Below are 55,387 nucleotides of genomic sequence, written 5' to 3'. Positions count from 1 at the left end.
ACCCTGCGCAGCAGGGCGTGCACGTCGGGTCGCCTTTCTTTGCTTACTTTCTTTGGCGAGACAAAGAAAGTGAGGCGCCCGCCGGGGCGCAATCCCGGCCTCCGCCCTGCAAAAGACAGCAGACCCATCAGAGCGCAGCGGCACCCCAGACCGCTCGATCCCTCAACCCGGTAACACCGGAGATCCCACCATGCTGACCGTCAAGAACATCAACCAGTACTACGGCGGCTCCCACATCCTGCGTGACGTGAGCCTGCAAACCACCCTCGGCAAAGTCACCGTGCTGCTGGGCCGCAACGGCGTCGGCAAGACCACCCTGCTGAAAAGCCTGATGGGCCTGGTGCCCATCAAGACCGGCAGCATCGAGTTCGACGGCCGGGCCATCGAAAAGGCCACGCCCTATGAGCGGGCCCGTGCCGGCATCGGCTTTGTGCCCCAGGGCCGCGAGATCTTTGCCCGCCTCACGGTCGAAGAGAACCTGCGCATGGGCCTGGCCTACAAGCCTGGCAGCACCCCGGTGCCGGCCGAGCTGTACGAGCTGTTTCCGGTGCTCAAGCAGATGCTGCACCGCCGTGGAGGTGACCTGTCGGGTGGGCAGCAGCAGCAGCTCGCCATCGCCCGTGCGCTGGCCGCCGGGCCGCGCCTGCTGATCCTGGACGAGCCCACCGAAGGCATCCAGCCCAGCATCATCAAGGACATCGGCCGCGTGATCCGCATGCTGGCCGACCGCGGCGACATGGCCATCCTGTTGTGCGAGCAGTACTACGACTTTGCCGAAGAACTGGCCGACGACTACCTGGTGATGGAGCGCGGCGAGGTGATCGCCCGGGGCCCGGGCAGCGAGATGGCCGAGAAGGGCGTGCGCCAACTGGTGGCGATCTGATCTGACTTGATCTGAGCCGCCCCCTGCGGCGGCGGGTTCATTCAACAACCCAACTGGTCTGCCAGGGCCAGCAGGCTGGCGCAGTGCAGCTCGTTGCCGGGCTGGGGCGTGCTGTCCTTGGGGTGGGCCGCACCATGCTCCAGCGGGCGCTCGATGTAGGCCGTGCGCAGGCCGCATTGGCGTGCGGCGGCCAGGTCGTCGTGGTGGGTGGCGACCAGCATCACCTGATGGGGGGCCACGTCGAACACGCGGGCCACGCCCAGGTAGGTGGCCGGGTCGGGCTTGTAGGCCCGGAACACCTCGGCACTCAGAATGCAGTCCCAGGGCAGGCCGGCGCGCTTGGCCATGTTCGTCAGCAGGCCCAGATTGCCGTTGGACAGCGTGCACAGCGTGTAGCGCTGCTTCAGCCGGTGCAGGCCGGGCACGCTGTCGGGCCAGGGGTTCAGCCGGTGCCAGGCACGGTTCAGGTGCTGGCGTGCCGGCTCGTCGAGCTGGGTCAGGCCGAAGCGGGGCAGCAGCTCGTCCAGGATCAGGCGGTGCAGCTCGTCGATGCGGGTCCAGCCCAGCTCGCCGCTCATGACCCGCGCCATGGCGGGCTTGTAGCCGGCACGCCAGGCGTTGGCGAAGGCGTCGCCGTCCACACCCGGGGCCAGGGCTTCGACCTCGGCGCGGATGCTGCCGTGCCAGTCGACCACGGTGCCGAAGATGTCAAAGGCCAGCACCTGCAGTTCGGTGCTGAGGCGGAGCACGGGGTGTGCTGCGGCGGCAGAAGGGTTCATGCGGGGCCTCCGGTGGGTCGGGGCAGTCTAAGCCCAGCGCGGCCCGGCCACCCCTACATGGCCCAGATGCGCGGCGGGGTGCTGCCCAGTTGCCACAGCTGGCTGCGCCAGCTCGCCCAGACGGCGCGCAGCAGCTGCATCACGGGCTCGACCTGCGGGCCCAGCACGCGCACCACCACCACCCGCTCGTTGGGGCAGGTGGCGCCGCTCCAGTCGGCCAGCGTGTGGCCGGCACTGGCTTCGCGGGCCAGGGCCAGGGCCTGCTCGCTGCGTGCGCGGCCCAGGGCGCTGCCGGCCACCAGGAACAGCGAGCCCACGCAGCGCTGGCCGGCCAGGCCCAGCGGGCTTTGCAGCAGCCGGGTGTCGCTGGCCGCGATGCGGCCGCGCTCCAGCCACACGCCGGGCAGCTCGATGTGCTGGGCAAAGCTGCCCTGCTCGAAAGGCTGGTTGGCGTGGGGCAGGCCCAGGGCGGTGATGTCCCAGCCCATCAGCTCGGCGCCGGGGGCCAGGTGCATGCGCAGCTCGTTGTGGGCGTCGCAGGCGTTGTAGGCCAGGGCTTCGAGCGGCAGCCACTCCAGGCGCGCGCCTTCGGCCAGGTGCAGGCTGCTGCGTTGCAGGGCCGGCTCGCCGAGCGAGCGGTAGAAGCGTGTCGCGCCCGGGGTGGTCACCAGGCCGTGGGCGCCCGGCTCGACCTGCACCCGGATGTCCAGCGTGTCGCCCCCCACCAGGCCGCCAGGCGGGTGCACCAGCACGTTGTGGCAGATCGGGCCCTCGGGGTAGAGGCTTTTGAGGATGCGCAGCGGCCCATCATGCTGATGGTGGGCCACGGTGCGCAAGGCCGGTGAATCGGCGCTGGCCCCGGAGGCGACGGGGCTGGCTTGCAGGCGGTATTGGAGATCGAGTCGGGCGTGCCAGGACATGCGTTCGAGTGTAGGTGAGCCGGAGAGGCCTCGGAGCGCTTGGGCCCTCCGCGCCAAGGATTCTGGCTGCCGTGTCAGGGCCCGCTGGGGGTGGGGCGCCAGGCCCCCTCAATCCGGCAGCGGAAACGCCGGCGTGGGCACCCCCGCTGGCAGGCCCAGGGCGCTGAGCCGGAACACGTTGTGCTGCGGGTCGGCCAGCACCGCCTGCCATTGCCCGTAGTAGGTGGGGTAGGGCGGCTTGATCAGGCGCCCGCCCAGGGCCGCCACGCGCTCGGCGCAGCGGCTCACGGCGTCGGCCGTGTCGAGCATGAAGGTGCAGTAGGCCGTCACCGGTGGCACGCTGCCCAGTGCCGGGGCGCGCTCAGGCAGGCCCAGCAGATCGTAGGCCGGGCGGGCGTTGAAGCCCAGCTGGAAGTCGGCGGTCTCCAGCGCCCGGTAGATGGGCGAGCGGCTGGCCACGGCCTCGGGCAGGCCGAGCAGGGCCTGGTAGAAGTCGAGCAGGGCCTGCGGGTCGGGGGTGAACAGGTTGAACCAGAGTTTCATGCGGTGGCCTGCGCAGCGGGGGCAGAGGTGTTGGCGGCGGTGGCGGTGGCAGGTGACAGGGCCGCTGGCGCGTAGGTCTTGAGGTACATCTGGCGCAGGTGCTCGCCCGCCGTGCAGGGGCTGTAGCGCGGCGTCTCGCCCGGGGCCACGGTGCCGGGCACGGGCTCGATCGGGGCCAGGTAGTCGGGCTCGTAGAAGAAGGGGATGGAGTGCCGGGCTGCCCCGCCCGAGTGCCGGTTGCGCACCCGGTGCGGGTTGGAGTGATACAGCCCGTTGGTCCAGCGCGGGATCATGTCGCCCAGGTTGACCACCAGGGTGCCGGGCAGGGGAGTGGCTTCGATCCACTCGCCCGAGGGTGTGCACACCTCCAGGCCCCCGTGGCTGTCTTGCGCCAGCAGGGTCAGCGCGCCCCAGTCGGTGTGGGCGCCGGCCCCGAAGGTGCGCTCGTCGGCCCCGTCGGGGTGGGGCGGGTAGCGCACCATGCGCAGCGTCACCATGGGGCTGCCGTTGCTGGGGTCGAAGTAGGTTTCGGCCAGGCCCAGCGACAGGGCCATCAGCTGCATCAGGCGGCGGGCCAGGGCCAGCATGGCCTGCATGTAGGCCTCGCAGCGGGCCGGGGCCTCGGGCAGCTGCGGCGGCCATTGGTTGTGGCCATAGGTCTGGTAGCCGGCGCGCACATAGGGGTGGTCGTCGGGGTAGGCCAGGCCGCAGTAGAAGCTTTCCTTGAGGTCGGGGTGGGCCTGGGCGTCCAGGGTCTGGGCGCCCAGGGCCTCAAAGCCCCGTGAGGAGGGCGAGTGGCGGATCGAGAAGGCCTCGCGCACGCTGGCCGGCAGGGTCAGCAGTTGCTCGGCCAGGGCGAACTGCTGCGCGATCAGCGCCTCGGGCACGCCGTGGTGGCGCACGTAGAAGAAGCCCGAGTCGCGGGCCGCGGCGCCAAACTGGCGCGCCACGTCAGCGCTGCGCGGGGCACCCGGCAGCAGGGCATCGGTCAGGTCCAGGATGGGCAGTTGCGGCATGGTGGCGGCTCGGCTGTCTGGGGGGGCAAGGCGGGGCGGATCAGGCCTTGAGCTTGCGCTCGGCTGCCGTGGGCAGGAAGCGGTCGGTCCAGAACTCGGCCAGCGTGGGCGAGCCCTTGAGGCCGAAGGCGGTGACGGTCTCGTCGATGGTGGCCTGCAGCCGCGCCGGTGTGGCCGCGCCCCAGCCATTGGCTCGGGTTTCGGCGGTCTTCATGGTGCCGTCCACGATCAGCTTGAGGCGTTCGTACTCCAGCTCTTCATTGGCCAGTGGCTCGCGGGTCTTGATGGCGGCGGCGCCGGCACGCGGGTCGGCCATCACCTCGATCCAGCCACGGGTGGTGGCCTTCACAAAGGCTTTCATGGCGTCGGGGCGTTCCTGCAGGCTCTTGGGGTTGGCCACCAGGCCGTTGCCGTACGACTTCATGCCCAGGTCGGAGAAGCGGAACACCGTGAGCTGTTCGGGCCCCATGCCGCGCGCCTTGAGGTTGAGCAGGCCGGTGAAGAAGAAGTAGGCCGCGCCGTCGAAGTCGCCCTTCACGAAGCGGGTGTCGCCGATGTCGGGCGACACGTTCTCCCACTTCACGCCCGAGGGGTCGAAGCCCTGGGCCTTGGCAAAGGCCGGAAACAGCTTGCGCGAGGCGTTGAAGGGCTGGCCCAGCAAGGTCTTGCCGGCCAGGTCGGCCGGCTTCTTGATGGGGCCGTCCTTGCGCACGATGATCGAGTTGGGGTTCAGGTCGTACTGGATGGCCACGGCCAGCAGTTGCGCCGTCGGGTTGGCCAGGTTGAATTCGATCATGGTCGACAGGTCGGCCGAGGCCACGTCGTAGGCGCCGCTGCCCACCAGGCTGATGGCAGCGGCCGAGCCGTTGCCGGTGTCGATGCTCACGTCCAGCCCCACGTCCTTGTAGTAACCGCGTTGCTGGGCCAGCAGAAAGCCGGCGCCCGAGGCTTCGATCTTCCAGCCCAGGTTGAACTTGAATTTCTGCAGCGAGCCCTGGGCGCGCACCCAGGGGGTGACCAGGGGGGCGGTGACGGCGAGTGTGGCGGCGGCGCTGGCGCGCAGAAGGGAACGGCGTTGCATGGAAAGAGCACTCCTCAAGTGGCGTGTGGGGCACGTGGGTCGGGAGGCACGGGCGGGCGCGCCCCCGGGATGCGGCCCGGGCGACCGGCCCGCATCCTGAAGGCAGCGCTACACCGGGTGGGGCAACCCGGTGGCCTGCGCCTGACTTCAAGAGCAATTTCCGGGCGGCTGGGCCGCTGAACGCTTCTACTCTTGAGGGGGATCGGGTGCAGTTTTCATGCCACCCCGGCTGGGGCGCCACAGGGGGGCACAAAGTGCGATCAAGGGCCTCTCAAACGCAGGCGCCGGCACCGGCCTGAGGCGTTCTGCGCCACGCTGGTGCGCGTCAGGCCGCCTGGGCCTGGCCTGAAACCTGCTTGATCACTGGCAAGAGTAGAAGCGTTCAGCTGCCCTGTCCGGCCGGTGTGCCGGGCCTGGGGCAGACCGGGAATTGCTCTTGAGGCCCGGCGGGGCCAGCTTCCCAGGAAGCCGGTGCCCGCATGCGCTTCAGGGGCCTGCCCGGCCGGCTGGATTGATTCGGATCGTCTTCGATCGGATTTTTCCGCTGGAACGGGCGGGTGTCTCCGGAGCGCGGGCTGTGTTGTCACACCCACCGATTCCGATTCAAGGAGCCCTGAATGAGCACTGCCACCCTCTTGTCCCCCTCCACCCCTTTGCCCCCCACCGCCTCGGCCCAGTCTGAACTGGCCAAGGAGTCGCGCATGGGCGCCATGGGCTCTGAAACCGGCCAGCGTGAGATCCGCCGCATCTCGCTGGCCGACTACGACCAGCGCAAGGCCCAGATCGCCGATGAGCTGTGGTCGGCCGCCGTGGATGTCGGCTTCTTCCAGATCGTGGACCACGGCATCGACCTGGCGGCGGTGCGCGAGGCCTTTGCCACCTCGGAGCGCTTCTTTGCCCTGCCCGATGCCGTGAAGGCCCAGTGGCCGCACCAGAAGGCCAACAACGTGAGCTGGGAGACCAAGGCCCAGGTGCGGCCCAGCACGGGCACCCCCGACCAGAAGGAGTCGTATCAGATCACGCGCCCCCACATGGCGGGCCTGTGGCCCAGCGAGGCCGAGCTGCCGGGCTTCCAGGCCACCATGCTGGCCTTCGAGGCCGACTGCTGGGCCTTGGGCATGAAGGTGCTGTCGTGCTTTGCCGACAAGCTGGGCTTTGCCAGCGACTTTTTCACCGGTGCGCACGACCCGGCCAGCCCCGAGTACCAAAGCACGCTGCGCCTGCTGCATTACTACGCCATCCCGCCCGAGGCCCAGGCCCACCTGGACCTGTGGCGGGCCGGCGCCCACACCGATTTCGACTGCCTGACCCTGCTGTACCAACGCCCGGGCCAGGGTGGCCTGCAGGTGTGCCCGGGCAAGGAGATGGATTCGCAGGCCTGGACCTCGGTGGAACCCGATGAGGCGGCCATCACCTGCAACATTGGCGACATGCTGATGCGCTGGAGCGATGACCTGCTGCCCTCCAACTTCCACCGCGTGAAGAACCCTCAACCCGGTGAGTACATGGGCCCCCGCTACAGCGTGGCCTTCTTCTGCCAGGCCAACCGCGATGCGGTGATCGAAGGCCCGCAGAAGAAGTACCCGGCCATCACGGCGGGCGACTACCTGCGCCAGCGCGTGGCGGCGAACTTCAAGCCGTATTGAACCGGGGCGGGCTAACCGGGGCGGGCTGGGGCCGGGCGCGATCAGCGCGTGGCCCAGAAGCCCTGGTGCGGGGCCAGCAGCTCTTCACGCAGGGTGGCAAAGGGCCCCAGCACCTGCACCGCCCGCTGGCCGCACGAGAACACCTCGCGGCAGGGCAGGTCCAGCGTGGGGTTCTCGGGGTGGTCGCCGGTCAGGCTCAGCAGATCGGCCTCTGAGGCGCCGTAGACCACACGCCCGATGCCGGCCCAGTAAATCGTGCCGGCGCACATGGCGCAGGGTTCGAAGGTGGTGACCAGGGTGCACTGCGCCAGTTCGGCGGGGCTCCAGCGGGCCGCTGCCTCGCGGGCCAGGGTCGACTCCGCATGGTTGACGGTGTCGATGTTGCCCTGTTCAGCCAGCACGGTGACACCATCGGCACCCAGCAGCAGGGCGCCGAAGGGGTGACGCCCCTCGGACATGGCCCGCCGGGCCACCTCGTTGGCCCGGCGCAGGGCCTGCAGGGCTTGTTCGGGGCTCAGAGGGGGCATGGCGTCTTCCTTACTCGCCGTGCGAGCCCCGGTGGGCCCAGCCGGTGGTGCGTTTCTCGATCAGGCTGAACAGCTCATACATCACCATGGCCATGGCGCCCACCACCAGCAGGCCGGCAAAGGCCAGGCCCATCTGCATGGCCGAGCCGGCACTGATCAGCAGGTAGCCGATGCCTTCGTTGGCGGCCGTCATCTCGGACACCGTGGTGCCCACGAAGGCCAGCGTGATGGCGACCTTGAGCGAGCCGTAGAAGTAGGGCATGGAGCGCGGCAGGCCGACTTTCATCAGCACGTCCCAGCGGCGCGCGCCGAGCACGCGCAGCACGTCTTCCAGCTCGGGCTCCAGCGTGGCCAGGCCGGTGGCGATGTTGACCATGATGGGGAAGAAGCTGATCAGAAAGGCGGTCAGGATGGCCGGGCCCACGCCGATGCCGAACCACACCACCAGGATGGGCACGAACGCGGCCTTGGGCAAGGCGTTGAAGGCCGTCATCAGCGGGTAGACCGCGGCATAGGCCAGGCGCGAGCTGCCGATCACAAAGCCCAGCAGCACGCCCACCACGATGGCCAGGCCAAAGCCCGCCATCGTCACCCAGAAGGTGCGCCAGGCGTGGCCCGCGATGATCCACTTGAACTCCATGAACTGGCTGCCGATGCGTGCCGGGCTGGGAAAGATGAACTCGGACACATTGAAGGCCGAGCACAGCACCTGCCAGGTCACCAGCACCGCCACCAGCAGCAGCCAGGGCGACCAGCGTTCGATCATTTTTTTGTTGTTGGCCATGAATGCCCGCCTTACTGGTTGATGACCGCGCCGGCCTTGCGCAGGGCGCCGATGTGGCCGCGCAGCTCGTGCACGATGTCAGTGAATTCTTTGGTGTAGGTGAGTTCAAGTTCGCGCGGGCGCGGCAACTCGATCTCGCGCTTGACCACGAAGCGGCCCGGGCTCTTGCTCATCACGTACACGGTGTCGGCCAGGAAGACCGATTCGCGCAGGTCGTGCGTGACCAGGATGACGTTGAATTTCTGCTCGGTCCAGAGGTCGCGCAGGATGCACCACAGCTCTTCACGGGTGAAGGCGTCCAGGGCGCCGAAGGGCTCGTCGAGCAGCAGCATCTTGGGCTCGTGGATCAGCGCGCGGCAGATGCTGGCGCGTTGTTGCATGCCGCCCGAGAGCTGCCACGGAAACTTGTCCTCGTAGCCGGCCAGGCCCACCTTCTGCAGCAGGGCGCGGGCACGGGCTTCGTACTCCTTGCGCTTTTGCTTGAAGCTGGATCGGTAGGGCTCGACGATCTCCAGCGGCAGCAGCACGTTGTCCACCGTGGTGCGCCAGGGCAGCAGCGAGGGCGCCTGGAAGGCCATACCCGAGATCTTCAGCGGCCCGGTGACGGGCTGCCCATCGATCAGGATGCGGCCCATCGAGGGCATCTTGAGCCCGGTGGTGAGCTTCATGAAGGTCGACTTGCCGCAGCCCGAGGGCCCGACGATGGCGATGAACTCGCCCTGGCGCACCTGCAGGTCGATGCCTTCGACGGCGAAGTGGTTCTGCGCCAGCAGCTCGTCGTTGTAGGCGAGCCAGACATCACGGAAGTCGACGAAGTAGGGGGCCTCTGGGGTGGCTAGGGGGGCGGACATGCAGACTCTCCGGACGCGGGTGGGCGGGGGTGAACAAGGGCGAAAGGCGCTGCAGCCGGCCTGCCGCAGCAGACCGGTTGTGCAGGGGTGCTTACTTGCGCGGCAGGATGTTGAGTTCGGCGGCCGAGGGCAGGTAGGCGCCGGTCCAGGCGGTGTCGGGGTTGGCGCGGGTCTTGGTGGCATAGGCATCGGACACCTGCGAGGCCATCAGCGACAGGCGCGCTGCGTTCACCTGACCAAAGCCTTCGGCTCGCGCGTCGGGGCTGTTGATCACAGTGTCGATGGCCAGTTTCAGGCGGCGGGCTTCCAGCTCGCTGTTGATGATGCCGTCGCGCTGCTTCACGTACTCAATGGCGGCCTCGGGCTTGGCGATGACTTCCTTGGCGCCCTTGGTGAAGGCCAGCAGGAAGGCCTTCACGGCGGCGGGGTTCTCCTTGAGCAGCTTGGGCGAGGCGATGATGGCATTGCCGTACAGCTTCACCCCGAGTTCCGAGTAGGGCATCACCACCACGTCGCTGGCCTTGGCGCCGCGCGCCTCCAGGTTGAGCAGCGAGGTGAAGGTGAAGCCGGTGATGGCGTCGATGTCGCCACGCACCAACATGGTCTCGCGCAGCGGCGGGTCCATGGCGGTCCACTGCACGCTACCCACCTGGTTGGCCTTGGCAAAGATCGGGAAGGCCCGGCGACCTGCGTCGAACACCGGGGCGCCGAGCTTCTTGCCGTTCAGGTCGGCTGGCTTGGTGATGCCGCTCTTCTTGAGCGCCATGACCGAGGCCGGCGTGTTGTTGTAGACCATCATGATGGCCACCGGCTTGTTGGGGGCGTCGGGGTTGTTGGCCTGGAATTCCATCAGGGCGGCCAGATCGGCAAAGCCCATGTCGTAGCTGCCCGAGGCCACGCGCTGCACCGCCCCGCCCGAGCCGTTGCCCGCATCCACCGTGACATCGAGCTTGGCGTCCTTGAAGTAGCCCTTGGCGGCGGGCAGCAGGAATAGCGCGGCAGGACCTTCAAAGCGCCAGTCGAGCTGGAACTTGATGGGGGTATTTTGGGCTTGGGCGCTGCCCAGGGCCAGGGCCAGGCTCAGGGCCAGACCCGCTTGGATAAAGCTACGTTTTTGCATCGACACAGGCTCCGTTGGTTGCATACAAGTTAGCAAAAACAGTGCCTGAATGGTCTGTGCGTGCAAAAAAACAGCCCCTGGGGCGCCCTGTTGAACAGGGGCTGCCAGGGGCCGTCGGCGAGGGGCGAGCCCTGAGGCCCGCACCGCGATACCTCAGGTGCTCAGCGGGTCACGCCGGCATTGGCGGCCGCCAGTGCGGTCATGTTGACCACGCGGCGCATGGTGGACGAGGGCGTCATGATGTGGGCCGAAGCGGCTGCACCCAGCAGGATGGGGCCGATGGTCACGCCGTGGCCGCCCGTGGTCTTGAGCACGTTGAACAGGATGTTGGCTGCGTCCAGGTTGGGGCAGATCAGCACATTGGCCTCGCCGCTCAGGCTGCTGTCCATCAGCGAGTGGCTGCGCACGTCTTCGGACAGGGCCGCATCGCCGTGCATCTCGCCGTCGCATTCCACATCGGGGGCCAGGCGGGCGAAGATCTCGCGGGCTTCGCGCATCTTCACGGCCGAGGCGCGCTTGGACGAGCCGAAGTTCGAGTGCGACAGGAACGCCACCTTGGGCGGCAGACCGAAGCGCTTCACCTCTTCGACCGCGGCCAGCGCGATCTCGGCCAGTTGCTGGGCGTCGGGGTTCTCATTGATGTAGGTGTCGGCGATGAACAGGGTGTGCTTGTCCAGCATCAGGGCGTTGAGCGCGGCAAAGCCCGAGGCGCCTTCGCGCAGGCCCAGGATGTCACGCAGGTGCTCCAGGTGGCTGTCGTAGCGGCCCACCAGCCCGCACAGCATGGCGTCGGCGTCGCCGAGCTTGACCATCAGCGCGGCAATCACCGTGTTGGAGCGGCGCACCGCGGCCTTGGCGGCCTCGGGCGTCACGCCCTGGCGGCCCATCAGGCGGTGGTAGGTTTCCCAGTACTGGCGGAAGCGTGGGTCGTCCTCGGGGTTGCAGATCTCGATGTCCTTGCCCGGCTGCAGGCGCAGGCCGGCCTTGGCGATGCGCGCCGCGATCACGGCCGGGCGGCCGATCAGGATGGGGCGGGCCAGGCCGTCGTCAACCGCCACCTGGGCGGCGCGCAGCACGCGCTCGTCTTCACCCTCGGCATAGGCCACGCGCTTGTGGGCGGCCTTGGCAGCGGCAAACACGGGGCGCATGAACATGCCGGTGGCGTACACAAAGCGCGACAGGCTTTCGCGGTAGGCCTCGATGTCCTCGATGGGGCGGGTGGCCACGCCAGACTCTTGCGCGGCCTTGGCCACGGCCGGGGCGATGCGCAGGATCAGGCGGGCATCAAACGGGGTGGGGATCAGGTACTCGGGGCCGAAGCTCAGTTCTTTGCCAGCGTAGGCGGCGGCCACTTCATCGCTCATCTCGGCCTTGGCCAGGTCGGCGATCTCGCGCACGCAGGCGCGCTTCATCTCGGCCGTGATCTTGGTGGCACCGCAGTCCAGTGCACCCCGGAAGATGTACGGGAAGCACAGCACGTTGTTGACCTGGTTGGGGTAGTCCGAGCGGCCGGTGGCAATGATGCAATCGGGGCGCACGGCCTTGGCCAGTTCGGGGCGGATCTCGGGCTCGGGGTTGGCCAGGGCCAGGATGATGGGCTGGCGCGCCATGGTCTTGACCATCTCGGCGGTCAGCACGCCGGGGGCCGAGCAGCCCAGGAACACGTCGGCCTCGTTGACCACGTCGGCCAGGGTGCGGGCCGTGGTGGTCTGGCAGTAGCGGCGCTTGGACTCGTCGAGGCGGCCGCTCTTGGCGTCGTCCCGCTCGCTCTGGATCAGGCCCTTGGAGTCGCAGACATAGACGTTCTCACGCTTCACGCCCAGGCCCACCATCACGTCCAGGCAGGCGATGGCGGCAGCACCTGCGCCCGACACCGCCACCTTGACGGCGCCGATGTCCTTGCCCACCAGCTCCAGGCCGTTGAGCAGGGCGGCCGAGGAGATGATGGCCGTGCCGTGCTGGTCGTCGTGGAAGACGGGGATGTTGAGGCGGTCGGACAGTTGCTTCTCGATGTAGAAGCACTCGGGGGCCTTGATGTCTTCGAGGTTGATGCCGCCCAGGGTGGGCTCCAGGGCTGCAATGATCTCGACCAGCTTGTCGGGATCGCGCTCGGCCAGTTCGATGTCGAACACGTCGACACCGGCGAACTTCTTGAACAGGCAGCCCTTGCCTTCCATCACGGGTTTGCCGGCCAGCGGGCCGATGTCGCCCAGGCCCAGCACGGCCGTGCCGTTGGTGATCACGCCCACCAGGTTGCCACGCGAGGTGTAGTCAAAGGCCAGCGAGGGATCGGCCTGGATGTCCAGGCAGGGGTAGGCGACGCCGGGCGAGTAGGCCAGCGACAGGTCGCGCTGGTTGGACAGGGGCTTGGTCGGCGTGACCGAGATCTTGCCCCGCACCGGTTTGCGGTGGTATTCGAGGGCGGCTTCGCGCAAGGCTTGCTCGGCGGCAGACAGGGAAGATGACATGAATTGGGTTCCTACGGATGCGTACGCGGGCAGAGAGCTTACCCCATCCTGACGGCATGCTGACGGTGGGGTGGGGTGGTTGGGGGCCAGGGCTCAATGGCTGTCGGATTGACGAGCAGCGGCTCGAATGGCTTCCTCGTCGTGGCGTGCACCGTTGAAGAAAAGGTTCAGCAGCACTGCGCTGATGGTGGCCAGCAGGATGCCCGATTCGATCAGCGGGTGGATGGCATGCGGCATCCACTGGCGGAAGTTGGGAGCCAGCAGCGGGATCATGCCCACACCGATGGAAATCGCGACGATCAGCGCGTTGTGGCGGTTGTCCTTGAAGTCCACACCCCCCAGGATGCGGATGCCGGTGGTGGCCACCATGCCGAACATCACCAGGCCGGCGCCACCCAGCACCACGGTGGGCAGGGACTCGACCAGGGCCGCCATCTTGGGCAGCAGGCCCAGCACGATCAGGATGATGCCGCCGGCCACGCACACAAAGCGGCTGCGCACGCCGGTCACCGCCACCAGGCCCACGTTCTGCGAGAAGCTGGTGTAGGGGAAGGTGTTGAACAGGCCCCCGATCAGGGTGCCCAGGCCATCGGTGCGCAGGCCGGCGGTCAGGGCCTTGTTGTCGACCTTGCGCTCGGTCATCTCGCCCAGGGCCAGGAACATGCCGGTCGATTCGATCATCACCACCAGCATGACCACGGTCATGGTCAGGATCAGCAGCGGGTCGAACACCGGGGTGGCGATCTCGAAGGGCAGCACGAGGTCGAACCAGTGGGCCTTGCCGACCTTCTCGAAGGTCATCAGCCCCAGGGCCACCGACACCACACCGCCGATGACGATGCCCAGCAGCACCGAGATGTTGGCCGCAAAGCCACGCGCAAAGCGGTTGATCGCCAGGATGGAGGCCAGCACCAGGGCGGCCACGCCCACGCCCATCAGGTCGGCGTATTTGGGGTTGGGCACGGTGGGCAGGATGGCCAGGCCCTTGGGCACGGCCGGCAAGGCCGAGCCCGGGGCCGAAGCCAGCTTGCCGGCCTCGGCCAGCCAGCGCAGGTGTTCGGGGTCGGGCACGCTGGGGGCGGTGGGGCCCACGGGGTTGCCGAAAATCCAGTTGATGCCGACGCGCATCAGGCTGATGCCGATCACCATGATCAGGGTACCGGTGACTACCGGCGGAAAAAAGCGCAACAAGCGGCTGACCACCGGGGCGATGAGGATCGAGATGATGCCGGCGCCAATGATCGAGCCAAAGATCAGTTGGGCCCCGGCCAGGCCGGGGTGGCTGTTGGCGATCGCCACCATCGGGCCGACCGAGGCAAAGGTGACCCCCATCATCACCGGCAGTTTGATGCCGAACCACGGGGTGGCGCCCAGTGCCTGGATCAGCGTGACCAGGCCGCAGCAGAACAGGTCGGCCGAGATCAGCATGGCCACCTGCTCGGGGTCGAGCTTGAGGGCGCGGCCGATGATCAGCGGCACGGCAATCGCGCCGGCATACATGACCAGCACGTGCTGCAGGCCCAGGGCGGCCAATCGGTTGATGGGAAGGCGTTCGTCGACGGGGTGGACCGCTGGATTCATGCTGATTTCCTTGAGGGCTGGAAGGGGCGGAACGTGGTGAACCTGAGACCGCCGCGCGGGGGATCTGCGCACTTCGTGCACATAGTTGTATGTGAAAAGTGTATACAGCTCGATCCGTGCGGAGCTCAGTGAAAACCCGAGCGCCAGCAGCCTGCAAGAAGCAGGCCAGAACTCATGGACAAGCCCCGGACAACCCTGTTGAGGGGCTGGGCGGGCCTGTTGGGGCGATCAGCCCGGCGTGCGCTGCACCGGGCTCAGCGAATCGCGCAGCCTGTCGTGGATGCGCGGCGTGTCGGGGCGCAAGGCTTCCTCCACATGGCCGATGTGGGCCAACAGACGGTCGCGCGCCAGGGCCAGATCACCGGCTTCGATCGCCTCGACGATGGCCTCGTGCTCCTGGCACGACTGGCTGGCTTCGTGGCGTGACTGGTACAACGAGGCGGCCAGCGTGGTGCGGGCGGTCAGGTCGCGCAGCACGTCGGTGAGGCTGCGGTGCCCCATGCTTTCAGCCAGGCAAACATGGAAGTCGGCCAGCAGAAAGGCCCGGGCGGCGGCATCGGCGCCATCGATCGCACTTTGCTCGTCGGCGATGTGCTGGCGCAGGCGCCGCGTCACGGCCTGCAAGGGGCGGCCCTCGTCGCCCGCGCTGGCCAGGATGCCGGCCTCCACGATGCGGCGCGCCGAGAACGCATCGCGCGCGTCTTCCACCGAGGGCTCCACCACGTACCAGCCGCGCCGCGATCGCACCTCGACAAAGCCGCGCGCCTGCAGCTGCATCAGCGCCTCGCGCACCAGGGTGCGGCTGACGCCGAAGAGGTCGGCCAGGGCTTGTTCACCCAGGCGCTCGCCGGGGGCCAGCTTCTGGGCCAGGATGGATTCGACCACCTGTTGTGCGATTTCGGTCTGGGAGCTGCTCATGGGTTCCTGGAGTTTCGGGGTCAGTGCAGGCGAGGTGCGGTGAAGGTCGATGCCGACGGCCCTGCAAGCGCTGTGCCCGTCAGGGGGCCATCACCCAGCTTGAAGGCACCGACAGTCTGGGCCAGGTGGTGGGCCTGATCGTTGAGCACCGACGCCGCAGCGGCGGATTCTTCGACCAGGGCCGCATTTTGCTGCGTGGAGCGGTCCATTTCCGCCACTGCCTGGCTGATCTGGCCGATGCCGTTGCTTTGCTCGTGCATGGCGCCGTTGATCTCTCCGATCAACTGGCCGACCCGACGGATGCTGTCCATGATGGTGTCCATGGTCTGGCCCACGGCCTGCACACGCTGGGTGCCGGTGCTGACGCGCTCTTCCGAGGTGCTGATCAGGCCCTTGATTTCCTTGGCGGCGGTGGCGCTGCGTTGCGCCAGACTGCGCACCTCGGCCGCCACCACGGCAAAGCCGCGGCCGTTTTCACCGGCGCGGGCAGCCTCGACGGCCGCGTTCAAGGCCAGGATGTTGGTCTGGAAGGCAATGCCGTCGATCACACCAATGATGTCGCTGATGCGGGCGGACGACTGGTTGATCTCGTCCATGGTGCTGACGGCGCCGGCCACCACCTCACCCCCCTTGGCGGCGGCCTGGCTGGCCTCGCTGGCCAGTTGGGTGGCGCGCACCGTGGCTTCGGCCGACTGCTGGACGCTGGCCGTCAGTTGCACCAGGGCGGCCGAGGTCTGCTCCAGGCTGCTGGCCGCGCCCTCGGTGCGGCTGGACAGGTCATGGTTGCCGTTGCGGATCTCGTCGCTGGCCAGACGCACCGATTCGGCGCCCTGGCGGATGTCGCGCAGCACCACGGCCATCTTGTCGACGAAGGTGTTGAAGGAGCGGGCCACCTGGGCCACCTCGTCCTGCCCCGAGATGGGCAGGCGCTGCGTCAGATCGCCGCCGCCGGAGCTGATGTCGGCCATGGCGTCGCGCACCTGGGCCAGCCGGCGGAAGGCGCGGGCCGTGAAGACCGAGCTCAGCGCCGCGGCCAGCAGGGCCAGCACCACGGTGGCCAGCAGCACGCCGCGCGACACCTCACCCAGGGCCTGGGTGGCGTCGGCCTTGTCGAGCGCCACGATCAGGTACCAGTCGGTGCCCTGGATGGCGCGCGCCTGCAGCAGCTTGCTGATGCCACCGAGTTCCACCTCCTGCGGGGTGGTGGCGCTGAGCAGCTTGGCCAGCGATTCACCGGCCAAGGCCGGAGACAGCTCGGAGGCCGGTTTGAGGGTCAGCTTGGCATCGGCGTGGGCCAGCAACTGGCCGCTGCGGGTGACCAGGAAGGCCAGGCTGTTGGGGGTCGGGTGCACCGCGTTCACCACCTGGCGCACGCCGTCCAGAGGCACGGCCCCGCTGACCACCCCGGCCAGGGTGCCGTCGCGCAGCATGGGCGCGGCAAAGGACACAAAAGCCACCCCGGTCGAGGCGTCGGCATAGGGTGGTGTGACCACCAACTTGCCGGCCTGGGCGGCGGCCTTGTACCAGGGGCGGCCGGTCGGGTCGTAATTGGCCGGGGTGGTGGAGCTGCTGGAGACGTAGCTCTTGTCGGTCCAGCCCACCGTGGTCACCGGAAAGCCGCCGGCCTTGTTCATGTGCAGCACGATGCCCTGCGGGTCGCCATGCTGCACCGCGTTGGCGGCGGCCTGCACCGAGGTGGTCTTGGCGGCCACCCACAGGTCGATGGCCATGCCGTTGCCTTCGCTGGCCGCGCTCAGTTGCTGCGCTGCGGTCTGGGTGATGCTGGCGCGCAGCAGGGTGTAGGTGATGGCGCCCGTGAGGCTCAAGGCCACCACGACCGAGAGGGTCGTGATCAGCAGCAGTTTGGTACGCAGGGAACTCAGCATGGGGAGAACTTCGGAGTGGGGAGGGGGCCGACTTTACTGGCGCTGTATGACGGTCTGAAGCCACCCGCATTCGACGGGTGGCGCCAGGCCCTGGTGGGCCCGCGGCAGGCTGACCTGGGTCATCATTCGACCGAGGTGCCGCTGGCGCGGCCGTCCAGCACCGCGTGGGCCCGCTCGCGATCGATGTCGCCTTCCCAGGCGGCAATCGCCACGGTGGCCACACAGTTGCCGATCAGGTTGCCCAGGGCGCGGGCAATGCCCATGAACCAGTCCACCGACAGCACCAGCACCAGCCCGATCGCCGGGATGGCCGGAATGGCTTGCAGGGTGGCGGCCAGCACCACGATGGCCGAGCCCGGCACACCGTGCGCGCCCTTGGAGGTGACCAGCGAGATGGCCAGGATGGCCAACAGATCGGCGGTGGAGATCGGGGTGTTGGTGGCCTGGGCAATGAAGACGGCGGCCAGCGTGATGTAGATCGAGAAGGCGTCCAGGTTGAAGGAATAGCCGGTGGGGATCACCAGGCCCACGGTCGAGTCACGGATGCCCATGGCCTTGAGCTTGGCCATGATCTGCGGCAGCACGCTGTCCGAGGAGGTGGTGGCAAACACCACCATCAGCTCTTCGCGCAGGTAGCGCAGCAGCTTGAACAGGCTGAAGCCCGACACGCGCATGATCAGACCCAGCACCACCACCACGAAGAACAGGGTGGCGCCGAAGAACAGCGCCACCAGCATGCCCAGTTGCTTGAGCGAGCCGATGCCGTATTTGCCCACGGTGAAGGCGATGGCGCCCAGCACGCCCAACGGGGCCAGGCGGATCAGCAGGCCCATGGTCTTGAACAGGGCATGCGACAGGTCATCGATCAGCGAGGTGATGCGCTGGCCTTTGGGGCCCAGCAGGGCCAGGGCGCAGCCGAACAGGATGGCCACCAGCAGCACCTGCATCACGTCGCCGGTCACAAAGCCGCTGAGGGCGGTGGTCGGGATCAGGCGCAGGGCGAACTCGGTGAAGCCGCCGCCGGTGAGCTTGCCCGCGTTTTCTTTGTAGGCCGAGAGGGCCGAGCCGTCGAGCGTGCTGGGGTCGATGTTCATGCCCGCGCCGGGCTGGAACACCCAGGCCAGCACCAGGCCCAGCACCAGGGCGATGGCGGTGACCACCTCGAAATAGATCAGGGCCTTGATGCCCACCCGGCCCACCCGCTTGAGGTCGCCGGTGCCGGCAATGCCATGCACCACCACGCCGAAGACGATGAAGGGGATGAGCATCTTGATCAGCTTGATGAAGCCGTCGCCCAGGGGTTTGAGTTTGACGGCCTGTTCAGGCCAGACCAGGCCGACGATGACGCCGACCACCAGGGCCAGAACCACCTGGCCGAAGAGGGATTTGTAAATGCGTGACATGGCTGCTCCAAGGTTGGAAAGAGATGTGGTTTGCAAATCTTGTATGCAAGCAATGTAGGCAAAAGTCGTGCCCATGAATACAGGGTTTTCACGCGGGCTTCAGCGGTGTCCAGGCACCGAAAAGGGGAGTCCTGAGGCGATGCGCACCGATTTGGCGCGGCGCCTCTGTGTTCTGGGCTGACATGGTGCGGCCCGGACTGAACAGGGGCCGGCTGAGGCGTGGGGGCGGCAGGGCGTGGCCGACGGGCTGGCGCCCGCCGATGCCTTCCGTTCAGAGCAGGTAGAGCGATTCGAGCTGGCGCACTTCAGACGGGCCCACGCCGAGCACGTCCTGCAGATACGGTGTCAGGCCGCCGTGGTGCTGCTGCACCGTGTCCAGGGCGGCGTCCAGAAAGCTCTGCTGCACCCGCCAGATCACCCGCATCACCTCTTCAGGGCCTTGCCCGATCAGGCCGGTGGGGCGTTGGTAAAGCTCGTTGGTCAGCAGGTAGTCGTGCAGCACGACGGGGCGCTCCACGCCCAGCGCGTGCAGGATCAACGCAGCGGCAAAGCCGGTGCGGTCCTTGCCGGCGGTGCAGTGGAAGACCAGGGGCTGGTCGCTTTCCAGCAGCAGCCGGAACAGTTCGGCAAAACGGGGCGAGTTGTGCAGCACGAAATCGCGGTAGGTCTGCTCCATCAGCTCGGCGGCATGTTCGGGCGTGAGTTCCTGGCCGCTGTCCTGCAAGGCCTTGGCGCGTTGCACCACCGTGGGCTCGATGGAGAGCGCGTGCTGCTGCACGCCGGGCAGCTCATAGGCCAGCGCGGCGCGTTCGGTCAGGCCCCGGAAATCGACCGTGCGCGTGACCCCCAGGGCCTGCAGGCGGGCCTGGTCTTCGGGTGTGAGGTGAGCCAGGTGATCCGAGCGGTAGATGCGGCCCGGGCGCATGGCCCGGCCACCCCGGGCGGGGTAGCGTCCCAGGTCACGGAAGTTGCTGGCGCCGCTCAGGCGCAGGGACAGGGGGGCGTAGGTCATGAAGCAGTGGGGGCAGATCAGTGAGTGTCAACGTGACCTGCATGTTATCGCCCCGCCCGCGCCGCCGGTCAGGCCCTTGTCTCACAGGCGTCCGGGCTGAGGGGCGCTGGCGCGTCGGCCTGCCAGGCCGGGCGTTGCAGCAAGGCCTGCCAATCGAGCAGATCCGGCGGTGGGGGCTGGTCTGTGCCGGGCCCCGGATGGAGCAGCCCGCTGGAGAAGCTCAGCCATTCGCCACTCAGGGGGTGGGGAATGTCGAGGGTGGCCGCGTGCAGCCACAGGCGTTGCAGGCCCAGGCGCTCGGCCCACCAGCGGTTGACCGGGCCCTTGCCGTGGGTGGCGTCGCCGATGATGGGGTGGGCCAGGTGCTTGAGGTGGCGGCGGATCTGGTGGCGCCGACCGGTGCTGGGCCAGGCCTGCACCAGCGACAGGCGGCTGGCCGGGTAGCGTGGGTCGGCGGGGACCTGGCCGGGCTCGGGCGGCAGGGCCAGCGTGGCCAGGCGCTCGAAACGGGTGTGGGCCTCCTGCACGGGGGCGTCGGGTGGGGCATCGTCGGGGCGCAGGGCGTGGTCGACCTCGATGGCCTGCGGCGCCCAGCCGCGCACCACCGCCAGGTAGTGCTTGCGCGTGCGGTGGGCCTCGAAGGATTGCGACAGGGCCCGCGCGGCCTCGCTGTGCAGCGCCATCACCAGCACGCCGCAGGTGCCCTTGTCGAGCCGGTGCACCGGGAACACGTGCTGGCCCAACTGGTCGCGCAGGGCCTGCATCACGAAGCGGGTCTCACCGGCATCCAGGCCGGTGCGGTGCACCAGCCAGCCCGCCGGCTTGTAGACCGCCACCAGGTGCTCGTCGCGCCACAGCACGGTGAGAGGTGGCGCGTCGATCGTGGGCGTGGGCTCGGTGGCGGGCTTGGTGATCAAGCCAGCAGGTCGCTCAGGGCCCGGGCCACCACCTTGGTGGCGGCGCGCAGGTCGTTCAGATCCAGGCGTTCGTCGGCGCGCTTGGCGTGCGACTCAAGCACGGTGCGCGGGCCGGCGCCATAGATCACACCGGGGATGCCGCGCTCCACATACAGGCGCACGTCGGTGTAGAGCGGGGTGCCCACGGCGGGCACGTCTTCGCCCAGCACCGCCTTGGCGTGTTGCTGGATCGCGTCGACCAGCGGCTTGTTGCCGGCCAGCGGGGTCATCGAGCGGGCCAGCAGCAGGCGCTTGATCTCGACGCTGATGCCGGCGCGCTCGGCCGCGGCCTGCTCGATCACCTGGCGGATGCGGGCTTCGACTTCGACCGGGTTCTCTTCGGGGATCATGCGGCGGTCCAGTTTGAACATCACCTTGCCGGGCACCACATTGGTGTTGGTGCCGCCTTCGATGCGGCCCACATTCAGGTAGGGGTGGTTGATGCCGGCCACCTGCGAACTCACCTTTTGGTATTCGGTGTTCTGGGCATACAAGGCGTTCAGGATGTGCACCGCGCCTTGCAGCGCATCGACACCGGTGTGGGGCACGGCGGCATGGGCCATCTTGCCGTGCACGGTCACTTCCATCTGCAGGCAGCCGTTGTGCGCGGTGACCACCTCGTGCGAGAAGCCGGCCGCCACCATCAGGTCGGGCTTTGTCAGCTGGTTCTTCAGCAGCCAGCCCGGGCCCAGTTCGCCGCCAAACTCTTCGTCGTAGGTGAAGTGCAGCTCCACCGCCCCCTGGGTGGGGCGGGCCACGGCCTCCAGGGCACGCAGGGCGAAGGTGAAGCTGGCGAAATCGCTCTTGCTGACCGCGGTGGCGCGGCCATACATCTTGCCGTCCACGATCTCGGCGCCATAGGGGTCGTGGGTCCAGCCCTCGCCCGGGGGCACCACGTCGCCGTGGGCGTTGAGCGCGATGGTGCGGCCACTGCCGGCCGGGCCGAAGGGGCGGCGCACGATCAGGTTGGTGATGCTCTGCATGCCATAGGCCTGCACCTCGGCGGCGGGCACGGGGTGCTTTTCGGCTTCGTAGCCGAAGGCTTGCAGCAGCTCGGCCGTGCGCTCGGCGTGCGGGGCGTTGTTGCCGGGCGGGGTGTCGGTGGGCACCTGCACCAGGGCCTGCAGAAAGCGCACTTCGTCGTCGAAGTGGGCGTCGATCCAGGCGTCGAGGGCGGCGTAAGGTGCGGCGGAAGGGGCGGCGGAAGGGGCGGTGTCGCGGGCGGTGTTGTGTGCTTCGGTCATGGTGTCAGACGGCGGTGAAGTGGTTCAGGACATGGGCAAAGGCGTCCACCGCCAGCTGCATGTCTTCATTGGTGCTCGATTCGAGCGGGTTGTGGCTGATGCCCGAGTTCAGGCCGCGCACGAACAGCATGGCCTGGGGCATCACCTCGTGCAGCTTCATGGCGTCGTGGCCGGCCCCGCTGGGCATGCGGAACACCGGCAGGCCCAGGGCGCTGACGGCGGCCTCCCAGCGCTGCTGCAGCGCCGGGGCACTGGGGGCGGCGGCGGCACGCATGGTTTCTTCGAGGGTGTAGCGCAGGCCACGGCGTTCGCACAGGGCGGCCAGCTCGGCCAGCACATCGCGGGCCAGCGCGTCACGCTGGGCGTCGGTGGGGGCGCGCAGGTCGAGCGAGAACTTGCAGCGCCCCGGCACCACATTGATCGAGCCGTTGGGCACCTGCAACTGGCCGATGGTGCCCACCGAGTCGCCGTCCTGGGCGGCCCGCTTCTCCACATACAGCGCCAGTTCGGCCACCGCGGTGGCGGCATCGCGGCGGCGGTCCATGGGGGTGGTGCCGGCGTGGCTGGCCGTGCCGATCACTTCACCGAGGTAGCGCACGCTGCCGTTGATCGAGGTGACCACGCCCAGGGGCAGGTCCTTCTCGTTGAGCACCGGGCCTTGTTCGATGTGCACCTCGATGAAGCCCAGGTAGGCGGCCGGGTCACGCTGGAGCTTGGGGATGTCATCGATGCACAGGCCGGCGTGCTGCATGGCTTCGCGCATGGTGATGCCGTCGGCGTCCTGCTGGTCCAGCCATTCGGGCTTGAAGTCGCCGATCAGCGCGCCCGAACCCAGGAAGGTGGCCTTGTAGCGCTGGCCTTCCTCTTCGGCAAAGCCCACCACCTCCAGCCCGAAGGGCAGGCGGCGGCCTTGTGTCTTGAGCTGCTGCACGCAGGCCATGGGCACGAAGATGCCCAGGCGCCCGTCGTACTTGCCGCCGTTGCGCACGGTGTCGTAGTGCGACCCCGTCATCAGGTAGCGGGCACCGGCCGTGGCCGGGTGGTAACGGCCCACCACATTGCCCACGGCATCGATGCCGACCTCGTCAAAACCGGCTTCGCGCATCCAGTGGGCGATGCGCTGGGCGCAGGCGCGGTGGGCGTCGGTCAGGTAGGTGACGGTGAGCTGGCCCAGCTCGGCAAAGCCGGGGTCGGAGTGCTGGGCGAGCTTTTCTTGCCAGTCCCACACCAGGTTGCCCTGCACCGGCTCGACGCCGAACTTGTCGTTCAAGCGGATTTCGGCGATGCGGTGGATGTTGCGCAGGCACTCGGCCAGCTCGAAGTCGGGGTGGTTGTGCAGGCGGCGTTCGAAGGTCTCGATGATCTCGTGCCGGTTGAGGCCCAGGCCACGCGGGCCGCGCACGGCCAGGATGAAGGGGAAGCCGAAGCGCGCGTTGTAGTCGGCATTGAGCTGCTGGATGCGGGCGAACTCTTCGGGTGTGCAGTCGGTCAGGCCGGCCTTGCCCTGTTCGTGGGTGGACTCGGCGGTCAGGCTCTTGCTGACCATGGCCTTGCCCGCCAGCTCGGGGTGGGCACGGATCAGGCCCAACTGGGCGTCGCGCCCGGACTGGCTGACGACCTGGGTCAGCGCGTGCTTGAGCTGGGCCAGCGACTGGAAGGGGCGCTGCGGCAGCACGCGCTCGACGATCCAGGGCGAGTGCTCGTACAGGCCATCGAGCCATTGCAGGGCTTGCTCGGCGGGGGCAGTGTTGAATTCGGCAAGGGTGAGGGCCATGGTCAGCCTGCTTTCTGTTCGGTGAAGGAGTGCACCTGCTGCCAGTGGCGGGCAATGTCGATGCGGCGGCACACCCAGACCTTGTCGTGGCGCTGGATGTGGTCAAGGAACTTCTGCAGCGCCACCATGCGCCCGGGCCGGCCCAGCAGGCGGCAGTGCATGCCGATGCTCAGCATCTTGGGGCGGTTCTCGCCGGCGGGGTCGCCCTCGGCGTACAGGCAGTCGAAGCTGTCGCGCAGGTAGGTGAAAAAGTCGTCGCCCTGCGAGAAGCCCTGCGGCAATGAAAAACGCATGTCGTTGGTGTCCAGGGTGTAGGGCACCACCAGGTGCGGCACCACGGCACCGTCGCTGCGCTCGACCTTCATCCAGAAGGGCAGGTCGTCACCGTAGTAGTCGCTGTCGTACTCCAGCCGGCCGTCGTCCACCACCAGGCGGCGGGTGCGTGGGCTGTCGCGGCCGGTGTACCAGCCGGTGGGGCGCTGACCGGTGAGCTTTTCGATCGCGTCCAGCGCCACGCGCATGTGCTCGCGCTCGGTGGCCTCGTCGATGTTCTGGTAGTGGATCCAGCGCCAGCCGTGGCAGGCGATCTCATGGCCGAGGTCGACAAAGGCCTGGGTCAGCTCGGGGTGGCGTTGCAGGGCCATGCCGACGCCGAAGATGGTCATGGGCAGGCCGCGCTTCTCGAACTCGCGCAGGATGCGCCACACGCCCACGCGCGAGCCGTACTCGTAGATGCCTTCCATGCTCATGTGGCGGTCGGGGTAGCTGGCCGGGTTGAACATCTCGGACAGGAACTGCTCCGAGCCGGCGTCGCCGTGCAAGGTGGCGTTCTCGCCGCCTTCCTCGTAGTTCAGCACGAACTGGACCGCAATGCGGGCCTGGCCCGGCCACTGGGCATGGGGCACATCGCGGCCGTAGCCGATCAGGTCACGGGGGTAGGGTTGGGTGGTGTCGTAAGGCTTCATGGGCGGGCTCGGAGGGCTGACGGTGTGGGGTGAAGTTCAGGACAGGGCCATGGACAGGTCGCTGGTGGGCAGCTTGCGGTCGAAGGTGAGGCTTTCCTCGACATGGGTCAGGTGATCGTTCATGAGTTGCACCGCCAGGGCTTCGTCGCGCGCCGCCAGGGCCTTGACGATCTCGCCGTGCTCCTCGTGGGAGTGTTCGGCCGCGCTGGCCGATTGGTACATCAGCGTGATCAGGGCGCAGCGTGAAATCAGCTCACCCAGCAATTGGGCCAGCACCTCGTTGCCCATCAGCTCGGCCATGCGCACATGGAAGTCGCCCAGCAGTTCGGTGCGACCGGAGGCGTCGCCGTCCTGCACAGCGGCTTTTTCGCGGGCCACGTGCTCGCGCAAGGCCTTGATCTTGCTAGGGGTGACATCACGCACAAAGGCGCGCGTCATTTCAGCCTCCAGCATGCGCCGCACGGCGAAAACCTGGCGGGCCTCGGTGACCGAGGGCGCCGCGACAAAGGCCCCGCGCGCCGGCTCCAGCCGGATCAGGCGGTTTTGCGACAGCTGGAACAGGGCCTGGCGGACCAGCGTGCGCGACACGCCGAAGTGGTCGGCCAGCTTCTGTTCGGCCAGCTTGGTGCCCGGCAGCAGCCGGTGTTCGACGATGGCCCGGGTCAGGCTCTCGACGATGACGTGGGTGGTCGATGGGTTGGGGGCGTCCATGAGTTCATGATAGCTGCCAATTCAAAAAGTGTATACACTTTTGGTTCACGATTGCCGTCATGGCAGCCTTCACCCGGTCGCCCAGGTGGCCGTCTCTTGTCTCGTCACCCGAAAGGATCACCCATGGGCCTCAGTACCCACGTTCTGGACACCATGCACGGCAGCCCGGCCGCCGGCATGGGGGTTTCGCTGTTCACCACCCAGGGCGACAACGCCACCCTGGTGCGCCGCTTTGTGTTGAACGCCGATGGCCGCTCCGACGGCCCGCTGTACGACAACAACAACCTGCGCCCCGGCACCTACCGCCTGGTGTTCGAGGTGGCGGATTACTTCCGCGCCCGTGGCGTCGACCTGCCCCAGCCCCCCTTCCTCGACAAGGTGACGCTGGATTTCGGCATCGCCCATGCCGATCAGCACTACCACGTGCCCCTGCTGGTCAGCCCCTGGAGCCATTCCACCTACCGGGGCTCCTGAGGCCGGCGCAGTTCAGCCGCCGCTCTGACCTTCGGTCAGGGTGTCGAGTTGGAACTTGCCGCTCTGGTCCCACAGCCAGGTGTCGGTGTAGACCACCTTGCCCAGGCGGGCCGGCACCGGGTAGGGCGCGGCCTCGCGTGCCGTGCGCTCGATCTCGGCGATCACTTCCGGGGCGTGACGCGGCGCGCGCATCCAGTGCAGCTGCGTGACCTGACCCCGGCTGTCGATGCTCACCTGCAGCACACCCACCGCGTACAGCATGGGCGGCAGCTTGCCCGCGTAGATGCGCTGGGTATTGAGCTTGTACAGGTGCTGGGCCGCATCCTGGCGGTAGGCCTTGGGGGTGGTGGCTGCCGAGGCCAGGCTGATCGTGCGGGCGCCGCCGGTGCCGCTGTGGCCGGCGGGGCTGGCGACCGGGCCTGGCGTTTCGGCGGCAGGCGTGTTCTCGTTCAGCGGCGGTGTCGGGCCGCTGCCGCAGGCGGCCAGCAGCGCGGCCCAGGCCGTGGCCATCAGCCACAGGGGGCGCCGGATCAGGGCGGGCATGGAGCGCTTTGGCAGGGCGGGTGAGCGTGGGGCGGGTCCGTTCATGGGCGCATTGTGCCTTTGCGAACGCGTTCTGATTGTTGCCAGTCGTATCTGCCGTGAGGCCATTTTGTCTGGATGAAGGGGTTTATGAACGCAAAATCAGCGCCCATGAGTGCTTTGTCCCAATTGCTGCAGCGCCTGAACGATGAACCCGCCTGCTTGGTGCGCGTGGTGCGCACCCAGGGCTCGGTGCCGCGCGAGGTGGGCGCCTGGATGGCGGTGTGGCCCGAGTCCGTGCTGGGCACCATCGGCGGCGGCCACCTGGAACTGGTGGCCACCCTGGCCGCCCGCGAAGGCCTGCGTGACCCCGCCACGCCCTGGCCGCAGCAGCAGCGCCATGCCCTGGGCCCCAGCCTGGGGCAGTGCTGCGGCGGTGTGGTGCACCTGAGCCTGGAGCGCGTCACGGCGGCCGACCGCGAGCGCCTGCGCACCGAACTGGCGCAAGGCGGCCAGCCCCTGGCCCTGTTTGGTGGCGGCCATGTGGGGCACGCGCTGGTGCGGGTGCTGGCGCCGCTGCCGTTTCGCCTGCGCTGGATCGACAGCCGCGACGGCATCTTCCCGCCCGAGCTGCCCGAGAACGTGGAGGCCGAGCACTCCGATCCGGTGCAAGGGGCGGTGGCCGACCTGGTGCCGGGTTCGCAGGTGCTGGTGATGAGTTTCAGCCATGCCGAAGACCTGGACATCGTGGCCGCCTGTCTGCGCCGCCAGCGCGAACGTGGCGACCTGCCGTTTGTCGGCCTGATCGGCAGCCAGACCAAATGGGCCACCTTCCAGCGGCGCCTGCAGGAGCGTGGCTTCACCGCCGAGGAGCTGGATCACATCACCTGTCCCATCGGTGTGCCGGGCATCAGCGGCAAGCAGCCGGAGGTCATTGCCGTGGCGGTGGCGGCACAGTTATTGCAAAAGCTTCCGGGCACCGGGGCAGCTTCGGGAAAGCCCTGATCCGGGGCCGGACGATCCGTCTGCACGGTGCTCAAAAACTGTATACACTTTGCCGTCAGGAGGCCGTGACAACGACCTCCTTTCTGCATCCGGTCGCAGCGGAGCTGGGGTTCTTCCAACCCATGGCCGCGGCCCCAACTTCTGCTCACAGCGCCCGCAGTGGTGAGCAGACCATCAAAGTGCCGCCCTGTTGGTTCAGGGGCACCGGAGTTGAGAATGGAAAGCTATTTCCTGGACTGGGCCAACCTGCTGCTGCGCTGGGTCCACGTCATCACCGCCATCGCCTGGGTTGGCTCCTCGTTCTATTTCGTTTTTCTGGACAGCAGCCTCACGCCGCCCGAAGACCCCGAGCTGAAACGCCAGGGCGTGAGTGGTGAGCTGTGGGCCGTGCACGGCGGGGGTTTCTACCACCCCGTCAAGTTTGCCGTGTCACCGCCCAAGCTGCCCGGGCACCTGCACTGGTTCTACTGGGAAAGCTACAGCACCTGGCTGACCGGCTTTTCGCTGTTCACCGTCTCCTACCTCTGGAGCGCCAGCACCTACCTGATCGACAAGTCGCGCATGGACTGGGCCCCTGCCGAGGCCATTGCCGTGGCGCTGGGCTTTCTGGTGGTGTTCTGGCTGTTGTACGACGGCATCTGCCGGGTGTTCGGCCAGCGCAAGAATGGCGACGCCATCGTGGGCGCCCTGGTGCTGGTGCTGGTCTGCGTGGCCTCGTGGCTGGCCTGCCACTGGTTTGCCGGCCGTGCCGCCTTCTTGCTGATGGGCGCCATGATCGCCACCTCGATGAGTGCCAACGTGTTCTTCTGGATCATCCCGGGCCAGCGCACCGTGGTGCAGCAGATCAAGGACGGCCTGCCGGTCGACCCCATTCACGGCAAGCGTGGCAAACAGCGCAGCGTGCACAACACCTATTTCACGCTGCCGGTGCTGTTTGCCATGCTGTCCAACCACTACAGCTTCACCTACACCCACCCGCAGAACTGGCTGGTGCTGATCGGCATGATGTTCGCCGGCGCCGCCATCCGCCAGTTCTTTGTGATGCGCCACGGCTTCAAGCTGGGCCGCAACGCCCACCCCTGGCCCTATGCCGCCGCCGGCGTGGTGGTGCTGCTGGGGCTGATCGTCTGGCTGCGTCCGGCCCCGGTGGCGCCCGTGGCCGCCTCGGCGGCTCAACCGGCCGTCACCTTTGCCCAGGTGCAGCAGGTGTTGTCCGCGCGCTGCTACATGTGCCATGGCGAGGCCGTGCAGATGAAGAACGTGCGCCTGGATTCGCCCGAGCAGGTCAAGGCCCATGCCCAGGCGGTCTACCAGCAGGCCGTGGTCACCAAGATCATGCCCATGAACAACGCCACTGGCATCACCGACGAGGAGCGCGCCCTGATCGGCGCCTGGTTCCAGGCCGGTGCCCCCACCACCCCCTGATCGCTGGCCTGTCATGAGCAAGACCCTGCTGCTGCGCAACGCCCGTTGCGTCGCCACTTTTGACGAGCAGCGCCGCGAGCTGAGCGATGCTTCGGTGTTCATCCGCGGCCACCGCATCGAGGCCATCGGCCCAGCGGCCGATCTGGCCGATTTGGCCGAGCAGGCCGACGAGGTGCTCGACCTGCGCGGCTGCTTGGTCACGCCCGGCCTGGTCAACACCCACCACCACATGTACCAGTCGCTCACCCGGGCGATACCGGCGGTGCAGGATGCCGAGCTGTTCTCGTGGCTGCAGGGGCTCTACCCCATCTGGGCCGGCTTGACGCCCGAGATGGTGCAGGTATCTACCCAGGTGGCCATGGCCGAGCTGCTGCTCAGCGGCTGCACCACCAGCAGCGACCACCTCTACATCTACCCCAACGGCGTGCGCCTGGACGACAGCATTGAAGCCGCCCAGGCCATCGGCATGCGCTTTGTCGCCACCCGCGGCAGCATGAGCGTGGGCCGTTCGCAGGGCGGCCTGCCGCCCGATGAAGTGGTCGAACGCGAAGACGCCATCCTGCGCGACACCCAGCGCCTGATCGAGTGCTGGCACGACCCTCGCCACGGCGCCATGGTGCAGGTGGCGGTGGCCCCGTGCTCGCCCTTCAGCGTCAGCCGCGATCTGATGCGCGAATCGGCCTTGCTGGCCCGGGCGCATGGCGTGCGCCTGCACACCCACCTGGCCGAGAACGACCACGACATCGCCTACAGCCGCGACAAGTTCGGCTGCACGCCGGCCGAATACGCCGAGCAGTTGGGCTGGGTGGGGCACGATGTGTGGCATGCCCACTGCGTCAAGCTCGACGCGGCCGGCATGTCGCTGTTTGCCCGCACCCGCACCGGGGTGGCGCACTGCCCCTGCAGCAACATGCGCTTGGCCTCGGGCATCGCCCCGATCCGCCGCATGCTCGACGCGGGCGTGCCCGTGGGCCTGGGGGTGGACGGCAGCGCCAGCAACGATGGCGCCCACATGCTGGGCGAGGCGCGTCAGGCCATGCTGCTGGCCCGGGTTGGCCGCGCCCTGGAGCCCTTTGGCTGCGATGCCGGCCCGGCCGAGATGAAGGCCCGCGACGCCCTGGCCCTGGCCACCCGGGGTGGGGCCGAGGTGCTGGGGCGCGCCGACATCGGCTCGCTGGCCGTGGGCCAGTGCGCCGATCTGGCGGTGTTCGACCTGGGCAGCCTCGACCTGGCCGGCGGCGCCGTGCACGACCCCGTGGGCGCGCTGCTTTTGTGTGCCCCGGCCAAGGCCCGCCACACCGTGGTCAACGGCCGGGTGGTGGTGCGTGACGGGCAGCTCACCACGCTCGATCTGCCCCCCTTGATCGAGCGCCACAACCGCCTGGCCCTGCAATTGGCGGTGACGGCCCTGGGCCGGCGCTGATTTGGTGCTGGGGCCTGGGGCGCCTCAGGCGGCCCGCTGCAGCGGCGCTGGAGCCATCAGGGGCCCGGGCAACTGAGGCCCGCGCACATGCAGGCCGCTGTGGCTCTGCTTGGCGTCGTGCTTGGCCAGGGCGGCCTCGTTGGCCACCTGCTCGGCCGACTCGTATTGGCCGCGCAGCACCCGGACCGCGCCGATCGACAACGTGGTGCACGGAAAGAAGCGCTTCACGCCGTGCCGGTCCTCGGCTTCGATGCCCCCGGCCTGCCGGGCGGTGTCGTCAAACAAGGCCAGGGCCTCACGCGCAAACTCTTCAATGATGGCTTCGCAGCGTTGCTGCCAGTTGTTGCTCTGGAACAGGATCATGAAGTCGTCGCCGCCCACATGCCCCACAAAGTCGCGCCGGGCATCGCAGTGGCTCACGCACAGCCGGGCCACCAGCCGGATCATCTCGTCACCGCGCCAGTAGCCATACTGGTCGTTGAAGGGCTTGAAGTGGTTCAGGTCGGCGTAGCAGGCCACGAACTCGCTGCCGCTGGTCAGCAGGCGGTCGATGTGCATGCTGATCGGGATGTTGCCGGGCAGAAAGGTCAGGGGGTTGGCGTGGCGGGCCGCCTCGATGCGCGCCTCGGTCACCGAGCGCACCAGTTGGTCGCCGGTGCCCAGGCCCACGTAGCGGCCGTTGTCGGTGACGATGAAGCCGTCGTTCAGGTAGCGCTGGTCCTGCGAGGTCAGGATGCCCACCAGCTCGTCCACGTCGTAGTCCAGCTCCACCACCCGAGGCGAGTGGTTGGCATAGGCCAGGCAAGGTTTGCGGCCATGCACCTCACGAAAGTACAGGGTGGCGTAATGGTTCATGAACTGCTGGCGGTTGATCAGCCCCACCGGCCGCTCGCCGTCCACGATGGCCAGCGCGTGCAGTTCGGGCCGGGCCTTGAACACCTCGGCCAACTCGTTGTTGGTGCAGCCCATGGCCACGGCAGGGGCCTGGATCACGGGCAGGTGGCGCAACACCCCCGGGCGGGCGGTCTGCTGCAGTTGCGGCAACACCGACACGCGGCGGTCGTGCATGACCGTCAGCGCGGCATCGACCACCGCCTGCGCTACTTCGCGCGCCGGGCGGCCCAGCAGATAGCCCTGGCCGTAGGCAATGCCCAGGTCGCGCAGCACGCGCAGGTCGTCGGTGGTCTCGATGCCCTCGGCGATCAGCACCGAGCCGAACACTTCTGAAATGCCCTTGAGTGCGTTGACCACTTGCAGGCATTCGGTGCGCTGGTCCAGGGCCCGCGTGAAGTATTTGTCGATCTTCACGTAGGCGGGTTTCACCTCCGACCACAGGCGCAGGCTGGAGCGCCCGTCGCCAAAATCGTCCAGGGCCAGGGTGATGCCGGCGGCGTGCAGGTGCTGCACGGCGGCGTGCAACTGCTCCATGTCGCCCACCCGCTCGTGCTCGGTGATCTCCATCACCAGCATGCGGGGCGACACCCCGCAGCGGCGTGCGGCCTCGATCAGTGATTCGGCCTCTTGCAGGCGCATGGCCTCGACCAGCGCGTCGGCGCTGATGTTGACGAACAGCCGCCCCGGCTCGCCCGCCTGACCCCATTGAACCAGGGCCGTGTGCACACAGAACAGCTCGAACTCGAACAGCAGGTCTTCCTGCTGGGCCAGGGCCAGCAGCACATCGGGGCGCTCCCACTCGGTGCCGGCTGGGCCGCGGATCAGCGCCTCGTGGCCGAAGATCGAGCCGCTGCGCAGGTCGGCAATCGGTTGGAACACGCAGTGCAGCGCTTGCTTTTCCATCAGAGTGGCCAGGCGACCGGGCGCCAGGCTCAGGCCATGTTCCGGCGTCACCACCCGGGCTACGGCCTGGGCTTCGAATGAGGATCGGTTCAAGCGCACTCCTGAGGATGGACGAAGACGGGGGATTCTGAACCGGGCCTGTGACCGGTGCATGACGCGAGGTAAAGCAGTTTTGACCGGGCGGGGGGCAAGCGTGTTGCGCGAGGCTTGGCACAATCAGGCCATGACTGCCCCACAAGCCCCCCAACATCGCGTCGCCCTCGATCTGCAGGGCGCTGTCTGCCCCAGCCCCAGCGCGGATCCGCAGGCCTTCTTGCAACACCTGTATGCGCAGGCCGTCTGGCGCGCCCAGCCGCTGCAAGGACTGGCGCGTCACCTGCCCCTGCCACCCAAGGGGCGCACCCTGGTGCTGGGCGCGGGCAAGGCCGGGGCCTCGATGGCCCAGGCGGTCGAGGCGCTGTGGCCGGCCGAGGCGCCGCTGTCGGGCCTGGTGGTCACGCGCTACCACCACATTCCGCCGCGCCCCGTCGGCCTGCCCGAACGCATCGAAGTGCTCGAGGCCTCGCACCCCGTGCCCGATGCGGCGGGCCTGGCCGCGGCCCAGCGCATCCTGCAACTGACCGAAGGCCTGACCGAGGACGACCTGGTGCTGTGCCTGATCTCGGGCGGTGGCTCGGCCCTGCTGACCCTGCCGGCCGAGGGCCTGAGCCTGGAGGACAAGCAGCGCATCAACCGCGAGTTGCTGCACAGCGGCGCCAGCATCGGCGAGATGAACTGCGTGCGCAAGCACCTGTCGCGCATCAAGGGCGGTCGCCTGGCCGCGGCCTGCGCGCCGGCGCGGGTGATCACGCTGACCATCAGCGACGTGCCGGGCGATGACCCTTCGGTGATCGCCAGCGGCCCCACCGTGCCCGATGCCAGCAGCTGCGCCGAGGCACTGGCCATCCTGGCCCGCTACGGCATCGAGGTGCCTGCGGCGGTGCACGCTCAATTGCAGGCCGGTGCGCTCGAAACCCCCAAGCCCGGCGACGCGGTGTTCGCGGGCCATGAGGTGCAGCTGATCGCCACCCCGCGCCAGTCGCTGGAGGTGGCGGCCGAGGTGGCCCGCGCCGCCGGCATTGCGGCCTATGTGCTGTCCGACGAGATCGAGGGCGAATCGCGCGAGGTGGGCAAGGTGCATGCCGCGCTGGCCCGTTCGGTGGCCCAGCAGGGCCAGCCTTTTGCCCGGCCCTGCGTCATCTTGTCGGGCGGTGAGACCACGGTGACGATCCGTCCGCAGCCCGCCGGCAGCCCGCGTGGGCGCGGTGGCCGTGCCGGCGAGTTCTGCCTGGGCCTGGCCCAGGCCCTGCAGGGGCAGCCGCGGGTGTGGGCCCTGGCGGCGGATACCGATGGCATCGATGGCGTGGAAGACAACGCCGGCGCCTGCGTCAGCCCCGACACCCTGGCCCGTGCCCAGGCCCTGGGCCTGAAGGTGGAGCAGTTTCTCGACCGCAACGATGCCTATGGCTACTTTGAGGCCCTGGGCGATCTGGTCATCACCGGCCCCACCCACACCAATGTGAACGACTTCCGGGCGATGCTGATCCTGGATTGAGGCACCGGCGCGGTGGGATCACTTCAGCTGCTCCCACCAGCGCGCCTCGAACCGCCCCTGCATGAAGGCCACGAAGGACGAAACCTTCTGCGGCAACAGCCGGGGCGAAGGGAACACGGCGTGGATCTCCTGCTCGGGCAGCTGGCAGGTCTTGAGCACCTCGACCACCCGACCGCTGGCCAGTGATTCGGCCGCCACATAGCGGGGCAGGGCGGCCACCCCCAGGTGGGCCCGCGCGGCCGCCAGCAGGGCCGACAGGTTGTTGGAGCGCATGCGCCCGCTCACCGGCACGTTCACCAGCTCGCCCGCCGGCGTGCGCAGGCGCCAGAAGTCGTCGCCCTGCACGCTGCTGTAGATCAGCGCATCGTGCCCGCGCAGCTCGCCGGGTTTGCGCGGCGTGCCGTGGCGCCGCAGGTAGGTGGGCGAGGCCACCAGGGCCCAGGGGTTCTGGCCCAGGCTGCGCGCTCCCAGGCCCGAGTCGGCCAGCTTGCCCAGGCGGATCGCCACATCGATGCCCTGGGCCACCAGATCGGTGTAGCGGTCGTCAAAACTCAGGTCCACCTTCACCTGCGGGTGCCGGGCCATGAACTCCAGCACCAGGGGCACAACCACCCGTCTGCCGAAAGCCACCGAACTGCCCACGCGCAGCAAACCGTTCACCTGCGTCTGGCGCACCTTCACCACCTCCTCGGCCTCGCTCACCTGGCCCAGGATGGCCTTGCAGCGCTCGTAGTACAGCGCGCCGGGCTCGGTCAGGCTGACCCCGCGCGTGTTGCGGTTGAGCAGCCTCACCTTGAGCTGGGCCTCCAGGGCCGCCACCTGCTTGGTGACGGTGGGCTGGGTGGTCGCGAACTCTTTCGCCACCTTGGTGAAGCTGCCGGATTCCACCACCCGAACAAACAGATTCATGGCGTCGAAACGGTCCATCGCAGTCTCCTGGCTCTTCTTGGGGATTGCAGTGTGCGCTGCCGTCGATCCGACAGTCATTCCAGCAGCGAATAAATTTTATGGCCCACCCGGGCATTCCGGCCAGGGCCGGTGCCGCCTAAATTTCGTCCACCCCGACAGGGTTCACCCAAGGAGACGACATGGCAAGAATGAAGGCGATCGAGGCAGCGGTCTGCATCCTCGAAAAAGAAGGTGTGAGTGTGGCGTTCGGCGTGCCCGGCGCCGCCATCAACCCGCTGTATGCGGCCCTCAAGGCGCATGGCGGCATCGGCCGCATCCTGGCGCGCCACGTGGAGGCCGCCTCGCACATGGCCGAGGGCTACACCCGAGCCGTGGCCGGCAACATCGGCGTGTGCATCGGCACCAGCGGCCCGGCCGGCACCGACATGGTCACCGGGCTGTACTCGGCCAGTGCTGACTCCATCCCGATTCTGTGCATCACCGGCCAGGCCCCGCGGGCCCGCCTGCACAAGGAGGATTTCCAGGCCGTCGACATCAGCGCCATCGCCCGCCCGGTCACCAAATGGGCCACCACCGTGATGGAGCCGGCCCAGGTGCCGGGGGTGTTCCAGCAGGCCTTTCACCTGATGCGCTCGGGCCGCCCTGGCCCGGTGCTGATCGACCTGCCCATCGATGTGCAATTGGCCGAGATCGACTTCGACCCCGCCACCTACGCCCCCTTGCCGGCCTGGAAGCCGCGCGCCACCCGGGCCCAGGTGGAGCACGCGCTGCAGCTGCTGAGCCCGGCCGAGCGGCCCCTGCTGGTGGCCGGTGGCGGCATCATCAACGCCGATGCCTGCGGCCTGCTGGTCGAGCTGGCCGAGCTGCTGCAGCTGCCCGTGATCCCCACCCTGATGGGCTGGGGCAGCCTCCCCGACGACCACCCGCTGATGGTGGGCATGTGCGGCCTGCAGACCAGCCACCGCTACGGCAATGCCAACCTGCTGGCCAGCGACTTCGTGCTGGGCATCGGCAACCGCTGGGCGAACCGCCACACCGGCTCGGTCGAGGTCTACACCCGCGGGCGCAAGTTCGTGCACATCGACATCGAGCCGACCCAGATCGGGCGCGTGTTTGCGCCCGACTACGGCATCGTGTCCGACGCCGGTGCCGCCCTGGCCCTGCTGGTCGAGGTGGCCCGCGAGTGGCTGGCCGAAGGCCGCCTGCGCCCGCGCAGCGCCTGGTTGGCCGAATGCCAGGCCCGCAAGCAAAGCCTCGATTACCTGCGCAAGACCCACTTCGACCAGGTGCCCATGAAGCCGCAGCGCGTCTACCAGTGCATGAACAACGCCTTTGGTCGCGACACCTGCTATGTCTCGACCATCGGCCTGTCGCAGATCGCGGCCGCGCAGTTCCTGCACGTCTACCACCCGCGCCATTGGATCAACTGCGGCCAGGCCGGCCCGCTGGGCTGGACCCTGCCGGCCGCCCTGGGCGTGCGGGTGGCCGACCCGGCGCGCAAGATCGTGGCGCTGTCGGGCGATTACGACTTCCAGTTCATGCTCGAAGAGCTGGCTGTGGGCGCGCAGTTCAAGCTGCCCTACATCCATGTGCTGGTCAACAACAGCTACCTGGGCCTGATCCGCCAGGCGCAGCGCAGCTTCTCGATGGACTACTGCGTGCAACTGGCCTTCGACAACCTCAACACCGAGGCCGACGAGCCGGCCCGCAGCTACGGCGTGGACCACGTGAAGGTGGTCGAGGGCCTGGGCTGCAAGGCCATCCGCGTGCACCGCCCCGACGAGTTTGCCCCCGCGGTGCAACAGGCCGAGGCCTGGATGGCCGAGCACCGCACGCCGGTGGTCATCGAGCTGCTGCTGGAGCGGGTGACCAACATCGCCATGGGCACCGAGATCGACCAGATCAACGAGTTCGAAGACCTGGCTGGCAGTGCGGCGGACGCGCCCACCGCGATTGCCATGCTCGATTGAGCGCCCCCCGGCCGTCTGTTTTTGTCCAATCTTCAGGGAGAGCCCACCCATGCCCCGCTTTGCTGCCAACCTCACCATGCTGTTCACCGAACGGCCTTTTCTGGACCGTTTTGAAGCCGCGGCGAACGCCGGCTTCGAGGCCGTCGAATTTCTGTTCCCCTACGCCTACGAGGCGCACGAGATCCGCTCTCGCCTCGATCAGCACCGGCTGCAGCTGGTGCTGCACAACCTGCCGGCCGGCGACTGGGATGCGGGCGAGCGCGGCATCGCCTGCGACCCGACCCGGGTGGCCGAGTTCCGGGCCGGCGTGGGCCAGGCCCTGGCCTATGCCCAGGCGCTGGGCGTGCCGCAGCTCAACTGCCTGGCCGGCAAGGCGCCGGCCGGCGTGGCCGAGCCGCTGCTGCACCAGACCCTGGTGAGCAACCTGCGCTTTGCGGCTGGCGCGCTGCGCCAGGCCGGGCTGCGCCTGTTGATCGAGCCCATCAACCCCTTCGACATCCCGGGCTTCTACCTCACCCGCACCGACCAGGCCCTGGCCCTGCTCGACGAGGTCGGGGCCGACAACCTGTTCGTGCAGTACGACATCTACCACGCCCAGCGCGTGGAGGGCGAACTGGCGGCCACGCTGCAACGGGCCCTGCCGCGCATCGGCCACATCCAGCTGGCCGACAACCCTGGCCGGCACGAGCCCGGCACGGGCGAGATCAACTACCCCTGGCTGCTGCGTCACATCGACCGACTGGGCTACGCGGGCTGGATCGGCTGCGAGTACAAGCCCGCCGCCGACACCCTGGCCGGCCTGGGCTGGCGCCGCGCCATGGCCTGAACGGCCCACTTTCAATCATCTGCGACCTGACAACGGAGACCTCTCATGACTCAAAAACCGCTTCAACTCGGCTTCATCGGCCTGGGCATCATGGGCACGCCGATGTGCCTGAACCTGATCCGCGGCGGCCACCAGCTGTTTGTGCACACCCGCGGCAAGGTGCCGGCGGCGCTGGCCGACACCTCGGCCACCCAATGCCTGAGCGCGCGCGGCGTGGCCGAGCGGGCCGACATCATTTTCACCATGCTGCCCGACACCCCCGATGTCGAGCAGGTGCTGTTCGGTGACGACGGCCTGGCCCTGGGCCTGAGCCCCGGCAAGCTGGTGATCGACATGAGCTCGATCGCCCCCCTGCCCACGCAAGACTTTGCCCGTCGCATCGACAAGCTGGGCTGTCAGTACCTCGATGCGCCGGTCTCGGGCGGTGAGGTGGGCGCGCAAAAAGGCACGCTGTCGATCATGGTGGGCGGGCCCGAGGCTGCCTTTGCCAGGGCCAGGCCGCTGTTCGAGCTGCTGGGGCAGAACATCACCCTGGTGGGCCCCAACGGCGCCGGGCAGACCACCAAGGTGGCCAATCAGATTGTGGTGGCCCTCAACATCGAGGCGGTGGCCGAGGCCTTGCTGTTCGCCTCACGCGCCGGGGCCGACCCGGCCAAGGTGCGTCAGGCCTTGATGGGCGGCTTTGCCGCCTCGCGCATCCTCGAGGTGCATGGCGAGCGCATGATCCGCCGCAGCTTCGAGCCAGGCTTTCGCATCGCCCTGCACCAGAAAGACCTGGGCCTGGCGCTGGACAGTGCCCGCGCCCTGGGCCTGGCCTTGCCGGCCACCGCGCAGGCCCAGCAGTTGTTCAGCGCCTGTGTGGCCCAGGGCGGCGCCGCCTGGGACCACTCGGGCCTGGTCAAGGCCCTGGAGCGGCTGTCGAACTTCGAAGTGGGCCAGAAACCCGGTTGATCAGCTCAGGCGCAAGGTCTGCGGGGCGCGCGCCAGCGCGGGTGCCGGTGCCGGTGCCGCCACCGGTGTGTCGCGGCTGAGGCGGAAGGTGTGCACGATCTCGGTCAGCCGATGGGCCTGATCGCGCAGGCTGTCGGCTGCCGCCGCGCTTTCCTCGACCAGGGCTGCGTTCTGCTGCGTCACCTCGTCGAGCTTGCCCACGGTGGCGCTGATGTCGGCGATGCGGCCACTCTGCTCGTCGGCCGCGGTTGCCACCTCGGACATGATCGAGGACACGTTCTGCACCGAGCTCACCAGCTCGTTGATGGTCTCGCCTGCACGGCGCACCAGGTCTTCGCCCACGGCCACGCGCTCCACGCTGTCGGTGATCAGGCTCTTGATCTCTTTGGATGAGCTGGTGGCGTGGCCGGCCAGGCGCCGCACCTCGCTGGCCACCACGGCAAAGCCGCGGCCCTGCTCGCCAGCCCGGGCGGCCTCGACGGCCGCATTCAGTGCCAGGATGTTGGTCTGGAAGGCAATGCCGTCGATCACACCCACGATGTCGGCAATCTTGCGTGAGCTCACGCTGATGCCTTCCATGGTCTGCACCACCTCCGACACCATCTGCCCGCCGCTGCGGGCGCGGGTCGAGGCGGTGGCGGCCAGGCGGTTCACCTCGCGCGCCGAGGCCGTGCTGTGGCCCACCATCTGGGTCAGATCGGTCAGGGTCTGGGCGGCCGTCTGCAGGTTGTGCGAGGCGTCTTCGGTGCGCTGGCTCAGGTCCAGGTTGCCGGCGGCCACCTCGGCACTGGCGTCCTTGATCGATTCGGCGGTGCCGCCGATCTCGCCCACCAGTTCGCGCAGGCGTTGCTGCATGGCGGCAATGGCCTCCAGCAGGCGGCCGGTTTCGTCATGGATGCGCACCTCCACCTGCGAGGTCAGGTCGCCCGCGGCAATGCGCTCGGCCACCACCACGGCGCGCCCGATCGGCGCGGTGACGCTTTGCGTGATGCGCCAGGCCACCAGCACGCCGACCGTGATCGAGGCCAGCACCAGCAGGGTTGCCGTGATCTGGGCGCGGGCCATGCTGTCTTCGGCGCCTTGCGCCTCGGCCTGGTTGAGGCGGTTCTGGTATTCGATCAGGTCGCTCAGGCGGGCGCGCCACTTGACCTCGCTGGGCTCCACCCGGTTCATCATCGCGATCGAGGCGCCCACGTTGTCGCCCTCGAGTGCCGTCTTCACCGACTGCTGCAGCTCCGGCGTGGTGGCGTCGGCGATCGCCTTGATGTCGTCCAGCAGTTTCAGCTCATCGGCGTTGGCGCCGCTGGCGCGTGCCAGGGTGGCCAGCTCGGTCTGCTGCTGGAGGTACTGGTCCAGCGTGGCCTTGAGCTTGTCGGCCTGCTCGGCCGAGCGCTTGGTGTCGCTCTCCGACAGCATCACCGCCGAGCGGCCCCGCAGGCCCAGCGAGTCCACGTCCTGCAGCATGTTGTTCATCAGCCGGGTCTTTTCGGCGCTGGTGCTGGTGATGCGCTGCAGCCGCCCATGCAAATCCCTGGCCGACCACTGATCCACCGCCACCACCACCAGCAACAGCGCCAGCACGCTGCCGAAACCCAGGCTGAGCCGGTGGCTGAGTGACAAAGACTTGAAAGCGCTCATGTGAAAAACCTTGAAAAGAAAACAAGTCCCTGATGCCTGGCTTTCAGCATGTGTGGCGCGCGCCGCCCTGCCGTTTTGCAATGCCAATGTTCTGCCACCCGCGCCCGAGCCGGACCCAGGAAAACCCCCGAGCCCATCGCCGGATCACCCCGATGACCCCACAGACCCACCCGGTGGCCCCCGCGGCACGCTGGGCGGTATTGTTGTTGTAAGTCTCATGCAAGAGAAATGCCAAGTCCGGCAGATCCCATGCCGCCCGTGCATAACCTCAACCCGGCACCCGCATCCCTGTTAGACCCTGAACTCCAGCGTTGCCAAAACACCAGATTCAAACCCGTCAGCTGCCCCCACGCCTGCAGCCAGCGCTCCAAAACGGCCAGGACAGGGCGAAGCGCGCCCGCGTCTCGCGGCCGCACCAGGCAAAGACACGAAGTGAGGGGGCCACCAGGCCCCCTTCTTGATGCCACGGACCTTAATCGAAGTGGTCAGGCCGGCGCCGGGCCGCCCCAAGGCGGCCTGCGGCCCCCTTGGGGGGCAGGGAGTGACACGAAGTGCACGACCGTGGGGGTCGCATCAGCCCGCCGCCGGGCCGCCCCAAGGCGGGCTGGGCCCCCCTGGGGGGCAGGGAGTGCACACGAAGTGCACGACCGTGGGGGTCACATCAGCCCGCCGCCGGGCCGCCCCAAGGCGGGCTGGGCCCCCTCGGGGGGCAGCGACCACACGAAGTGAGGGAGCGTGGGGGCCATTTCATTCAGCCTTGATCCCCAAGCCCTTGATCAAACCCGGAAACACCTTCATCTCCCGCTGCGCCGTGGCCTTGAACTCGGCCGGCGTGCCCGGTGTGGCCTCGCCGCCCAGCTCGCGAAAGCGCTCCTGCACCGAGGGCTGCGACAAGGCCTTGTTCAGCTCCTGGTTCAGGCGCGCCACCACCTCGGGCGGCGTGCCCGCGGGCGCGTACAGCCCGAACCAGGTGTCGTAGTCCACGCCCTTGATGCCCGACTCTTCCAGCGTGGGCACGTTCGGAAACAGCGGCGAGCGGCGCGCGCTGGCCACGGCCAGCATCTTGAGTTTGCCGGCGCGCACGTTCGCAAACGAGATGCCCGGGTCCATGAAGAAATCCAGCTGGCTGGCCAGCAGGTCCTGCAACGCGGGCGCTGCGCCACGGTAGGGCACGTGCACCGCCTCGAAGCCCGCACTCTGTTTGAGCAGCTCGCCCACCAGGTGCGGCGTGCTGCCCGCCCCGGCCGAGCCGAAGGACAGGCGCGGCTGGCTGCTGCGGGCCAGGGCCACAAAGTCTTTCACGTTGTCGGGCGCCAGGCTGGCGCGCGTGGTCAGGAACAGCAGCACCCGCCCCGTGGCGCCCACCGCCTGCAGGTCTTTTTGCGCATCGAAGGGCAGCTTGCCGAACAGCCAGGGGTTGACCGACTCGATGCCCGTGGTGACCAGGGCCAGGGTGTAGCCGTCTGGCGTGGACTTGGCCGCGGCGTCGGCCGCGATGTTGCCGTTGGCGCCGGCCCGGTTGTCCACCAGCACGGGCTGCTTCAGGCCCTCGGCCATGATCGGTGCGATGGTGCGCGCCATGATGTCGGCCACGCCCCCTGGGGGGTAGCCCACCAGCAGGCGCACCGGTTTGGCCGGAAAGCCGGTGGCATCGCCGCCCGCTGCCGCCTGCGCGGCCCCCCCTGACAAGGACATGGACAGGGCCAGGGCCAGGGGCAGGCCCAGGCCGGCCATCAGGGAGAGCAGGCTGCTTCGTCTGCGGGATGGGGCGGCGCCCGGGCCTGGGCGGTGCGTGCGGTGCGGTGTCGAGGTCATGGTGTTGTCTCCGTGGTGTTGTGTTTTTTCAATGAGCGCGGATGGGCTGTGTGGGCTCAGGGCCTGGCCGTTGTCGGCGGGCGCCTCATCCAGCGGATCGGCACCTCCTTGAGCGGGCGCGGCGGTGCGCCGTGGGCCTGCAGGGTGGCGTCCAGGGCCTGGCCGGCCTCGTCTTTCAGGGCCGCCTGGCGGGCGGCGGCGATGCTGTCCGCCGGTGCGGTCGCCAGGTAGCGCAGGATGTGCAGCAGGTTCTCCTGGCCACGCTCGTGGGTGCTGCCATAGCCCTTGATCAGGCGGCCGCACTGCGCCAGTTCGTTGCCGTTGGCCCAGTTGTGCTGCAGGCCGGTGTGGATGCCTTGCAGCCATTGTTCGATCAGCACCTGCTCGGTGGCAAAGCGGCTGCTGTGCACCCGCCATGCCTTGAGCCGGGCCACCGCGCGCAAGGCCAGCAGCCCGGTGATGGTGTGCGTGCCCAGCTTCAGCGGCAGGGCCCAGGGCTGGGCGCGGCGGCGGTCCCAGGCGAGCAGGCGGGCCGCCAGCGGCGCCGGCAGCAGGCCGGCGATCTCGGGCACACCGGGCTTGAAGTGCTCATACACCTTGAGCAGCTCGTCGTCGCGGGCCTGCACCTCGGCGCGCACGCGCTGCAGGCGGCTGGCGCGGCTTTTCAGGTCGGCCACGCGCACCAGGTCGTCAAACGCCATCCACAAGGCCAGCCAGCGCGCCGCCTCCCGGGTGGCGGCAAAGCTGTGCCGGGCGCTGGGGTCGGCGGCGCGCTCGGCAGCCAGCAGCGTGCGCAGACGCTGCAGGTAGCGCTCGCCGTAGGCCGCGTTCTGGTAATCGCAGACCCGGGCATGGCCCAGTGCCAGCAAGGGGTGCAGGGTGGCCGGAAAGTCTTGCAGATCCGGCTGAGTGGCTGGGCTCACCGTCTCGGCATCCCCGTCCGTATCCCCATCCGCATGCGGGCTGGCCGGCAACCAGGCATCAAGCAGGCCCTGTTGCTGGCGTTGGCGCTGCACCTCATCACGGGCCAGCGCAAAGCCGCGCAGGCTGGCCTCGGCCGGGCCGCCGCCGGCCCGCACCGTGGCCTCGTAGTCGGCACGCTGAAAGGGCAGCAGGCCACTGCCGGCCAGCGCGCCCAGCATCACCGCGCTGACCACGGTGCGCGCCTCACGGGCCAGCGCCGACATGTCCAGCACATGGTGGGCCCGGCTGTGCTCGCGCAGCAGGGCCTGCAACTCGTCGCTGTCGTGGCGGCCGTCGCCGGGCTGCATGCGCTCCAGCGTGGTCAGGGTGCGGCCGCTGGCGCTGATCACCAGGGTGCGTTCGGCGCTGACCAGGCCATGGCCGATCTGGCGCGAGGTCTCCAGCAGCTCCGACGACAGCAGGCCATCGAGCCGGCCTGGCAGCGGGTTCAGGCTGAAGACGGGCCGCTTGTCGCCCAGTTGGGCCAGGGGCACCGGAAACACCTCCAGGTAGTAGGTGGTGGCGCCGGTGCGTTGGGCCACGCCAGGGATGGAGGTGCTTTGCGCGGCGTAGCCGGCACGGCGGGCGGTGTCGACCAGCCATTCGGTGAGCACGCCGCCGCCTTCGCCGCCCAGGGCGCAGATCAGCAGGGTGATGGGTTCTTGTCGTCGCATGTCAGGGTCCGGTCGGGAAGAGGGGTGGGGCAGGGAGAGGCAGGGAGGAGGGGGGGCCGCGTTCAGGCCTTCAGCAGGCGGCGCGTGAACAGGCCGCGCCACTGGTGCAACAGACGTTCGTGCCAGCGCGGGTGGCGCACCAGCTCGGCGCGGTAGAACGAGGGGCACAGCGTGGCCGCATGGGCGTTGGCGCCGCACAGGCCGCAGCCCACGCAGCCGTCGATCACGGTGGCCACCGGGTCCACCTTCAGCGGGTCGGGGTTGTCCTTGAGGGTGAGCGTGGGACAGCCCGACAGGCGGATGCAGGCGTGGTCGCCGGTGCACACGTCCTCGTCCACGCCGTACTTCACGCGTTGCACGCGTTCGCCGCGCTGCAGCAGGCTGGCGATCCAGGGCTTGATGCGGCGTTGCCGCTCCAGCTGGCATTCGCCTTCGGCCACGATCACCTTCAGGCCCTCGAAGGGGGTGGTCAGCGCCTCCACCAGGGTGTCGCGCATCGTCGACACCTCGTAGCTGGGCACGCTGCGCAGCCATTTCACGCCCAGGCCGCGCAAGGTGTTCTCGATGGTCTGGTCGGTGTGCACCAGGCTCTGCTGCTTGTCGCCGGCGGCCTCCTTGGCGGCCTCGCCGGGGGTGGAGATGATGTCCTGCGTGCCGGTGGCCGAGGTGTAGCCGTTCTTGAAGATCAGCAGCACGGCGTCGTCGGCGTTGAACAGCGCACTCTGCACCCCGGTGAGCAGGCCGTTGTGCCAGAAGCCGCCGTCGCCCATGATGGCCAGCGAGCGGCGCTGCATCAGGGGCGATACCCCGGCCCGGCTGGCCAGGCTCATGCCATAGCCCAGGATGGAGTGGCCCATCGAAAACGGCTCGAAGGTGGCAAAGGCGTGGCAGCCGATGTCGGCCGCCACGTGCACCGCGCCGGTCTGCTGCTGGGCCAGCTTGAGGGCCGAGAACACCGGCCGCTCCGGGCAGCCGATGCAAAAGCCCGGCGGCCGGGTGGGCAGCGGCGCCTGCAGGCGGGTCGCCACGGCCGCGCGCCGCGCCGCGTTGTCGGCCAGCCAGCGCTCGGCCTCGCCCGCATCGTGCCGCGGCAGGTAGCGCGCCACAAAGGGCCGCAGGCCCGTGGCCATGGCCTCGGTGTTGTATTCGCCGGCCATGGGCAGCCAGTCCTTGCCGTGCAGGGGCGTATCGACCCCGTGACGCCGCAGCAGGGTGGCCAGCTCCTGCTCGATGTACTCGGGCTGGCCCTCCTCGAACAGCAGCACGGCACGCTTGCCCTGGCAAAAGCCGATCAGCTGTTCGGGCACCAGCGGGCTCACCACATTGAGCACCAGCAGCGGGATGTCGCTTTCGCCCAGGGCGTCGGCCAGCCCGAACTGCTGCAGGGTGCGGATCAGCGTGTTGTACAGGCCGCCTTGCACGATCAGGCCCAGGTCGGCGTGCAGGCCCTCGTGCAGCTCGTTGAGGCCGTGCTCGACGATGTAGTGGCGCGCCGCGGGCACGCGCTCTTCGCTCTTGAGCTTTTCATGGCGGAAGGTCACCGGCGGGTGGGCCAGCTTCATGTAGTCGAAGCGGGCCGGGTCGCTCATCAGGGCGCGGGTCGATACTGGCGGGGCCAGGTTGTCACGCGCCGTGAAGCTGCCCTTGACGTGGCAGGCGCGGATGCGCAGCTCCATCAGGGCCGGCATGTTCGAGGCCTCCGACAGGCAGAAGGCCTGCTCGACCAGGTGCACCATGTGGCCCAGCTCGGGGCGCGGGTCGAGCAGCAGCAGGCCTGATTTGAGGGCAAAGGCATGGCTGCGCTCCTGGATCACGCTGGCGCCTTCGCCGTAGTCCTCGCCCACCACCACCAGCACCCCGCCGGTGACCCCGGGCGACGCCAGGTTGGACAAGGCATCGGCGGCCACATTGGTGCCGACGATGGACTTCCAGGTCACCGCGCCGCGCAGCGGGTAGTGGATGGAGGCGCCCAGCATGGCGGCGGCCGAGGCCTCGTTGGAACAGGCCTCGACATGCACGCCCAGCTCATCCAGGTAGGGCCGGGCCTGCACCATCACGTCGAGCAGGTGCGACACCGGCGCGCCCTGGTAGCCCCCGATGTAGGCCACCCCCGACTGCAGCAGGCCCTTGGTGATGGCCAGGATGCCCTCGCCATGGAACTCGGCCCCGGCGCCCAGGCGCAGCTGCTCAACCTCTTTGCTGAATGAAACTTCCACCGTGCTGTCTCCTTGTTGCTGGGCATCATCGGCAGGCTGGCAATATCCATCAATAAAATGAAGCAACTAAGTGGCATGCATTGAATGCATGAAAGGCGCGCCAGACCATGCTCAAGCTGCACGACATCGACCTCAACCTGCTGCGTCTGTTCGACGCGGTCTACCGTGCCCGCAGCGTGAGCCGGGCGGCCGAGGCCCTGGGCCTGACCCAGCCCGCCGCCAGCCAGGGCCTGACCCGCTTGCGCCTGCTGTTGAAGGACGCGCTGTTTGTGCGGGCCCCAGGGGGCGTGGCCCCCACGCCGCGGGCCGAGCGCCTGGCGCGCGCAGTGCAGGCGGCTTTGAGCCTGATGGAGGCGGCCCTCAATGAAAGCGAGCGCTTCGACCCCGCCGAGTCACAGCGCAGCTTTCGCATCCACATGAGCGACATCGGCGAGGCGCGCTTCCTGCCCGAGTTGATGGCCGCGGTGCAGGCGCGGGCCCCGGGCATCCGCATCGAAACCCGCCCGCTGCCCGCCGACGCCATCGCCCAGGCCCTGGATGAGGGGCGCATCGACCTGGCGTTCGGCTTTCTGCCCAGCGTGAAGGACACGCGCCAGGCGGTGATGCTGAGCGACCGTTACATCGTGCTGCTGCGCGCCGGCCACCCCTTCACGCGGCGCAAGCGCAGCCCGCAGGCGCTGCTGGACGAGCTGCAGCAACTGGAGTTTGTGGCCGTGCGCACGCACACCAACCCCTTGCGCATCCTGCAACTGCTCAAGCTCGAAGCACGGGTGCGCCTGACCACCGAGCACTTCATGGTGCTGCCCTCCATCGTGCGTTCCACCGACCTGGCGGTGCTGATGCCGCGCAGCATCGCGCTGGGCTTTGCGGGGCAGGGGGGCTGCGCCCTGGTCGAGCCGGCGTTTGCCCTGCGCGACTTCGACGTGGCGCTGCACTGGAGCGCCCGCTTCGAGGCCGACCCGGGCCTGGCCTGGCTGCGCGGCCTGATTCTTCAGCTGTTCACTGAGCCGGCGAGCAAGGCCTCGGCATCCTCGCGCCAGAAGTCGAGCGCGGCGTAGAAGCCCTCCCACACGCAACCGTTGCAACCGCGCCCGCAGCAGGTCTGTGGCTCGGGCGGCGGCGGGCGCAGGTTCAGGCCGGCCTGGGCCAGGGCGGCCTGCAGGCGGGCGATCTGCTGGCGGCCTTGCAGCAGTGGCGTGAGGACGGTGGTGGATTCTGGGTTGACGGGCATGGATGGGGGCCAGGATGGATCAGGTTTGGTCGGTGCATGGGGCACCGATCCCTTGTTTCGTGATTTGCTTCCTCTCCTGGGCTGGCGCTTGGGCGTCCCATATTGTTGCAAACTGTAAAATGCAGGGCCTTCAGCCTGTCGGGTGGCCCTGCCCTCGACCGGCCTTCAGGCGCCGATCGACCGCCCTCGTCTGACCTCTGCCTCACTCAACTCAAGCATTCCGAGATGACATCCGATTTCAAGTTGGAGCCCGTGGAGGCACCCCCCGCCCTCAACCCCCGTGTGGTTCCGATGGTGGTCATTTCGCCGGTGCGGGACGAGGCCCAGTACCTGCGCCTGACCATGGACGCCATGGTGGCTCAGACCTGCCGCCCTGTGGAGTGGATCCTGGTGGACGACGGATCCTCCGACGAGACCCCCGACATCGTGCGCGAGTATGCCGAACGCTACCCCTTCATCCGGCTGGTGCCACGTCAGAACCGCGGCTTTCGCAAGCTCGGCGGCGGTGTGGTGGCGGCTTTCAACTTCGGCATGGAGCACCTCCAGCATCAGGATTACGCCTTCATCGTGAAGCTGGACGGTGACATGTCCTTTGGCCCGCACTACATCGAACACATGCTGCAACGGCTGGAGGCCAACCCGCGCCTGGCCGCGGTGTCGGGCAAGGTGTTCCGTTTTGAGCATGGCCGCTACATCGAGGAAAGCCACATTGCCGAGCAGGTTGCGGGTCAGTTCAAGCTGTACCGCCGCGAGGCCTTCGAGGCCATCGGGGGGTTTGTGCAGCACCTGTCCTGGGATGGCATCGACGTGCACATGGCCTGGATGAAAGGCTGGGAGACCGAGTCGTTCTATGACCCCCAGGCCTGGCTGTGGCACCACCGCATCATGGGCTCGTCGGACAAACACATTTATGAGGGTCGACTGCGCTGGGGCCGGGGCAATTGGTACATGGGCTATCACCCCTTGTATGCGATTGCTGCGGGCCTGAACCGCATGCGCGAGAAGCCGGTGGTGATCGGTGGTCTGCTGATGATTTTCAGTTACTTCTGGTCGGCGCTGAAGGGCTTGCCTCGCTATGAGAACCCCGAGTTCCGCCGCTACCTGCGGGATTGGCAGATGCAGCGCCTCAAGCGCTTTGTGCTGCGCCAGCCCGACAGCCGTCACTGAGCCCGGGTCGACCATGAGCGTGCTGCAACAGCCCCCCCAAGAGGCCGATCTGTATGACCTTTGCGTGGTGGGGGCCGGGCCGGTGGGCCTCTCGCTGGCCCTGGCCGCCCAGGCGCGTGGACTGCGTGTCCTGGTTCTTGAGGCCGGCCGCCAGGACCCCGGCGAATCGGCGCCCGACTGGAGCGGCTCCAGCCTGGTGCGTCCCCAGCACCACGCCCCGCTGGCGCTGGCCACCCACACCGGCCTGGCGGGCACCACCTGGCTCTGGGGCGGCCGCTGTGTTCCGTTCGAGGCGCATGACTTCGAGCCTCGGGGCCAGGTGCCCGGTGTGGCCTGGCCCTTGACCTGGTCGGAGGTGCAGCCTTGGTACGAGGCGGCAGCGCGTTGTGTGGATTGCGGCTCCGCCGAATTCCGACGCCCTCTGCCGCCTGAGGCCCAGGGCCCGGTGCGGCAGCTGTCCCGCTTCGAACTGACCCAACTGGAGCGTTGGTCCCATCAACCGCGCCTGATCGGCAGCCTGGGCCAGCAGGCCCTCACGGTGTCCGGCCTGGACCTGCTGTTCGACGCTCGGGTGGAGGCCCTTGGCTTCAGTGCCAGCGGCGACCACCTCGAAAGCGTTCAGGTCAAGCACCGGGGGCAGGACCTCCGCGTGCACGCCCGCCACGTGGTGCTCGCGGGGGGCGCGCTGGGCGTGACGCGTCTGCTGCTGCAGGCGCAGCGCCAACACCCGGCGCTGTTCGGTGGACCGGATGGGCCGCTAGGCCGTTACTACATGGGGCACATCATGGGCAGCATCGCCCGTCTGGTGCTTGCCCACCCCGAGGACGTGCGCTGGCTCGACTTCAGCCGCGACGCCTGCGGCACCTATGTGCGCCGACGGCTGACCCCCAGCGCCGCCACCCAGTGCGAACAAGGCCTGCTCAACACCTCGTTCTACATTGACAACCCGCCGTTCTACGACGCCAGCCACCGCAATCCCACGCTCTCGGCGGTATTCATGGGTCTGGCGATCGCACCCATCGGCCGTCGCTTGGTGGCGGAGGCCATGCGCCTCAAACACATCGGTCCGCCGCCTCATCGCTGGTGGGCCCATGGCCTGAACATCGTGCGCCGGCCCTGGCGGGCCGCCCTGGATGTGATCGACATCCTGCGCCACCGCTACCTGTCCAAGGTGCGCAAGCCGGGTTTCGTGTTGCGCAACGCCGGTGGCACCTACGCCCTGGATTACCACGCGGAGCAGGTGCCCCATGCCGACAGCCGGGTCACGCTGCGCAACGACCAGGGGGACCTCCAGATTGATTTCCGCTACCAACCGCAAGACATCGATTCCGTGCTGCGCGCCCATGCGCTGCTCGACCAGGATTTGAGAGCGGCCGGCCTGGGGCATCTGGTCTACGAGCGCCCCGAGGCTGAACGTGCAGCCCATGTGTTCGAGCAGGCATCCGATGGCTTTCATCAGATCGGCACCACCCGCATGAGTGCGGACCCCGCCCAGGGGGTGGTGGATGGCCACGCCCGGGTGCACGGCGTGGACAACCTGCACATTGCCTCCAGCAGCGTGTTCAGCACCTCGGGCGAAGCCAATCCCACCTTGCTGGCCGTGGCCCTGGGTCTGCGCCTGGCCAGCCACCTGGGCGACCTGCTGCGGGCGCCTGGCCCAGCCCCATCTCCCTTCGCCGCCCGGGCGGCTTCTGACAGGACGGAACCCATGCGCCAGATCACCTTGCCCGGTACCGGCTTGCGGCTCAGCCGCCTGGTTTTCGGCACCGCCAGCCTGCACCACCTGGCCCGTGAAGCCGACCGGCAAGCCCTGCTGCGGGCGGCGATCGAGGCCGGTTTCAGCCATGTCGATACCTCGCCCCTGTACGGCAATGGCGTGGCCGAAGCCTCGCTGGGCGCTTTGCCGAGCGAATTGGCGCAGCGCATCACCTTGACCACCAAGGTGGGCCTGTATGCCCCGGCCGGCGCACGGGCCAGCATCCCGGACCTGTATGCCCGCAAGCTGCTGGGCAAGGTGCTGCCTGTGTTGAACCGGGCCGTGGCTGAGGGCTCGGTGCAGCGGGCCCGGCTCAGCTTCGAGGCCAGCCTGCGCCGCTTGCGGCGTGAGCGGGTCGACCTGCTGTTGCTGCATGAACCTGTGGCCGCCCAGATCGCTTGCGATGAATGGCAGCAGTGGCTGCAAGGCCTGCAGGCCCAGGGGCAGATCGGCGCCTGGGGCGTTGCGGGCGAGGCGCCAGCCGTCGCGGCCATGCTGGCCACCCATGGGGCCTTGTGCCCGGTGGTGCAGGTGCGCGACAGCCTGACCCAGCATCAGGCGGACGTGGTGCTGGCCGCCGGTCGGCCCTTGCAACTCACCTATGGCTACCTGGCCGATCCTGGCGCAGCGGGCTTGACGGTGGAGCAGCGCCTGGGCCAGGCGCTGCTACGCAACCCGGAGGGTGCCATTCTGGTCTCGACCCGCCAGATCCAGCGCGTGGCGGCGCTGGCCCGGCTGGGGGCCTGAGCCCGCGCCTCGCGCGACATGGGGTCGGGTCAAGACCGTGTGACGGCGGGCTGCGGCGCAGTCAGGCCCTTTGACATGCCTCAATATCGGGCGCTGGCGGGTCGGGCAAAGTCGCTTCCATGTTGCCCTCTGAGTATTTCGGTTTGTCCCTCGAACACGAGGTTGTCCCCCCGGGTCAGGTCTTGCTCGCGCGCCAGACCACCTCACCCTGGGTGCACTTCATCGATTCGGGTCGTGTGGTGCTCGGCCTGTACGACGGCACCGAAATGAGCCATCAGCTGGGCGTGGTCGAAGGGCCGTTCTGGCTGGAGGCCGCCTCCGCTGTGCTCGGCCTGCCCGAGGTGGTGGACGCCATGAGCGACACCCCCGTCATCGTGCGCCGCATGCCGCTGCCAGCCTTTCAACGCACGCTGGCCACCCTGGCGCCGCCGGCCCGCAAGCTGCTGCAGGATGTGTCGCGCTCCCAGCGCCAGCAGACCGAACTGGCCGTGAGCCGCCTGGCCATGGACGCCGAGGCGCGCTGCGCCCGCTGGCTGCTCAACCATGCCGAGCAGGCCAGCCAGGGCGTGGTGAACGTGCTGCTGAACCAGCGCAAGCGCCTGATCGCCGCCGAACTGGGCATCGCCCCCGAAACCCTGTCGCGCGTGTTGCGCCACCTGCGTGAGCGCAGCCTGATCGCGGGCTCCGGGCGCAACCTCACCTTGCTCGACCCCAGCGGTCTGCAAAGCCTGGCCGGCGGCTGAGGCGGCCCCGGCCCGGGTTCGGGCCGCCGCTAGGGGTTGTCCCTAGAGCGTCTGGTTGTGCCGGGCGCAACTCCTTATAGTCAGCGCATTGTTACAAATGCGGAAGTGCTTTTTGCCGGTGTCTCGTCCTGATTGCTGCTGGGTGTGTGTCAAGACAGGCGCTGCTGTGGCTGGAGGCCTGCGGCTGTGACATGGACACGCTGGGCGCGGCGCCTGGGCGCAGGGCTGCATCGGGCCACCGACACGCTCAAGCTGCGGGTGGTGGTGGTGGCCGTGCTGTCGGGCTGGCTGGCCAGCGCGGTGTCGGTCTTCTTCATCCTCCAGGCCAGTGAGCACGAGGCCCTGGGCAGCGCCAGCCGCCAGCAGGCTCAGGAGGTGCAGTTGCTGGCCGCTCTGCTCGATGCCCGATTGCAGAACATCGAGGCCCTGCTGGTCCAACTGGGTCAGGAGGTGAGTCTTGAACGGCTGCAGCACCCCACCAGTCTGCCCACGCTCTGGGCGCAACAGCGCCAGGCCTTTCCTGTCTTCGATTTTCTGGATCTGGCCCGCGCCGATGGGGTGCCGGTGTTGCGCCATGCGAAAGCCGCAGCGTTGCCCGACTCGCTGGACACGGCGGTGGAGCAGGTCCGTCTGCAATCGCTGGCCGATGGGCAGGCCCATGTGTGGGCCCCCGTGGGGCGCTGGCCTGACGAAAAGCCGTTGGTCCTGCTGGCACAGCCTTTGAAAAGCAGCAGTGGCCAGATCCAGGCGGTGTTGGTGGGGGGCGTGTCTCTGTATTCCTCCCAGCTTCTGCCGCCCCAGCTCACCCGTGCCTCGCTGGAGGGGGTGGCGGTGATGGTCTTCAATGCGCAAGGGGTGTTGCTGTCCCACCCCAGCCCTTCACGCCTGTTGGGGCAGGCCCATGACGAACCGGGCCTGGCAGAGCTGTTGCCACGTTGGAAAACGCAGGGCAGCGGCATGGCCCCCGAGGCGCTGGGCCAACAGGGTGCCTACCACCTGAGCAGCCTGGCCGGCCTGTCGGTGGCCCCGTGGGGTGTGGCCCGCGTCACGCCACTGCAGCAAGCCCTGGCACCCTACCAGGAGGTGGGGCGCTGGGCCTGGTGGTTGACCGCTGGCGTGGCCCTGGTGTGCGCCGCGTTGGGCGGCTGGCTGATTCTGTGGCTGACACGGCCGATCAGTGAGGTGCTGCAGCGCATGCACCAGGTGCTGGACCGCTCGCTGCCGGCCAAGAGCAACTGGCCGCAGGTGGGCGGGGAGCTGGGGGAACTGGTGTCCATGTTGCGCCAGGTGGCCATGGCGCAAGAGCGCGAACAGCAAAGCCTGCGCGTGATGGTGGGGCAGCTGCAGGCCATCCTGGAGCACGCTTCGGTGGGCATTGTGGTGACGCGTCACCGCACGCTGGAGCTGTTGAGCCACCGGGCCAGCGCCATGATGGGCTATGGCCCCGGCGAACTGCATGGCCAGCCGGCCCGCCTGCTCTACCCCAGCGATGCCGCCTACGAGGAACTGGGCCGCCAGGTGCGCGAACAGTTCGGCAGCCAGGGCTTTTTTGACGGCGAGCTGGTGTTCCGGCGCAAGGACGGCCACGATTTCTGGGTGCACATGTTGGGCCGCGGCGTGGTGCCGGGTGACCCCGAGGGCGGCACGATCTGGATCTTTGACGACATCACCGCCGAGCGCGAGGCGCGCCGCGCCTTGTCCTGGAGCGCCAGCCACGACAGCCTGACCGGTCTGGTCAATCGGCGCGAGCTGGAGCACCGGCTGCTGCTGCAGTTGCAGCATCGAGTTCAGGCCGGCCCCGCGGCCCTGTCGCGAGACGAGGCGGGTGAGGTGGCTGAGGCTGGGGGCTGTGTGCTGTTTGTCGACCTGGACCACTTCAAGGCCGTCAATGACCAGGCCGGCCACGCCGCGGGCGACCAGGTGCTGCGCCAGGTGGCCCGGGTCATGGAGGGCCTGGTGCGCCAGACCGACACGGTGGGGCGTCTGGGCGGGGATGAGTTTGCGCTGCTGCTGCCGGGCTGCTCGCTGGAGCGCGCCAGCCAGATCGCCGAGGCCTTGCGCAGCCACATTGAAGCCTTGCCGATCGCCCTGCCGATCGAGCAGGGCACCCAGGCCCATGCCATCGGCTGCAGCATCGGCCTGATCGAGCTGGGCCCTCAGCACCACCCTTACCCCGACGTGGCCGCGGTGCTGCATGCGGCCGACATGGCCTGCTACCAGGCCAAGCGCGGCGGGCGCAACCAGGTGGTGGTCACGCGGGCCGCGCTGCCGCTGGCGGGCGGCTGAAGGCCCGCTCTGCCGTCACTTCATCGCCGGCTTCAGGGCAGGTTCAGCGCCTGCAGCACATGCTCCGCCGTGGCCGGGGCCTCGAGTTGCACCGGGCCCGGGCGGCCCGCCAGGCTGCGCGCCTGGGCCAGGGCGTCCTTCAAGGCTTCGAACACGCTGATGGCCAGCATGAACGGGGGCTCGCCCACCGCCTTGCTGCCCAGCACGCTGTCCTCGCGGTTGGGCTCGGGCCACAGATCCACCTTGAAATGCGCCGGGATGTCACCGGTGGCCGGGATCTTGTAGGTGCTGGGCGCGTGGGTGGCCAGGTGGCCCTTGTCGTTCCAGACCAGCTCTTCGGTGGTCAGCCAGCCCATGCCCTGCACGAAGCCGCCCTCGATCTGGCCGATGTCGATGGCCGGGTTGATGCTGTGGCCCACGTCGTGCAGGATGTCCACCTTCAGCACCCGGCTCTCGCCGGTCAGGGTGTCGATGGCCACCTCGGTGCAGGCGGCGCCGTAGCTGAAGTAATAGAAGGGGCGCCCGGTGAGCGTGGTCTTGTCGTAATGGATCTTGGGCGTGCGGTAGAAGCCGTCACTCCACAGCTGGATGCGGTTGGCGTAGGCCATCTGCACCACGTCTTCGAAGCGCCGCGTGGCCACCGGCGAGATCACCTGGCCGTCGACAAAGCGGATGGCGCCCGCGCCGCAGCCATCCAGCCCGCAGACAAAGCTGGCCAGGTTGTCGCGCACATGGCGGGCGGCAAACTGGGCGGCCCGGCCGTTCAGATCGGTGCCGCTGCTGGCCGCGGTGGCGCTGGCATTGGGCACCTTGGCGGTGTCGCTGGCGCTGACCCGCACCGTCTCGAAACGCACGCCCAGTTCGTCGGCCACGATCTGCGCCACTTTGGTGTGCAGGCCTTGCCCCATTTCGGTGCCACCGTGGTTCACCAGCACGCTGCCGTCGGTGTACACATGCACCAGGGCGCCGGCCTGGTTGAACAGGGTGGCGGTGAAGGAGATGCCGAACTTCACCGGCGTGATGGCCAGCCCGCGCTTGAGCACCGGCTCGCGGGCGTTCCAGGCCTCGATGGCCTGGCGGCGCTCGCGGTAGCCAGAGGTCTGCTCCAGGCGGCTCAGCAGGGGCTCGAGGATGTTGTCCTCCACCGTCATCTGGTAGTGGGTGACGTTGCGATCGTCGATGCCATACAGGTTGGCGCGGCGCACATCCAGCGGGTCCAGCCCCAGGTGGCGGGCAATGTCGCCCAGGATGCTCTCGATCACGATCACGCCCTGCGGCCCGCCGAAGCCGCGGAACGCGGTGTGGCTCTGGGTGTGGGTCTTGCAGCGGTACGAGACGATCTCGACGTCTTCGAGAAAGTAGGCGTTGTCGGCATGGAAGATGGCGCGGTCGGCCACCGGACCGCTGAGGTCGGCGCTGAAGCCGCAGTTGGCCAGCATCTGCAACTGGAGGCCGCTCAGGCGCCCGCGTTCGTCAAAGCCCACCGTGTAGTCGTAGGCAAAGGGGTGGCGCTTGCCGGTGACCATGAAGTCGTCGTCGCGGTCCAGGCGCAGCTTGACCGGGCGTTTCAGCTTGTGCGCGGCCACCGCGGCCCACACCGCCAGGTGGCCGGCCTGGGTCTCCTTGCCGCCAAAGCCCCCACCCATGCGCCGGCACTCGACCCGCACATCGTGGTTGGCCAGGCCCAGGGCGTGGGCCACCCAGTGCTGCACCTCGCCGGGGTGCTGGGTGCTGGAGTAGATCCACCACTGGTGTTGCTCCAGCGGCAGGGCGTAGGCGATCTGGCCTTCGAGGTAGAAGTGCTCCTGACCGCCCACCTCAAGGCTGCCGCTCAGGGTGTGCAGGGCGCCTTGCAGCGCGGCCTCGGGCTCGCCGCGGCGCACCGTGACCGGGGGCAGCACATAGCTCTGGGCCGCGTGCGCGGCGCGCGGCGTCAGCACCGCGGGCAGGGCTTCGATGTCGGCCTTCACCAGACGGGCGGCACGGCGGGCGGCCATCACACTGTCGGCCACCACCAGGCCCAGCACCTGGCCCACGTGCTGCACGGTGTCGAAGGCGAACACCGGCTCGTCGTGGGCAAAGGCGGCCAGCAGCTTGTCGCCGGGCACATCGGCCGACACGATCACATCGCGCACGCCGGGCACGGCCAGGGCGGCGCGGGTGTCCAGCCCGCGCAGGCGGCCATGG

Annotated in this window: 44 protein-coding genes (1 of these 44 only partly in view); 15 read left to right on the top strand and 29 right to left on the bottom strand. The window is 68.4% G+C overall.

Annotated features, from left to right (window positions below; all coding sequences use genetic code 11):
• The first annotated feature begins 190 nt into the window (after positions 1 to 190).
• A complete protein-coding gene (gene urtE / locus F624_RS0113240; protein ID WP_019574793.1) occupies positions 191 to 883 on the top strand; it encodes an urea ABC transporter ATP-binding subunit UrtE in 693 nt (230 codons plus the stop codon).
• Between the two features lie 41 nt (positions 884 to 924).
• Here the strand turns inward: urtE and F624_RS0113235 are convergent, their stop codons facing one another.
• The 5 genes from F624_RS0113235 to F624_RS0113215 form a co-directional block, all read right to left on the bottom strand.
• Positions 925 to 1,662: a haloacid dehalogenase type II gene (locus F624_RS0113235; RefSeq protein ID WP_031254937.1), complete on the bottom strand. Its 738-nt coding sequence runs from the start codon at positions 1,660 to 1,662 to the stop codon at positions 925 to 927.
• Positions 1,663 to 1,715: 53 nt separating this feature from the next.
• Positions 1,716 to 2,582 carry an urease accessory protein UreD gene (locus F624_RS0113230; protein WP_019574791.1) on the bottom strand — a complete coding sequence of 289 codons (867 nt, stop codon included), beginning with the start codon at positions 2,580 to 2,582 and terminating at the stop codon, positions 1,716 to 1,718.
• 108 nt (positions 2,583 to 2,690) lie between these two features.
• Positions 2,691 to 3,125 carry a VOC family protein gene (locus F624_RS0113225; RefSeq protein WP_019574790.1) on the bottom strand — a complete coding sequence of 145 codons (435 nt, stop codon included), beginning with the start codon at positions 3,123 to 3,125 and terminating at the stop codon, positions 2,691 to 2,693.
• On the bottom strand, positions 3,122 to 4,141 hold the full coding sequence (locus tag F624_RS0113220; protein ID WP_019574789.1) for an isopenicillin N synthase family dioxygenase: 1,020 nt from the start codon (positions 4,139 to 4,141) through the stop codon (positions 3,122 to 3,124). The genes F624_RS0113225 and F624_RS0113220 overlap by 4 nt, the downstream gene beginning before the upstream one ends.
• A gap of 40 nt (positions 4,142 to 4,181) precedes the next feature.
• On the bottom strand, positions 4,182 to 5,222 hold the full coding sequence (locus tag F624_RS0113215) for an ABC transporter substrate-binding protein (protein ID WP_019574788.1): 1,041 nt from the start codon (positions 5,220 to 5,222) through the stop codon (positions 4,182 to 4,184).
• Positions 5,223 to 5,839: 617 nt separating this feature from the next.
• Between F624_RS0113215 and F624_RS0113210 the strand changes: the two genes are divergently transcribed.
• Complete coding sequence (locus tag F624_RS0113210; RefSeq protein ID WP_019574787.1) at positions 5,840 to 6,868, top strand: isopenicillin N synthase family dioxygenase; 1,029 nt, start codon at positions 5,840 to 5,842, stop codon at positions 6,866 to 6,868.
• Between the two features lie 41 nt (positions 6,869 to 6,909).
• On the opposite strand, the gene F624_RS0113205 is transcribed toward F624_RS0113210, so the two are convergent.
• The 15 genes from F624_RS0113205 to F624_RS0113135 all read right to left on the bottom strand — a co-directional run bounded on the left by F624_RS0113205 (position 6,910) and on the right by F624_RS0113135 (position 25,068).
• On the bottom strand, positions 6,910 to 7,395 hold the full coding sequence (locus tag F624_RS0113205) for a nucleoside deaminase (protein ID WP_019574786.1): 486 nt from the start codon (positions 7,393 to 7,395) through the stop codon (positions 6,910 to 6,912).
• Between the two features lie 10 nt (positions 7,396 to 7,405).
• A complete protein-coding gene (locus tag F624_RS0113200; protein ID WP_019574785.1) occupies positions 7,406 to 8,179 on the bottom strand; it encodes an ABC transporter permease in 774 nt (257 codons plus the stop codon).
• An 11-nt stretch (positions 8,180 to 8,190) separates the two neighbouring features.
• Positions 8,191 to 9,030 carry an ABC transporter ATP-binding protein gene (locus tag F624_RS0113195; RefSeq protein ID WP_019574784.1) on the bottom strand — a complete coding sequence of 280 codons (840 nt, stop codon included), beginning with the start codon at positions 9,028 to 9,030 and terminating at the stop codon, positions 8,191 to 8,193.
• Between the two features lie 91 nt (positions 9,031 to 9,121).
• A complete protein-coding gene (locus F624_RS0113190) occupies positions 9,122 to 10,150 on the bottom strand; it encodes an ABC transporter substrate-binding protein (protein ID WP_019574783.1) in 1,029 nt (342 codons plus the stop codon).
• A gap of 161 nt (positions 10,151 to 10,311) precedes the next feature.
• Positions 10,312 to 12,618 carry an NADP-dependent malic enzyme gene (locus F624_RS0113185; protein ID WP_031254934.1) on the bottom strand — a complete coding sequence of 769 codons (2,307 nt, stop codon included), beginning with the start codon at positions 12,616 to 12,618 and terminating at the stop codon, positions 10,312 to 10,314.
• Between the two features lie 93 nt (positions 12,619 to 12,711).
• Positions 12,712 to 14,199, bottom strand: coding sequence for a nucleobase:cation symporter-2 family protein (locus F624_RS0113180; RefSeq protein WP_031254932.1), 1,488 nt, complete (start codon positions 14,197 to 14,199; stop codon positions 12,712 to 12,714).
• A 228-nt stretch (positions 14,200 to 14,427) separates the two neighbouring features.
• Positions 14,428 to 15,117: a GntR family transcriptional regulator gene (locus tag F624_RS0113175; protein WP_019574780.1), complete on the bottom strand. Its 690-nt coding sequence runs from the start codon at positions 15,115 to 15,117 to the stop codon at positions 14,428 to 14,430.
• Between the two features lie 20 nt (positions 15,118 to 15,137).
• Positions 15,138 to 17,003, bottom strand: coding sequence for a methyl-accepting chemotaxis protein (locus F624_RS0113170; RefSeq protein WP_019574779.1), 1,866 nt, complete (start codon positions 17,001 to 17,003; stop codon positions 15,138 to 15,140).
• A 122-nt stretch (positions 17,004 to 17,125) separates the two neighbouring features.
• Entirely contained in the window at positions 17,126 to 18,406 is a 1,281-nt protein-coding gene (locus F624_RS0113165) for a C4-dicarboxylate transporter DctA (RefSeq protein ID WP_019574778.1), read from the bottom strand.
• Between the two features lie 271 nt (positions 18,407 to 18,677).
• Positions 18,678 to 19,418, bottom strand: coding sequence for a tyrosine-protein phosphatase (locus tag F624_RS0113160; protein WP_019574777.1), 741 nt, complete (start codon positions 19,416 to 19,418; stop codon positions 18,678 to 18,680).
• A gap of 68 nt (positions 19,419 to 19,486) precedes the next feature.
• Complete coding sequence (locus F624_RS32500; protein ID WP_019574776.1) at positions 19,487 to 20,335, bottom strand: pseudouridine synthase; 849 nt, start codon at positions 20,333 to 20,335, stop codon at positions 19,487 to 19,489.
• Positions 20,332 to 21,618, bottom strand: a complete 1,287-nt coding sequence (locus tag F624_RS0113150; RefSeq protein ID WP_019574775.1) for a M20 family metallopeptidase — start codon at positions 21,616 to 21,618, stop codon at positions 20,332 to 20,334. The genes F624_RS32500 and F624_RS0113150 overlap by 4 nt, the downstream gene beginning before the upstream one ends.
• A 4-nt stretch (positions 21,619 to 21,622) precedes the next feature.
• Positions 21,623 to 23,392 (bottom strand): 2-oxo-4-hydroxy-4-carboxy-5-ureidoimidazoline decarboxylase, encoded by a 1,770-nt coding sequence (uraD, locus tag F624_RS0113145; RefSeq protein WP_019574774.1) that lies wholly within the window; start codon positions 23,390 to 23,392, stop codon positions 21,623 to 21,625.
• 2 nt (positions 23,393 to 23,394) lie between these two features.
• Entirely contained in the window at positions 23,395 to 24,357 is a 963-nt protein-coding gene (gene puuE, locus F624_RS0113140) for an allantoinase PuuE (RefSeq protein WP_019574773.1), read from the bottom strand.
• Between the two features lie 36 nt (positions 24,358 to 24,393).
• A complete protein-coding gene (locus F624_RS0113135; protein ID WP_019574772.1) occupies positions 24,394 to 25,068 on the bottom strand; it encodes a GntR family transcriptional regulator in 675 nt (224 codons plus the stop codon).
• 123 nt (positions 25,069 to 25,191) lie between these two features.
• On the opposite strand from F624_RS0113135, the gene uraH reads away from it, so the two are divergent.
• Positions 25,192 to 25,542 carry a hydroxyisourate hydrolase gene (gene uraH, locus F624_RS0113130; RefSeq protein WP_019574771.1) on the top strand — a complete coding sequence of 117 codons (351 nt, stop codon included), beginning with the start codon at positions 25,192 to 25,194 and terminating at the stop codon, positions 25,540 to 25,542.
• A gap of 12 nt (positions 25,543 to 25,554) precedes the next feature.
• On the opposite strand, the gene F624_RS0113125 is transcribed toward uraH, so the two are convergent.
• Positions 25,555 to 26,085 carry a hypothetical protein gene (locus tag F624_RS0113125; protein ID WP_019574770.1) on the bottom strand — a complete coding sequence of 177 codons (531 nt, stop codon included), beginning with the start codon at positions 26,083 to 26,085 and terminating at the stop codon, positions 25,555 to 25,557.
• A 150-nt stretch (positions 26,086 to 26,235) separates the two neighbouring features.
• On the opposite strand from F624_RS0113125, the gene xdhC reads away from it, so the two are divergent.
• From xdhC to F624_RS0113110, 3 genes are all read left to right on the top strand, one after another.
• On the top strand, positions 26,236 to 27,069 hold the full coding sequence (gene xdhC / locus F624_RS0113120) for a xanthine dehydrogenase accessory protein XdhC (RefSeq protein WP_019574769.1): 834 nt from the start codon (positions 26,236 to 26,238) through the stop codon (positions 27,067 to 27,069).
• A gap of 216 nt (positions 27,070 to 27,285) precedes the next feature.
• Positions 27,286 to 28,494: a urate hydroxylase PuuD gene (locus tag F624_RS0113115; protein ID WP_019574768.1), complete on the top strand. Its 1,209-nt coding sequence runs from the start codon at positions 27,286 to 27,288 to the stop codon at positions 28,492 to 28,494.
• A gap of 13 nt (positions 28,495 to 28,507) precedes the next feature.
• Complete coding sequence (locus tag F624_RS0113110) at positions 28,508 to 29,917, top strand: 8-oxoguanine deaminase (RefSeq protein WP_019574767.1); 1,410 nt, start codon at positions 28,508 to 28,510, stop codon at positions 29,915 to 29,917.
• Between the two features lie 24 nt (positions 29,918 to 29,941).
• On the opposite strand, the gene F624_RS0113105 is transcribed toward F624_RS0113110, so the two are convergent.
• The gene (locus tag F624_RS0113105; protein ID WP_157443462.1) at positions 29,942 to 31,714 is read right to left on the bottom strand and encodes a GGDEF domain-containing protein; all 1,773 of its coding nucleotides are present in this window, start codon (positions 31,712 to 31,714) and stop codon (positions 29,942 to 29,944) included.
• A 223-nt stretch (positions 31,715 to 31,937) separates the two neighbouring features.
• Here F624_RS0113105 and F624_RS0113100 point away from each other — a divergent pair, with 223 nt between their 5' ends.
• Positions 31,938 to 33,308 carry a glycerate kinase type-2 family protein gene (locus F624_RS0113100; RefSeq protein ID WP_084679511.1) on the top strand — a complete coding sequence of 457 codons (1,371 nt, stop codon included), beginning with the start codon at positions 31,938 to 31,940 and terminating at the stop codon, positions 33,306 to 33,308.
• Positions 33,309 to 33,326: 18 nt separating this feature from the next.
• Here F624_RS0113100 and F624_RS0113095 read toward each other — a convergent pair whose 3' ends face one another.
• Complete coding sequence (locus F624_RS0113095; protein ID WP_019574764.1) at positions 33,327 to 34,235, bottom strand: LysR family transcriptional regulator; 909 nt, start codon at positions 34,233 to 34,235, stop codon at positions 33,327 to 33,329.
• 161 nt (positions 34,236 to 34,396) lie between these two features.
• On the opposite strand from F624_RS0113095, the gene gcl reads away from it, so the two are divergent.
• Genes gcl through F624_RS0113080 form a run of 3 tightly spaced genes read left to right on the top strand, consistent with a single transcriptional unit; the run spans position 34,397 to position 37,964 of the window.
• The gene (gene gcl, locus F624_RS0113090; protein ID WP_031254929.1) at positions 34,397 to 36,187 is read left to right on the top strand and encodes a glyoxylate carboligase; all 1,791 of its coding nucleotides are present in this window, start codon (positions 34,397 to 34,399) and stop codon (positions 36,185 to 36,187) included.
• Positions 36,188 to 36,236: 49 nt separating this feature from the next.
• Positions 36,237 to 37,013, top strand: coding sequence for a hydroxypyruvate isomerase (gene hyi, locus F624_RS0113085; RefSeq protein WP_019574762.1), 777 nt, complete (start codon positions 36,237 to 36,239; stop codon positions 37,011 to 37,013).
• A gap of 45 nt (positions 37,014 to 37,058) precedes the next feature.
• Positions 37,059 to 37,964: a 2-hydroxy-3-oxopropionate reductase gene (locus F624_RS0113080; protein ID WP_019574761.1), complete on the top strand. Its 906-nt coding sequence runs from the start codon at positions 37,059 to 37,061 to the stop codon at positions 37,962 to 37,964.
• Here the strand turns inward: F624_RS0113080 and F624_RS0113075 are convergent, their stop codons facing one another.
• From F624_RS0113075 to F624_RS0113055, 4 genes are all read right to left on the bottom strand, one after another.
• Positions 37,965 to 39,602, bottom strand: coding sequence for a methyl-accepting chemotaxis protein (locus F624_RS0113075; protein ID WP_019574760.1), 1,638 nt, complete (start codon positions 39,600 to 39,602; stop codon positions 37,965 to 37,967). It lies immediately after the preceding gene.
• A gap of 747 nt (positions 39,603 to 40,349) precedes the next feature.
• Positions 40,350 to 41,417: a Bug family tripartite tricarboxylate transporter substrate binding protein gene (locus F624_RS0113065; protein WP_157443458.1), complete on the bottom strand. Its 1,068-nt coding sequence runs from the start codon at positions 41,415 to 41,417 to the stop codon at positions 40,350 to 40,352.
• Positions 41,418 to 41,473: 56 nt separating this feature from the next.
• Complete coding sequence (locus tag F624_RS0113060) at positions 41,474 to 43,054, bottom strand: indolepyruvate oxidoreductase subunit beta family protein (RefSeq protein ID WP_019574757.1); 1,581 nt, start codon at positions 43,052 to 43,054, stop codon at positions 41,474 to 41,476.
• Positions 43,055 to 43,116: 62 nt separating this feature from the next.
• Complete coding sequence (locus F624_RS0113055; RefSeq protein WP_031254927.1) at positions 43,117 to 45,270, bottom strand: thiamine pyrophosphate-dependent enzyme; 2,154 nt, start codon at positions 45,268 to 45,270, stop codon at positions 43,117 to 43,119.
• Between the two features lie 107 nt (positions 45,271 to 45,377).
• Here F624_RS0113055 and F624_RS0113050 point away from each other — a divergent pair, with 107 nt between their 5' ends.
• The gene (locus tag F624_RS0113050; protein ID WP_019574755.1) at positions 45,378 to 46,328 is read left to right on the top strand and encodes a LysR family transcriptional regulator; all 951 of its coding nucleotides are present in this window, start codon (positions 45,378 to 45,380) and stop codon (positions 46,326 to 46,328) included.
• Here the strand turns inward: F624_RS0113050 and F624_RS0113045 are convergent.
• A complete protein-coding gene (locus tag F624_RS0113045) occupies positions 46,262 to 46,501 on the bottom strand; it encodes an oxidoreductase-like domain-containing protein (RefSeq protein ID WP_031254925.1) in 240 nt (79 codons plus the stop codon). The genes F624_RS0113050 and F624_RS0113045 overlap by 67 nt on opposite strands.
• Before the next feature lie 225 nt (positions 46,502 to 46,726).
• Between F624_RS0113045 and F624_RS0113040 the strand changes: the two genes are divergently transcribed.
• The 4 genes from F624_RS0113040 (at position 46,727) to F624_RS0113025 (ending at position 53,200) form a co-directional block, all read left to right on the top strand.
• Complete coding sequence (locus tag F624_RS0113040) at positions 46,727 to 47,668, top strand: glycosyltransferase family 2 protein (RefSeq protein ID WP_019574754.1); 942 nt, start codon at positions 46,727 to 46,729, stop codon at positions 47,666 to 47,668.
• A 13-nt stretch (positions 47,669 to 47,681) separates the two neighbouring features.
• On the top strand, positions 47,682 to 50,171 hold the full coding sequence (locus F624_RS0113035) for an aldo/keto reductase (protein ID WP_019574753.1): 2,490 nt from the start codon (positions 47,682 to 47,684) through the stop codon (positions 50,169 to 50,171).
• Between the two features lie 119 nt (positions 50,172 to 50,290).
• A complete protein-coding gene (locus F624_RS0113030; RefSeq protein ID WP_019574752.1) occupies positions 50,291 to 50,914 on the top strand; it encodes a Crp/Fnr family transcriptional regulator in 624 nt (207 codons plus the stop codon).
• 186 nt (positions 50,915 to 51,100) lie between these two features.
• A complete protein-coding gene (locus tag F624_RS0113025; RefSeq protein ID WP_019574751.1) occupies positions 51,101 to 53,200 on the top strand; it encodes a sensor domain-containing diguanylate cyclase in 2,100 nt (699 codons plus the stop codon).
• Between the two features lie 32 nt (positions 53,201 to 53,232).
• On the opposite strand, the gene xdhB is transcribed toward F624_RS0113025, so the two are convergent.
• Positions 53,233 to 55,387, bottom strand: the 3' portion of a protein-coding gene (gene xdhB, locus F624_RS0113020) for a xanthine dehydrogenase molybdopterin binding subunit (RefSeq protein WP_019574750.1). The gene runs 164 nt beyond the window's last position; the window shows 2,155 of its 2,319 coding nt (coding positions 165–2,319); the start codon falls outside the window, past its right edge; its stop codon occupies positions 53,233 to 53,235.

This window comes from Curvibacter lanceolatus ATCC 14669 (assembly GCF_000381265.1).
Taxonomy (GTDB): Bacteria; Pseudomonadota; Gammaproteobacteria; order Burkholderiales; family Burkholderiaceae_C; genus Curvibacter; species Curvibacter lanceolatus.
This window is presented reverse-complemented; position numbering and strand designations above follow the sequence as displayed.

Bases quoted from the DNA above. Each gene is read 5' to 3' on its own strand.
- urtE (WP_019574793.1), top strand. From the start codon at position 191: ATGCTGACCGTCAAGAACATCAACCAGTACTACGGCGGCTCCCACATC.
- F624_RS0113235 (WP_031254937.1), bottom strand. From the start codon at position 1,662: ATGAACCCTTCTGCCGCCGCAGCACACCCCGTGCTCCGCCTCAGCACC.
- F624_RS0113230 (WP_019574791.1), bottom strand. From the start codon at position 2,582: ATGTCCTGGCACGCCCGACTCGATCTCCAATACCGCCTGCAAGCCAGC.
- F624_RS0113225 (WP_019574790.1), bottom strand. From the start codon at position 3,125: ATGAAACTCTGGTTCAACCTGTTCACCCCCGACCCGCAGGCCCTGCTC.
- F624_RS0113220 (WP_019574789.1), bottom strand. From the start codon at position 4,141: ATGCCGCAACTGCCCATCCTGGACCTGACCGATGCCCTGCTGCCGGGT.
- F624_RS0113215 (WP_019574788.1), bottom strand. From the start codon at position 5,222: ATGCAACGCCGTTCCCTTCTGCGCGCCAGCGCCGCCGCCACACTCGCC.
- F624_RS0113210 (WP_019574787.1), top strand. From the start codon at position 5,840: ATGAGCACTGCCACCCTCTTGTCCCCCTCCACCCCTTTGCCCCCCACC.
- F624_RS0113205 (WP_019574786.1), bottom strand. From the start codon at position 7,395: ATGCCCCCTCTGAGCCCCGAACAAGCCCTGCAGGCCCTGCGCCGGGCC.
- F624_RS0113200 (WP_019574785.1), bottom strand. From the start codon at position 8,179: ATGGCCAACAACAAAAAAATGATCGAACGCTGGTCGCCCTGGCTGCTG.
- F624_RS0113195 (WP_019574784.1), bottom strand. From the start codon at position 9,030: ATGTCCGCCCCCCTAGCCACCCCAGAGGCCCCCTACTTCGTCGACTTC.
- F624_RS0113190 (WP_019574783.1), bottom strand. From the start codon at position 10,150: ATGCAAAAACGTAGCTTTATCCAAGCGGGTCTGGCCCTGAGCCTGGCC.
- F624_RS0113185 (WP_031254934.1), bottom strand. From the start codon at position 12,618: ATGTCATCTTCCCTGTCTGCCGCCGAGCAAGCCTTGCGCGAAGCCGCC.
- F624_RS0113180 (WP_031254932.1), bottom strand. From the start codon at position 14,199: ATGAATCCAGCGGTCCACCCCGTCGACGAACGCCTTCCCATCAACCGA.
- F624_RS0113175 (WP_019574780.1), bottom strand. From the start codon at position 15,117: ATGAGCAGCTCCCAGACCGAAATCGCACAACAGGTGGTCGAATCCATC.
- F624_RS0113170 (WP_019574779.1), bottom strand. From the start codon at position 17,003: ATGCTGAGTTCCCTGCGTACCAAACTGCTGCTGATCACGACCCTCTCG.
- F624_RS0113165 (WP_019574778.1), bottom strand. From the start codon at position 18,406: ATGTCACGCATTTACAAATCCCTCTTCGGCCAGGTGGTTCTGGCCCTG.
- F624_RS0113160 (WP_019574777.1), bottom strand. From the start codon at position 19,418: ATGACCTACGCCCCCCTGTCCCTGCGCCTGAGCGGCGCCAGCAACTTC.
- F624_RS0113150 (WP_019574775.1), bottom strand. From the start codon at position 21,618: ATGACCGAAGCACACAACACCGCCCGCGACACCGCCCCTTCCGCCGCC.
- uraD (WP_019574774.1), bottom strand. From the start codon at position 23,392: ATGGCCCTCACCCTTGCCGAATTCAACACTGCCCCCGCCGAGCAAGCC.
- puuE (WP_019574773.1), bottom strand. From the start codon at position 24,357: ATGAAGCCTTACGACACCACCCAACCCTACCCCCGTGACCTGATCGGC.
- F624_RS0113135 (WP_019574772.1), bottom strand. From the start codon at position 25,068: ATGGACGCCCCCAACCCATCGACCACCCACGTCATCGTCGAGAGCCTG.
- uraH (WP_019574771.1), top strand. From the start codon at position 25,192: ATGGGCCTCAGTACCCACGTTCTGGACACCATGCACGGCAGCCCGGCC.
- F624_RS0113125 (WP_019574770.1), bottom strand. From the start codon at position 26,085: ATGCCCGCCCTGATCCGGCGCCCCCTGTGGCTGATGGCCACGGCCTGG.
- xdhC (WP_019574769.1), top strand. From the start codon at position 26,236: ATGAGTGCTTTGTCCCAATTGCTGCAGCGCCTGAACGATGAACCCGCC.
- F624_RS0113115 (WP_019574768.1), top strand. From the start codon at position 27,286: ATGGAAAGCTATTTCCTGGACTGGGCCAACCTGCTGCTGCGCTGGGTC.
- F624_RS0113110 (WP_019574767.1), top strand. From the start codon at position 28,508: ATGAGCAAGACCCTGCTGCTGCGCAACGCCCGTTGCGTCGCCACTTTT.
- F624_RS0113105 (WP_157443462.1), bottom strand. From the start codon at position 31,714: ATGGAAAAGCAAGCGCTGCACTGCGTGTTCCAACCGATTGCCGACCTG.
- F624_RS0113100 (WP_084679511.1), top strand. From the start codon at position 31,938: ATGACTGCCCCACAAGCCCCCCAACATCGCGTCGCCCTCGATCTGCAG.
- F624_RS0113095 (WP_019574764.1), bottom strand. From the start codon at position 34,235: ATGGACCGTTTCGACGCCATGAATCTGTTTGTTCGGGTGGTGGAATCC.
- gcl (WP_031254929.1), top strand. From the start codon at position 34,397: ATGGCAAGAATGAAGGCGATCGAGGCAGCGGTCTGCATCCTCGAAAAA.
- hyi (WP_019574762.1), top strand. From the start codon at position 36,237: ATGCCCCGCTTTGCTGCCAACCTCACCATGCTGTTCACCGAACGGCCT.
- F624_RS0113080 (WP_019574761.1), top strand. From the start codon at position 37,059: ATGACTCAAAAACCGCTTCAACTCGGCTTCATCGGCCTGGGCATCATG.
- F624_RS0113075 (WP_019574760.1), bottom strand. From the start codon at position 39,602: ATGAGCGCTTTCAAGTCTTTGTCACTCAGCCACCGGCTCAGCCTGGGT.
- F624_RS0113065 (WP_157443458.1), bottom strand. From the start codon at position 41,417: ATGACCTCGACACCGCACCGCACGCACCGCCCAGGCCCGGGCGCCGCC.
- F624_RS0113060 (WP_019574757.1), bottom strand. From the start codon at position 43,054: ATGCGACGACAAGAACCCATCACCCTGCTGATCTGCGCCCTGGGCGGC.
- F624_RS0113050 (WP_019574755.1), top strand. From the start codon at position 45,378: ATGCTCAAGCTGCACGACATCGACCTCAACCTGCTGCGTCTGTTCGAC.
- F624_RS0113045 (WP_031254925.1), bottom strand. From the start codon at position 46,501: ATGCCCGTCAACCCAGAATCCACCACCGTCCTCACGCCACTGCTGCAA.
- F624_RS0113040 (WP_019574754.1), top strand. From the start codon at position 46,727: ATGACATCCGATTTCAAGTTGGAGCCCGTGGAGGCACCCCCCGCCCTC.
- F624_RS0113035 (WP_019574753.1), top strand. From the start codon at position 47,682: ATGAGCGTGCTGCAACAGCCCCCCCAAGAGGCCGATCTGTATGACCTT.
- F624_RS0113030 (WP_019574752.1), top strand. From the start codon at position 50,291: ATGTTGCCCTCTGAGTATTTCGGTTTGTCCCTCGAACACGAGGTTGTC.